Here is a 57,671-nt window from a genome sequence, read left to right on the forward strand (position 1 = left end):
AACTCTACATTGAGTGTATTCAATACAGAAACTGTCCACTAATTCATCGTCAGGTACAAAATTTGAGTGAATCCCTAAAACAGGTATTGACAGCGATGTCATTTATCAACATTATATTTACAAGTAACACCAAAGGCACATTTGGTTAACGTAAAAAGAACATTTAATTGAACAGGCAATAATGCTATTCATTAAATACTGCGCACATGTCACCAAATACGCCCAAGGTCTTCAATCTCTCATATAACCAAAAGGATTATTCCTATGTTTAAACTCAATCTTATGAATGTAGCAATCGGCTGTTCGCTCGCTGCCAACTGTTACGCCATGAACCCACAAGTTGATCCGAATAATCCCGACGGGTATATCGTGTCACGCGCACAAATTAATGCCGCGCAAGATGCGAAAACTCCAAACCCTATGTACGATATCTGGGCGAAAGCGCTCGAAACACGTCCTAACAGTGTGGTTGAGAGCATTCGCCCAGGAGCTTCGACTAACCCAGAGAATGTAAAGCGTGTAGAGCGCGTTTTTCCGCAAGCTGAATGGGATTTTTTAACCCAAATGGCGGCACCTGAATACACCTACACCCGTTTTTTGCAAGCTATAGGTAAGTTTTCGGCCTTTTGTGGTGATTATACGGATGGCCGCAATGCCGATGAAATTTGTCAAAAATCGATCATCACAGCCTTTGCACATTTTTCGCAAGAAACCGGCGGGCACATTGCTAAAAGCAACACCTCAGACAACCCGAATGGGCTAGAAGAATGGCAGCAAGCCCTTGTACACGTGCGTGAAATGGGCTGGTCTGAAGGTCAACCCGGCTACACAACAGGTTGTGGCCAAAATGATTGGCAAAATAAACGCTGGCCTTGTGCACAAAATCAAGGTTACTTTGGCCGCGGTGCAAAACAGCTTTCATACCACTTCAACTACGGCATGTTTTCTGAGGTCATGTATGATGGCGATGCCACTGTCTTGCTTAACAACCCAGGGCTAGTCGCCGACTCTTGGCTTAATTTAGCATCAGCCATTTGGTTTTTCTTAACCCCTCAAGCACCAAAACCAGCCATGCTTCACGTGATCGATCGCACTTGGACACCATCACAACGAGAGGTAGATGCTGGGATAGGTTACGGTTTTGGCACCACCATTAACGTAATTAATGGTGGAATTGAGTGTGGTTCACAAAATAAAGACAAAGGCCAACCGGTTAACCGAATTCGTTATTGGGAAGGCCTTGCAGCCCATTACAACATCACCATTGAAACCGACGAAGAAAACACCTGCTTCCAACAAACCCCTTATGGTAGCTTAAACCTCAATGGCGCAACCGATGTGCTTTATACAAACTGGGATGGCAATTGGAAATATTACGCTGATCGTCCTGGTGGGTTTTCTTTCGAATGCGAACTTGTTGGTTTTCAAACCGCTTATTCGGCCTTAGTGCCGGGTGATTATGAAAAATGTGTGACCAATTTTTACGGCTCTCACGCGAGTTGGCCAACGATCCGCGTAGTTGAAGAAGATTTAACACCACCCGTTGTTGAGCCACCAGCTGGTGGACTGGCTGCATGGCAAGCGAATAAGGTTTACTTAAAAGGCGATAAAGTTAGTGTCACAGTCGAAAAAACAACCAGCCACTACGAAGCTAAATGGTGGACCAAAGGTGATGCGCCTGCCAATGGCGGACCTTGGAAACTGATCCCGTAATTTTTAAACATCCCTAAGACGTTTATTAAACCAAAATCCGCAGTTAGACTGCGGATTTTTATTATGTGGATATCTGTCTAAGCCAAATCGATACCCTCAAGTATGAGCGGATAGATCACCCAACTGCTTTTTTAACTTTTTTCATGGCCATTGTGCGTTTTAACGGTGATAAATAATCAATAAATAACTTACCTTTTAAGTGATCGATTTCGTGTTGCATCACAATCGCCAAAAAGTCATCACTGTCGATGGTAATGGCCTTGCCTGTCCGGTCTTGCGCCACGACTTTAACTTGTGTAAAGCGGCTTACTTGCGCACGATAATTCGGCACAGATAAACACCCTTCTTCGCCTTTTTCGGGGTTGTCACCGCTTGCTACAACTGGGTTTACTAGCACCAAAGGTTCATTACGTTCAGGTGAAATATCGATCACCACCACAGCTTGATCGCTGCCGATTTGTGTCGCAGCTAAGCCTATTGCATCATCGATGGCATACATAGTGTCGAGTAAATCATCAATTAAAGGCTGAATGGCACTAACGTCTTCGACATGGGATGCCACTATTGTTAAACGCGGATCGCCCGCCGTTAAAATTTCTCTTACCGCCATGTTATATCTCTTTTAATAGTGCTCTTTATGGGGGCTATGATAACAAAACACACCGCTATTAAACATGCCAAGATAAATGTCATCTTAGTTGATTGGCAACGTTAATATTTTTCATATGAAAAACAACAGAATAACAAGTAAGGTAACACAAAATTTTAGATGCTAATAACGGATTATCATGATGCATTCCATGCCATTGGCGCGCGCTTTTTCGACCATTATTATTGTGTACAGCCTGTTGTTGAGCGGGTGTGGTGGATCCACCCCCCCCTCTTCCAACACAACGCAACCGATTGAAGTTGAGCAACCCACTACAATTGATGTCTCAGGCCAGACATATCACCCCTGGTCACACAGCCAGTTTTCTATCTATGTCTCTGATGAAAGTCTACTAGCTGCAGACACCCCATTCATGCTCAGCTTTGTTGCAGAGCTTGAAACCCTCGACGAATCTTTTGCTGTGCATCACTTGCCTTGGTTAATTCATTTACACAATGAAGCAACTGTTATAAACACTCAGCCAGACTATTTTTACCTGCCAATCAGTCACACAGCCAACGATAACGAGCGGCAAACACACCTTATTAGCCAATTGCTGCTTAGCAAACGGCATCGGCAATTGGCTAACAGCCCCTTGCGACTCAGTGATGTACTCATCAGCCAAGCGCTTGGGCATTTAATTGCACAAACCTTGTTTGCTACAGATAATCCTTACGACAATTTGTCCCTTTCAGCTGACGAGTTTACTGCGCTTAAAAGCGACCTCACGACAGAACAAACCAATCTCTTTGAGCTTAATTCTCGTTGGTTAGTTGGTGACAGTTATCAACTTAAAGGCACTGGCATTGCATTAATGCAACACGCAATTAAACATACCATAGCGGCCTATCCTGGGGCAGATTTGATAAGTGTTTCAACCTTGCCACTGCAGTCTTTCCTTCCTTTTTTGTCGGACACTCCACCATTGATGCCAGTAGTTAGTGACGTGCGCCTACGCACCCCTGATATCAGCGAATACGATCAAGTCCCTGGCGATGAAATGCACTTATTACAGCATGCGCACAGTACTTACTACTTGCATGGGTTACACGATAAAAAAGAAGTGGCGCTCAGTTTTGACGATGGCCCATCTGTCTATACATCTCAAGTTTTAGCCATACTTGCGGAGCATCAGGTTTCAGCCACTTTTTTTGTACTTGGTCAGAACATTCAAAACCGAGAAGCAGACATCCGCGCCATTCACCAACAAGGCCATTTGATCGGCAATCACAGTTATCGCCATACTGACAGCAGTACCATTGCTTCAAACGCAGCCCTGTGGCAAAACGAAATAGCCAATACCAACGACATTATTTTTGACTTAATTGGCTACGCGCCAAGGCTCTTTCGCCCACCGTATGGCCGTATTCGTGGTGAGCAAATCGAGTACCTTGCCGCACGTGGCATGCGCACCATCAATTGGTCTATTGATACCCGTGATTGGCACACCCAAGTGGTGAATCAACAAGATATTGAGTTTGCAGCCAGCCACTACAGCCACCCCGAAGCCGTCATTTTGATGCACGATGGCGGCGGCAACCGGAGCAATACCGTCGCAGCTCTTGAAAAGATCATCAAGCATTATCAAAACGAAGGTTATCGGTTTGTCACCTTAGATTCATTACTCGGCATTGGCAGAGCGAGGTAATTAAGCTTCTCCCTTAAGCAAAAGCATTGGTAACTCAAGCCTAGTTTTGATAAAGCTTGTTTCACTGCTTTGCAATCGGCAAAAACCGGTTAACACTTGATCTAGACATCTAGGGATAAAGCGATTAATTTATCTGGAATAAAACAGAATTAAGGCAAGATATTTTGCATATTGTAGGAAGAGCATTGCCCACGTGGACGCCCTGTTATAAAGGGTTAGAATAGTAATGAAGATACCTAAGTTTGCAGTCCTTACTTTGATTGCAGTGCTCATCGCTTCCTTCGCATTTTTCAAAAAAGACGCGATAGCATGCGAGCTGATTGGACTATCACATTTTACCCAAGCAACACCAAACTTATATATTGATCTCAGTATCGACCATCAACAACAAAGCCACTTAGTCAATAGCCTTAAAGAGGCGACAGCAAGAGTATCATCCATTTATGGTACGCCCATTTCTAACCCTCGAATTATCGCGACGGCTGAAAAAACGTATGCCAGATTTGGCTTTAACCCAACAGGAATGCAAAGTTCTGGCTTGTTTCGTGAATGTATATTTCTTGGTCCAAAGGGGTTAAATGTTAATGTTATCGCTCACGAGCTTGTCCATGCAGAAGTCAGGCATAGAACGGATCTGTTTGTCGAGCTTACTCAATTACCAGCCTGGTTTATTGAAGGGACAGGGATCAAAGCTGATCACAGGCAGCCCTTTTTGGACAAAAACATCCATGTGAACCAAGATGAGGTGGCTAAAATAAAGGCCTTATTTTACCTCCACGACTTCCCAAATACTGAGGTCGGGTATTACCAAGCTTCATTAATAGCGATTGAACCCATGAACCCGAAAAACCTATACGCTGGGCTAGAAAGGTTGAATAATGGCGAGCAATTCAAAGATGTATTTCCGGAGCTATTTTAACCATTACTTGGCTTTAACAATCAATTCAATTACTGTTAAGCGTTCTAGTTTTCGTTTAAATAGCAAGTGGATGTAAGCTATCGTGCTTAAAGCCCTTAAGGAGTTCAGATATGGCCTTCAGTGAAACAGAAAAAGCCGCGCTATTAGCAGTCAAAGGTGTCGGACCGACGGTCATAAAGCGTTTTGAAGAAATAGGGATCGATTCTTTTTCTCAGTTAGCAAGCTATGAGCCCACTGAAATAGCCGAAAAAGTCGCGTCGATGCTCAGAAACACCTGCTGGAAAAATAGTCCAAAAGCCTTATCAGCTGTCAAATCCGCAATTGATCGAGCCAAACAAGGTTAATCCGAGTTCGATCAATTGAGCTGCACCAATCTAGCCACTTGCTTTAAAATAACACCCACTATGTTTTGTACAGCTTAAGGCCAGCTTGAGCGTGTGAAATATCAAAAACAACCTCCCAAGAATGCAATTTAATCGTTATTTATCTTAAAAACTCCTTTACCTCAAGTTAACTTTAGGTTTTACAGTGCATGCCTGTTAAGTTTTTAAGTTGGAAAAAAGCAATGGAAATGGTTAGCCAAAACAGAACACTCCCCTATTTATCAGGCCGCTTTTTTGATGGCATCTCATCTGGGTTATTTATGATGGCGCTGTCTTGGTTATTGCTGGAGCCTGGCAACATGGGCACGTTTGTGGCCGTGTTAGCACTCATTTGTACCGCGGCGTCATTTATGTTCACACCTTTTTTTGCCACATTGATCGACCGCCACTCCCGTAAAGCCATTTTAGTGTGGGTGCAAGTATTGCAAAGCATCACTGCTGGGCTGGTCATGGTGGCTGCCATGCTTGAGCTTGATTCACATTGGTTGCTGGGGGCAGCCCAGCTGATTTTTTGGGTGTCGAGCAATTTAGCGTGGTCAACCAACAATGCGTTTACCCAAGAAAACTATGATAGCCATGAATATGCCTCGATTTCTGGTAAACAAGAAATTGTATTGCAAAGCACGACCTTAGGTGCCGGCGCATTGGGGGTGATGTTGCTAAAATATTGGGGCATGATGGAGTTTGCAGCCTTTGCTGCTATCGCATCGGCTCTGGCAACAATCAGCTATCTCCTCACGCCCTATCGCCAACAGCTTCGCGACGTAAAAAAGGTGAAGTTTGTAAGCCAAATGGCGCAAAGCAAAGCCATTTTTAGCCAACAACCTCGGTTTTATGCATTAATTTTATTGTCTTGCCTGTCTTATCCGATCCTCACTTTTTTAAGTAAGTTAGTGCCTATTTGGTTTGCTGAGCTTGGGGTATCGGGTGATTGGTTTGCCGCCTACAGTATTCTATTTGGCTTAGGATCATTATTAACAGGGGTGTTGATCGGTAAACTATTGAGCCTGACCAGCCATAAAGTGACCTTAGTGTATTCAATGGCGCTACTTGCGTTGGTACTCATTGCTATTGCCTTGACCCTCAGCCCTGTTTATTTACTGATGTTTACTGTGTTATTAGGGTTTTTCAATGCACTTAATCGCATTACTCGTACCAATTGGCTTCATCATACGGTTGCTATTAATCAGCGCGGTCGAGTTGAAGGGGGCCTAGTATTATTTTCGACCTCAGTGCAAAGCCTCAGTTATGTGATTATTGCGTTACTGACTCATTATGAACTCACTCAATATGGCTTCGCAATTGCGGCTCTCACAGTGTCGATTGCTGCTATTTTAATGTACGCCCTCACCAGTTTGAGCGCAGTTAAACAACCAGCCGCTGTATAAAAGGTGGTGTAAAAGCTCTGTGATTTGAGTGGTTTTAATGATAAAAAATTGTAAGATGCAGGCATTTTTTGCACCTCTTCGGTCGCATTTCTGGCAGCGTTTAATACCAAACAAGCACTGAGTTTAATTATGGCTTTAAGCGCAAAAAAATTAGGCTTCACAATCAAACAGTTGATATATGAAGCCTAAAACGATCTCTTTAGCACTTAAGTGCCTCAAGATGAATATTTAGTGCGATGCGACAATACTCACACCCGTAAACGCTCTGTAACCATTCAGGGTGATGAAGTATTTACCACCTTGGCCAGAGTTTAAGCTGCAGCTTTCATTATTGCCATCTAGGAACGGCCGACAATCGTAGTTTCTTGACGTCGCTTTAGCGCCTTTACGGACATATAAATCAGCATCGCCTGTCCCACCAGACATATTGACTGACAAAGTAGAATTTGCGGGCACATCAATAGTGAACACGATCTCTTGATTACTGCCCGCCGACAAACCAGTTACAGGTACACCATTGGTTAAACAATCAGAGCCACAGCCTGTGCCCGTGCCAAAACTCCCCACTAAACTAACACCGCTATATTGGCTGTAACCATTGAGCATCACCCACCAATCGCCCGCCTGAGGGTTGGTAAATGTACAGCTTTCGGTATTTCCATTTTGATATGGACGGCAGTTGAAACTACCCGTCGTTGGTTTTTGGCCCACTTGCACATACATATCAACATCGCCAGTACCACCACTGGTATCAAACGACAACGATGAGCTACCAGCAGGTACCACTAATTTATAAAACGTATTGGAGCCTTGTGCACCCGATGCGCTCACAGCTTGACCATTATTGAGTACGTTTTCTTCTGGTGGGATCACGATCCCCCCTTCGAGAGTGTACAGTAACTCATTCGGTGAACCTGATTTTGCATCGGAGATTTTATCTTTAGAGCTGCGCTGGCCAAGCATTACATCAATTTGTGATGGGCTTAGCGACGGGGTTTCGTCAAGGTAAAGTGCAACCGCGCCCGCCACATGTGGTGCCGCCATCGATGTACCGCTGATACTGTTAGTCGCAGAATCTGAGTTATACCATGCAGATTTAATATTTGAGCCTGGTGCGTAAATATCTAAACAATTACCATAGTTCGAAAAGCTCGAACGACCATCACTGCTGGTTGTAGAACCAACCGTTATTGCGTTTGCGGCCCGTGCTGGAGAATAGTTACAGGCATTACTGTTGTCATTACCAGCCGCAACGACAAAGCTGATCCCAGCGGCGACTGCATTATTCACGGCGTTATCGGTCGCTTGAGACGCTCCGCCACCTAAGCTCATATTCGCAACCGAAGGGCCTGATGCATTGTTTTTCACCCAATCGATCCCTGCAATAACACCCGAATTAGATCCCGAGCCATTACAGCCTAAGACTCGTACCCCGACAATATTGACATTTTTAGCGACCCCGTATGCGCTGCCCCCAATTGTGCCCGCAACATGGGTACCATGACCATTACAGTCCGTGGCATCATTATCGTTATCGATAAAGTCATAACCATGTGAGGCACGGTTTCCAAATTCATTATGGCTAACACGCACACCAGTATCGATAACATACGCAGTGACACCTGAACCATCAAACTCATAATTGTACGTGCTGTTTAATGGTAAATTTTCTTGATCGACCCGATCTAAACCCCAAATGGCATTGGCTTGATTGGCATTGGTGCTGGCAAGAGGCGTGACATACATCATTTGGTCTTGCTCAATAAAATCAATATTTTGATCATTGAGCATTTGTTCAATTTGTTTGCTAGAGGCATTGACGAGCACCCCATTTAAAATACCACCGAACTCTCTTGCTATATCCACATTGTAAAGCGTGCTTAAATCTTGTGCTTGTGTGCGTGCAAAGTCAGCAATGGCTGCGCTGCTTTGAATATCGAGCACGGAAGGTGTTTTGAAAACCACAATATATTGACCTTCAATGGCTCGATCACTGTCGACAGACATCAGCTGTGCAGCATTCGCTGATTGAGCAGACAAGCCAGCCATAATAGCAAATGTGAGAGTGCTTAATTTACGCATTGTTTTATCCTTTTTGTCGGTTTTTAAATAAAGGTATTTCAACAGCCACCCCCGATGAGGGATCCCAAAGCAATATCGATTTAACCGTTACAAAAAATGATTAACACACAACCGTATCTATTTTGGGCCTTGAAACACTCCCAAAAGATAGTACCCATATTAGAAAAGTAAAATTTAACATTAACTTTTAATTAACTTACACAACTAAAATAGTAAACAATTATGTACAAAAACAACTAAAACATTGTTAAACCAAGCCAGAACGCCACGTAACACGTCTTTTTCGCCAATTTGTTGTGAAATACACAAAAATATTTTAAAACGCAATAAAACTGCTGACTGATACAATGAACTAAGCTCCCATCATTCAATGCACATGCAAGTGTGGCTTTTGATTGACCCTCAAGAGCGTTTCATCACATTAATATCATGTCTATTGCCACCTCAGAGTGCTCTCTTGCATAGATGAAAAGTTCACTAGATGGAAGATCCCCATGCTTAACACACTATTTAACCAAACAGAGTCATCCGTTTTTACTGTTCTTGTAGTAGACTGAGATTGAGGTATTATACCTTTGATAACGCATGAAATTTAGGCAAATATGCCAACGAGAAAATCAAACTGTGGCGGTTTAATTAATCGGCCAATTCAAGCAATGCGACGAGCTGCCTTCATTAATCAATGAAGCCTAAGGTATGACTGTAAAATGAGACACAAATTCTATTTACTGAGTGAGCACCAACAGCTTGTTTTTACACTCAAACTAGCGGGGATATTTGTCCTGTTTAATATGTGTGTCGCTACCTTGTTATACTTCTGTGGGCTGGTCTTTTTAAGCCTGTTTGTATTTGCTTTATCACTGTCTGTTTTTGCCCCGTTTGTCGACGTGCCAAGTGGGATAAAAAATGGCAGCTTGCTCTATTACTCGCCATTATTGATTGCCGAAAAAGTTAAAAACAACCGCATCACCCTCCACAGTGGTAGCTTATTTGATTACTATTTTACTCTTAATTTCAATCAGCCTGCCGCTGAGCGAAAAAAGCAAGTTTTCAAATGTTATGTCGAAGGGTTGCTTGCATTAATTGCACAATACGAGCAACAGCAACCAACCACATTGCACCTAAAAGCCACCAGCTATATTTTGAATCCACGCACAGCTAAAAAGCTTGGCTTAAAATCTCGCCCGGTCGATCCAATTCAGCGTTTAATTTTATATTTTAATATCATAAACTTAACAATTTCATTCTCGTTACTAAGAGGCAAGTTAACCTGGCCGAATCTAACTCGCGTTTATACCTTTGAAGGCACTTTAAATCAGTTAATCGCCAACAAGGCTTATTTAGTTGCACTTAAAAATAAACTTTAGGATGGCGTCAGCATTCAATGTGCCCAATTACTCGGATTATCTATCGATTCACCCTTACTAAATAAAATAACTCTGAAGGTTAATGACAAGGTCTGTCCACTGTCTTGAAACGTTTTATTCTCTTTTAAATACACGCAGCTTAACTTAAGATAAGCCATCTGGCTGTCTATTCTAAAAACGTCTGTTCGATTTCAAGTGGGTAAATCTAGGTGACTTCTGTACTGAGTCAGAGATTTTTTTGAGCAACTCAACGATTAACACATCAGTGCTAAACTATTGCACGTTAACCTAACGCTGAGAGCATTGACAATGACAGCCTGATATAAATTTAGTATTCGGTTTTGATGTTCGACACACCCGCAATTCATCATCGCTACAATCACAGAGAAACAAGGACAGACTTTGCGACCACTTACACGCCAAGATAATTTTATATTTCTCACTTTTGCGCTAGTGCTATTGTTGCTTGGTACTGCATTAGCTCAACAGTTTTTTACTGATTATATTCAACGTTTAGTGCAGTCTGCGACCATAGTTACCTTGCTGGTGGCAGTATGGGGCATTGATTCGAATGATTTCGTACTCCGTAAAACGTATTATTTTCCTGCAGCCATTGTTATATTTTCTCTGATCAGTGCGTGGTTAGATAATGCAGGCTTTGATCAGCTTTATTTATTATTACTGCTCAGCTTTTTTATCTCTACGGCTCTGCGCACCGCAAAACAAGTTCTCTTTAGTGGCGAGATTGATCTCAACAAAATTCTCGGCGCTATTTGTATTTATATTTTGATCGGGTTAATTTGGGCAGTATTATTTACATTGCTTCAGCTTAATTTTCCGCACTCGTTCAATAACATTAGTGATGTCAGCTCATGGTTTGAGCTCTTTCCTGACTTTATATACTTTTCATTTGTCACGATCACCACTCTCGGCTTTGGTGATATTTCACCAACTCTGCCATTAGCCCGATTTTTAGTCTACTTTGAAGCCATTGTCGCACAATTTTATATGGCAATATTAGTCGCCAGCTTGGTCGGTTCACTGATGTCTAATACGGCGTTAAAAGCATCCAAAAAAAATAAATAATTACTCGCTAATCACGCGAATACGTAAGGAATACGTAAGGAATACAAATGAGTCACACAAGCGAAGAGTCTACTAAGCTTACCAATCGTCACATCATTGATGTTGCGATTAAACTCAGTGCCATTGCATTGATTGCAATATGGTGTTTTATGATAGTTAAGCCCTTCTTTTTAATTGTATTATGGGGAGCCATTTTAGCGGTCGCTTTGCACCCTTTACATAACAAACTTAGCAAAAGCCTCCAAGGCAGTAAAAATCTGGCTTCTGTTATCATTGCCGTTGTGGGTACGTCACTGATTGCGGTGCCTTCGGTCAATATTGCCTCCTCAGCGTTTGATTCTGCCCATCATGCTTATACCGCCCTTGAAGAAGGCACTTTGACCATTCCACAAGCGAATGAAAAAATTAAAGAGTGGCCATTAGTTGGCGAAAAAATGTATCAACTTTGGCAAGACGCTTCGAAAGATCTCGAAAAAGTCGCACGACAGTTCTCTGAAGAAATTAAAGAGTTTTCTGGCACCTTACTTCGCGCTATTGCGGGCATTGGTGGCGGTATACTGCAATTTATTATTTCATTAATCATTGCAGTCGTGTTTATGACTAAGTCAGAGCTAATGCATCAAGGGTGCAGCCTTTTTATGCGGAGGTTAATGAACGAAAATGGTGAAAGAGCCATCAATACCACCATCGCCACGATTCGCAGCGTAGCAAGCGGTGTATTAGGTGTGGCTGTTATTCAAGCCATTTTATCAGGGATTGGTTTACTAATTGCCGATATTCCTGCTGCCGGGCTTTGGGCAATAGCCGTGTTAATTTTAGCTATCGCGCAATTACCCCCTATTTTAATTTTAGGACCTATCGCGGCGTATTACTTTTCGGTTGCCGATACAACACCAGCCGTTATTTTCTTAATTTTCAGTATTGTGGTCAGTATGAGCGATGCAGTACTCAAGCCCTTATTGCTTGGCCGGGGCATGGATATTCCGATGATCGTCATTTTATTAGGCGCGATTGGCGGCATGTTACTGTATGGCATTGTCGGATTATTTATTGGCGCAACCTTGTTAGCTTTAGGCTACGAATTACTACAAGATTGGCTTAATCACGCGCAACACGCTCCCCCGCAAAATGCACATCACGGCTGAGCAAACATATAAACATTAGCATTTTAAATAATTTAATAACGAGCAAAGTATGACTGAACACGATAATCAAGAAAAAAACGTAACGTCTGTAGACACCGTTGAGCCTGTAAAAACAGAAAAAGCCGACTTTACCCAAAAACTGACTAAATGGATTTTACTGATTTCGTTAGTTTATTTTGTTTGGTACGTCGTCAGTGACCGTTTAGCCCCTCAAACCAGTGAAGCACGCGTCCGTTCTTTTGTCATTCCTATCGTGCCTGAAGTTCCGGGCAAAATTAGCAAAATCCATATTGCTGGCGATAAAGCAGTCAAACAGGGCGAGTTATTATTTGAAATTGAAGATTATGATTACCAACTTGCTCTCGAACAAGCTCAAGGTAACCTTGAGCTTGCCGGGCAGGATGTGGGCGCCAATACCGCGGCGGTGGCTGCAGCCAAAGCCAATGTCGAAAAAGCAAAAGCCGATTTAATTGCCAAAGAAGCCAACGCGAACCGAATTTTTGCTGTCGAAGCAAAAGGCGTCGTCTCAAAAGCACAAGGAGATCAAGCCCGTGGTGTGTTAGCCGCAGCGCAACAAAATGTACTCAACACTCAAGCATCTTATGAACAAGCTCAAAAACAACTCGGTCAAGAAGGGCAAAAAAATGCCAAAATTCAAAATGCATTAGCTGCGTTATCGCAAAGCCAACTGAACTTAGCTCGTACCAAAGTGACAGCCCCGAGTGACGGTGTCATTTCTTATGCAAAAATTAATGTCGGGCATTATGCTACTGTTGGTAGCAAAATTATGACCTTCATTGACACTGATTATTTTTGGATTGAAGCCTCATACCGCGAAAACAACTTAGGCAATATTGAAAAAGGCAACCCTGTTGATATCGTCTTAGACTCTGCGCCTGGTCATATTTTTAACGGTGAAATTGTCAGTGTCGGTTACGGTGTAAGTTTTGATAAAAGTGTTCCAGGCGAGTTGCCGACCCCTCAAAAATCAACTGGCTGGATGAGAAGTGCGCAGCGTTTCACCGTGATTATTAAATTTGATAAATCAGTCAATAAGTCCTTATTACGTGAAGGTGGCCAAGCCGATGTAATTACTTACACAGGTGACAACTGGATATTAAACACGCTAGGTAAAGCATCCATCTGGATCACGAGTAAATTGGCTTATTTGTATTAATTCACACAACAATGCGTTTAAAGGTACCCTATTATGACCTTTATTAATCAGTATGTGGGCCGATTGGCCCCCTCCGATATAAAAAGCTTACGACTGATTGTTGGCGTGGTGTTAGCTGTGGCTATTGCATTTGGCTTTAATTGGCCGTTTGCTTTCATCATGCCTGTATTTGTGGCTAAATTCTTAAGTAATAACACACCCAAAGTGCCATTTAATAAACTGGCATCGCTATTTTTAATTGTGGTGATCGCCATTTTGTTAGGCAGTCTGTTAACACGTATGTTATTACCTTTTCCTGCCGTGTTTATTCTGATTATCACCTTATTGATTTTTTGGATTTCGTATTGGAATAATTCCGGCGGGAATGAACTGGTGATCACCATGTTGTTAGTAGGATTAACTGCGATGCCTGTATTAGGCGTCATTGATCTTCGCTTAGCCCAAGTATTTACCTATGGGTTTTTATTTTCATGTTTTATGTCACTGTTATTGACCTTGGTTATGCACGAGTTGATCCATGATAAGCCAGATGCTTCGACGTCTTTACAGCACCATGAAAAATCAAGCCATAGCGATGAAAATAGATCCTTACCCAACAAGCCCACAGCCATTAAGCTAGCACTGATCAGCACCTTGATGATCATGCCTGTTGCAGGGTTCTTTTTAGCGACAGAAAACACCTCAATACTGGTATTAATTTTTGTTGCTATTTTGGCGCAAAAACCCGATTTAGTGGCCGGTATTAAGGGTTCAAAAGCATTATTAGTTGGCAATACTCTCGGTGGGATTATCGCAGTGCTACTGTATAATTTACTGCAAATTGCGCCTAACTTTTCGTTTTTATTGCTGTTATTTGCACTCAGTACAGCACTATTATCACTGTTGATTTTCAACGAAAAACCCACAGCGCCCCTGTATGCGATGGCACTGGGTACAGTGATTATATTGGTTGCAGGTGCAAGTTCCGGCGCATCAGATGCCGACGAGAAGTTTTATGCCCGCATCATCCAAATCGGTTGTGCGTGTGGTTATATTGTCTTGGCCACTATTTTAGCTAACCCTTTGCTGAAAAGACTCAGTCAAACCTAAAACGGACTAACCCAAGTGCACACGTTTGAGTGTTCGCTTGGGTTTTTATTTTCTCCCCTTCCTACTAACTCTGACCAATGAAGTAATCACAGCAAAACAACGCCAAGCCAAACGTGCCAAGCGCTGCAAACCCGCTTGAATTATTATGCGAACTGTTCGACGATCTGGTTAGCAACAAGAACAACCGACAAGGCGAGCAGCCCCGACATTAAATAGTTTAAAGCAATTCGGCTTTTTGGACTGTTAAGCGCATTTTTTAGCTACGAGCCAAACATTAACCAAACACCCGCACATGGGAAAGAAATCAAGAAAATGTAGCCACTATCATTAAGTTTTGGCTGATGAATTTTGTTTTATATCCTGAGCGACCAGTTCTTCTCTTAATCCATCATGCGCATGGTGGCGCTCAATAATGCGTTTACTTGCGTGCTCTTGCCTTCATTAAATAAAGCTAGAACAGCAGGCCTGTTTGTTGGCTTTGTTAAATGTGCGATGTTCATCCGAGCGGATATTACGCATGGAACAAACTAAAAAGCCGCTCGCACTGGAGGGCACGAACGGCTTGGGGTAATACTGCTTAACTTTATTATTCCACCACTAAAGCGCGTCCTTTTCGTTGCCCAATAGGCGCAACAGCCCTCACATTTTCAGCTGATGTGGGTGGTTCTGCGGAGTCATAAATATGCCAACGTCCGTCTTCATCTTGATATTCAATAGCAATCCCGGGATAAGGCGTAAATGCATTGAGCTTTGAGTTTTCAATACGCGCAGCCACACTCGGTAAACGATAAAAGCGTCCTGCATGGCTGAGCTTGGCTAACTCTTTAAAACCCACTAAGGCGGCAAAACGCTGCCAATCAGCTGCTCGTTGTTGTTGCATTTTTGGTGTAAATTGACCACTTTTAGAGTTGTACACGGCCCCTTGTTGGTTATACGCCAGCTCCCATGGGGCCTGATGCCAAGCGCGCTCTGCCAGCGCCAGTAAACGCGGATACATCATGTATTCTGCTTGGCTGTCGCTGCGCATTAACTCTGACCATAAATGCCCCTGTATCCCATAAAATGGCTTTTTCCTGACAGATTGTCGGTCATCAGCGCTGTAATCATGGGCCTTCACTGATTGCCAAATTTCTGCATGGGCGGGCAAATTGTCAGGCATAAAATCAAACACTTTTTGACTGTCGACCGCGCGGCTCGCCCAGTGGTTTCCCGGCTCTTGTGGGTGCGATTGATATGGAAAATCAAAATAGGTGACATCTGGGCTCGATAGCACCACATCCCAACCTTGGTTGGCGTGTTGGTGTGCCACAGAGTGACCATTTTCACTCAATGTCGCCCACGCATTCGATTGGACATGTGTCGGCATGTTTGACACATTCACATCACTCATACCATCGCTCCAGCCCGCTACTTTCAGCCCTTTTTTTGCCACCATCGCACTGACTTTTTCAATAAAATAACCATTAAACGAGTGAAGTTCAGGGTGTTGCTTTTTAAGCGCTGCGCAACTGGGTGAGTTCACCCAAGCGCCTGCGGTTTCATCGGCACCAATATGGTAGGTTTTAAACGCGACTCCTGCTTGTTGGTGCAGCACCTTCACTTCATCTAAGACTTTGTTTATAAAGTGATAGGTTGAGTCTATGCATACATTCAACGTATTATCATTATAGTGTTGAATAGAGCTGTATTTAGTGGTATCGCTTGGCTCAACTAACCGATATTCAGCAGCTTCTTTGGCTTTTCCTTGAGCTTGTAGACGCGAAAAACGCGCTTCCATGGCAATCATGGCAGCTCGCGAGTGCCCAGGCATATCAAGGGATGGGATCACTTCAATAAAATGCGCTTGAGCTGCGCGTAAAATTTCGATGTAATCATCTGCGCTGTAAAACCCATTGATTGATGCATCTTGATCTAACCCGGCACCTAATTGAGGCAATAAACATTGCTGCTCTGTGACATCGAAACAGCGAGTAGCCCCCACGTCAGTAAGCTCGGGCAAACCATTGATGGCTAAGCGCCAGCCTTCGTCATCAGCTAAATGCAGGTGCAGTTTATTGAGTTTATACGCGGCCATTTGTTCGAGCGTATCGAGGATAAATTGCTTCGAACGAAAATTACGGGCCACATCTATGTGCATACCGCGAAAGGCGTAGCGTGGTGCATCATTCATCGTCAGTGCGGGTACCACTAAGTTGTCTAAACTGACCAATCCCGCAATGCTTTGCAGTGCATAAAACACCCCGTTTGTGGCATTAGCACGAATGGTTACTTGCGACGATTCAAGTGTTAGTTGGTAAGCCTCATTTGCCTGCGTCCCTAAGTCGAGAGAAATGACAACGGGGATCCCTTGGGCATTTTGCGAAATACCCAGTCGTTCCAAACGGTCAATGGCCGCACTCAGCTGCGCTAAAATTGTCGGATTGCCTTTGAACTGCAGCCCTTGCGCTAAATTAACCTTGGGCTGCTTTAAACGCGTTAGTTGCTGCGGTTTGGGGATCAAACTCAACGGCGCTTCGCTTAAGATAGGGCGTTGATAATGGTCGTATAAATACTGCGATCCCATCCAAGGCGTAGCATCATCCTGTGATGTATGTAATTGCTCGACGGTTAAAAATGGCGCGAGGTACGGCTGTGTTTCCAATAGTGTCTCTGGATCTTGCTTTACTTTGGTACTCGCTATCACACGGCTTTGTAGCCCTTCGCTGGCCAATATATAGTTTGGCAAAAACTCTGAGCGGGTAATTTGCGAGGCTTGAGTATAAAACTCAATACTCAGTGGTGTATTGGCTGTTAGCCCGCCAAACGCCGCTGTTGGGCTCAGCTGATGTAAATCGCCATTAAGGTGGGAAATGGTTAATTCACCCACTTCGCTGAGGTAGATTGGCATGAGTTGGCTAAAGTAAATCGCCCAATCAGTACGATTCACGTTAAAGGGGGCTTGCAGCGTCAAACGCGAAAGGTAACATTGCGCTTGATGAGGGGCAGGACACGATTTAGGTTTGGCTGAAATCAATTCATAGTGCACGGATAAATTCGCAGCCAAAGTATCTAACTCATGCTGTGTCGGTGCCACTGCCTGTACTTTTACGCATATTAAGCACAATAAAGCCTGTAAACCTAATATTTGCTTACGCATATGTCACCTCTTGCTGTACTTGTCTGGCGATATAATTGTTATATAACGCATGACTGCCTAATAATGGGGCATTGTCGCCTAATTCACTTACGCGAATATCTAGCGATGCTAAAATAACAGGGTTAACTAAATCGACTAAATGCCGCTGAACACTGGGTAAGAAAAACGGTGCAGATTGCGCCACAGATCCCCCCAGCACCACCACATCCGGATCAAACGCTAGCACGACATGAGCAATAGCATGGGCCAAATGAAATCCAAAGTCGTCAAATAGCTGCAAAGCTTGTGGGTCGCTATTCAGTGCTTGCTGATAGATAGTTTTCCCAATCAAACCTTGGCGCTTAAAATATTGCCCTGAGGTAAAGTGTTCAATGATCCCTTGTTGGTAGCTAAAGCTGCCAAACTCGCCTGCGGCGGCATGTTTGCCAGTGTATAATGCACCATTTAAAATCAATCCAGCCCCTAAACCTGTGCCTAAACAAATCCCTATCAAATTCGTCTCATGATCATATTCACCCTGACAGAATTCTCCCATTGCAAAGCAGTTGGCATCATTATGAACTAATACGGGCAAATTAAATGCCTGACCAAGCACATGTTTTAACTGTACGTTTTTCCAATTAGGGATGTTGACCGTTTCAATAACTTCCCCTGTCTCCATCACCACCATGCTCGGCACACCAACTACGATCGCCTCGCACGTTTCATCAATGACTTGCGCTATGATTTCGCACAAAAAATGATTTGTTTGCTCTTTTGTAGCCGCGCCATCGACATCAAAATATGCCTTACTTTTAATTTCATTGGCCGACACTTTAGCAACCAATGCTTTGGTGCCGCCTAAATCGACACACAATAACGTTTGTGACATTACAGACCCTTTTGTCCTAAAAAAATACACCCAGCGCGTTTTATTAACTATTTTGCGCCAAAGGGGCCGTTTTCTCTGCTGTTTTAACCGCAACCCGATGATTTGTTACCAATGGTTTAGCCCAAAGCCCAACACTCAATATGTATCCAAGTGGGATTAAGAGGATCAGCAGAGACATTTGTAAATTGCCCGAAAGATCACTGATAGCCCCAACGATAGGCGGAGCGATTGCACCGCCAACAATCCCGGTACATAAAATCCCCGACACCGCACCATGACCTTTAGTTACAGAATTGAGTGCCAACGAAAAAATCACCGACCACATAATGGATAAGAAAAACCCCACGCCCGCAAAGGCCAACATTGCAAGGTCTTTATTGGCAAAGAGTGCTGTCATTAAGCTCGCAAATGCACCGACGCTAAAAGCTATCAATACGTGTTTTGCATCAAAAATCTTTAATAAAACAATCCCGAGCAAACACCCCAAAGTCAGGAACAGCCAAAACTGACTCACCACTTGTGCGCCTTGCGTACTCGGATCGACTTGGTGGTAACGCTGTAAAAAGACTGAAATAGAATTCGCGACTCCTTGCTCCAGCGCTACATAGGCAACAATGGCGAAAAAGAACTTAATCACTGTGGCATCTTTAAATAACACTAAGCTATGGCTTAAATGGCTGCGTTCACTGCAGGTTCGGTCGGCGTTGCTATCAATACGCATCACACTGATGACCACCAACATAACTAAACACAGCAACGCAAATAACACATACATGCTCAACCACGTCATGTTGTCCGGTACTAACTGTAACAACCATGCTGTACTGGCGTTGTCTGTTGTAATAATTGCGCTGTACACTAAAGGAGATAAAGTAGCTGCTGCGCCAAACATTAACTGTGCAAGCACCGACAGCACAGCAAAATGTTTAGCCCCGCCACTGCTCCTAAGTAGTGGGTTAATCGCAACTTGTAATAACGCCATTGCCGTGCCAATTAAAAACAAGGCCACCATGGCTATTGCGAAGACAGGCCACATGACAAATAGACCACTGCCGCACAAGGCGAGTAAAAATGCCACCAGCATGACCCTTTTTTCTCCAAACATTTGCACCAATATTCCTGCTGGGATCGACATCACGCCATACGCGGCAAAAAAGGCAAACGGAAAAAAACCCGCCAAGGTTAAGCCAATGTCATAGCTTTGGATAAGTGCTGGAAAAATAGGTGCCAGTAAATTGGTTATAAACGAAATAACAAAAAAGGTGGCAATAACCAACAGCACAACTAAATAGTTTTTTTTCATACTAAATTTCCTAAAAAAGTGAAGAGAGTGGTGATTGCAAACTGTTTGTGGGCAGACAAACAAAATGATTCAAGGGTATTTGATTAATCACCACTCTTAATGAGGAGAGAGGGAGCTCTCAAACTATTGATGTCTAGTCTGACAGTTGAAACGGGCTTGTGCGGCACTCAACTATGGAATTTTGATACTTTTCAACCCTCTTTATTTCGTAAATCGTTAAACTGGTGACACTGTTACAAGTTTCAGCAAAATCAATCACTCTATAAGTGATGAATTATTGTTTTATCACGGCTTTATTTACATTAAACCTAGCCAAAATTGAGTATTAAAACGGTACGCAGCACACAACCTCTGATAGTTATCTATCCATTTCACACAATTTTTTTATACTGAACCTTAAAATTAGCGCATTAAATAAACGCAACAACGATAGATTAATACCAAAGGAGAATAGAGAGGTATCACTCAGTTTGATACAAACTGTTCAAATAGTATTTACATTTTTAGCAAGCCAAGGAACGAATCATGCGTGCAATGTGCGAAAAAGTCATCCCGAATACCAACTCGTCATGGCGCTATTGCAAATACAGCTTAGATTTCATTCCTTTTAATTGGCACTATCACCCTGAATACGAAATTTGCTTAACACTAAATAGCAAAGGGGTCTGCCATATTGGCGATTACATTGCACCTTATGCTGAACTCGATCTAGTGATCCTTGGGCCCGACTTGCCACACACTTGGCAGTCCTCACCCAATTCAGATAACACAGAGCAAGTTGTTCATGTGGCACAAATTCCAAAAAAATGGCTCAGTCAGCATGTGCTCAATAATCCAGAGCTGGCAGTATTAGAAGATTTATTAATTAGTGCGCAACGCGGGCTAAAGTTTTCAACTCAGACTGCCCGCATTGCTAAAACGTATTTTGAACAAATAGAACAAAGTGAGCCTTTTGAACAATACCTAGGTTTAATGGGATTACTGCGAGCAATGAGTAAAGAAACCCACACCAGTATTCTTTCGAGTGCGACTTTTTCAGTCTCTATCTACAATCATCAGGCACAAGATAAATTCGATAAAGTAATCGATTATATTTACCAACATTACACTGACTCACTGTGTGCAGAGCAATTGGCTACCATGGCACATATGAGCACCAATCATTTTCATCGCTTTTTTAAAAAGAGGATGGAGCGCACATTAACCGAGTTTATTAACCAACTTCGTATAGGTAAAGCGTGTAAATTGCTCGTCAACACTAACCAATCAATTACCTCGATTAGTGATCAGTGTGGGTTTAAAAATATCTCTAATTTTAATCGTCGTTTTTTAAATCTAAAAGAAAGCACGCCTAGCCAGTTTAGAAAGCGACTTAGACAAAAGTCATTAGTTTAAATCACCATACTGCAGCAAAATTCATTCTAAAAGTGGCAAACTTCCTAAAAAATGCTGATTTTAGTAGAGTTCAATGGATGAAACTTGACCACAACAAATTTAATGGGTACAACTTACTAGCCGATTATTTACAAAAATAAGGATGTACTGATGAAAGGTCGTTTACTTAGCATGCTTAGTGCACTGACGTTGACTGTGTCGGGTTGTTCACTTTTACCTATTGAAACGGATGTTAAAGAAGGATTTGTTCGCATTAAAAGCCAACATGATTATACACCGAATAGAGGTGAATCAATTTTTCTGTTTTGTCATAAACAACGGGTGATTGAACACGAAACTAACCGGGAATACCCAGCTGGGCAACACAATTTATGGGTCATGGTGAATGTGTCCGATGCTGTAAATAACGCTAGCGGGCGCGAAGCCGTAGTGAACTTCAATGTCAACCTTGCGGCAGGAAGAAAGTACATTTTTAACAGTGAAATGTTAGAAAAAAATGCAGAAATGGCGGTATGGATAGAAGATTTTGACAGTGCAGAAGTCGTCTCACCGATAGTTAAAACAACGCTTTTGAATCCAAATCTGGTTCCCTACCAGCTACGAAAGAAACAGTGTGAGAGCAGCAGCGTTTAACCACCTCTAGATAATAACCCCTTTGATGGCTGTTACTTGTGTTTAACAGCCAATAACCTTATTTTCAGTCCACATCAAATTAAGACAATGTTATGTGCTGAAGCTCTTCTTTTGAGAGTAATTCTTTGAGTCGAAGTTTGATGGCGTCGGCATCACCGCTGAGTTTAAAGTCATAACCTTGACCATTGTCATCTAAGATCACACTTAAATACTCATCAAGGACCGTCAGTTTCGAGATGCGTGCTATTTCTATGTTTACAGGCTCGCTGAGCATCGAGGGTGACACATGCTGATGACAGATGTTGAGGGTATTTTGATTACGTAAGAGTAATGATGTGAGTTGATTGGCAAGCTGAAATTCTCTTGATTGCTTAACTGCATACGTAATGAAGAATGACGTCCCAGAAAACGTCCCCAGTAGAAACACTGGGTAATCAAAGCCGACAAAAATAATAAAGGCAATACAAAGCAGCAAAAATACCACTCCCAGAATCAAACTAATACTTTGCCATTTATTTTCAAACATACATATCCTCTTCCATCACGTTTAGGTATGCCATCTCATTACACTCCCAACCCGCATTTTTAGTTATTAAGCTTATGACTAATTTATCACTGCTAAAATCTTAATACGTAAAATAGCGACCAATGACCAAAAACATTACATCGCTTCAACCATGGCTTTAATTTTGGCCGCTTTTTCAAAGTGATCGAGTTGATGGGTTTCAATCCACCACGTAGCTGCTTCCATTAATAATGTCGGATTATCATTTTTATTCGCAAAAAATGCGTAAAAAGAGACTCCAACTGACTCCCCTTTTGCGGCTATTTTCTTATCACAAACGGTGATGATTTTTTGTTTCAATATTGGATTCATTATGTATGTCTTATTCGTGTGAGGAATCACTGGGATTAAATACTTGCTGGCAGCGTAACTCAACCGTGTTACCTTGCAGATCATTGATATAAATAGACTGAGTAAAGTCCATTGCAACAGATCAATCGCATTATATTTTCAGCAACGATAAACTTTAAGTCGGATTTTAATGAGAATATACAAGCTCAATTCTTCTTTAACTCAATAAGAGCATACCTGCATAAAAACCGGCGTACAAGGCGTTTGCCATGATTAGCTTTATAAAAAAAGTTCCACTACCAAAATTACAACTCCCAAACAGTGTAAAGTAAATCGTCATTAAATTATTGAATAAAAAACAATACATATAACTTCAAAAATGCGTTTGATGATGATGGTTGTGAGATTAATACCAATCTTTTTATCACCTACCCTCCGTATAATTAAGCTAAAACCAACCATCCTAGCTCTTGCACCACAAATATTATTCTAATTTACAACTCTGTGCTGAAATTATAACTTACAATATCTGAATAATAAGTGCGTCGGTTTTTTTTACACAAATATCCTTTAGACTAAAACCATAATTGTAATGCATTGAAATAAAACAAATAAAAATACTGGCTTGATTATTGCAAAATATTTAAAAGTTAAAGAATTGCCTACATCAACAGGACCAAAACATTATGTTAAGAAAAATTATCGCTAGTCTTTTCGTCAGCGTAGCTTCATTTTCAGCCTTAAGCTCTCCAATTACCTTAGACTCGAGAAGTATTGATTCTACTTTAGATAATACTGACTTCATTAGCTCATGGAACAACCAAACATCATTAATAAACTCACAAACATTAAGTTCTTTCAACAATCACCAGACAGGCAATAGTGCAATCAATCGATTATCTTTCGATTTTAGTTTAGCTAGTATTGGCTCCTGGGGCTTTCAAGCAGGGTTAGATGCAGGTTTTGGTGCTGCTTTTTATTTAGATGGAAACCTCATCACTAACCGTACCGATGATTTATGGTGGCAGTCAAGTTGGTTTAATGCAGATGTCATCAGTGCAACTGATGTCTCAATTTCTTCAGGCAACCACACATTTGAAATTTACTGGGCTGAAAACTGTTGTAATGGACCTAGTAGCGTTCGTTTTACGGCTGACGGTCAAAACTGGCAAGCATTAACTTCAGAAAATTTGAAGTCATCATCAGTGCCAGAGCCTTTAAGTTTTGCTCTACTCGGCCTCGCTTTAATAGGTTTCAGCTTTAGTAGAAAACAGCTTTAATTCATTTCCTGCGTCTTTTACCCTAAAGTGTGAAAGACGCAAATGACTCGCTACTTACTCCGTTGGGAAATGACTTTAAAGACTTACATTAAGTACTGATAAATTTATAAAACGTAAATTCAGTTTGTTTTCCCTTCCGTTCAAAAAATAAGAAAAAGACCGTCAGTTTCTAAAATATTGTTAAGCCAATCAAATTACTATGGGTTAATATTTTTCTTTAATACCGAACTTGGCAACAACTCTTAAAGCTAATTGTATGAAGTTTGATCAACGCAATGCAAAAAACTAAATTTTAATAATTAATAGTTCGCCAATTTTAATTTATTAGTTACAATCTAAGCCTGATTTGGATATCACACTTTTTGGACTCACGGATGCAGACCACCTATTTAGAAGCTAAGCCCTTAGCGGCTGCTTTTTTTATCGTATTATTTATTACTACACTCTGTGCAGCTATCGCACTGCTATTTACCAATACCCCACATCTGACTTTTGGATTACTCGGTTGTGCAGGGATATCAATCATTCACGCAAACCATCGTTTAGGACGTTATAAAACCAAGCAACACGCATTTAGGCAACGTATGCTCTGCGTCGTGCTGTTTACTGTTTTCTTGTTCTCAATCACCTTGATAATTAAGTGATCGGCACTGAGTGAGACGAATAACTCAATAAATATTCTTTTTGCAAATAGAGAATGTGGCAGTTTTTACCTACACTGAAATATTTAGGCGCATTAGGCTAACAATGAAACTCAGGCATTCACTCCATTTATCCCAGTTATTCAGTGTCTTAACCTTAATAGTTTTTGTGACCTGTGCATTTTTTCTCTATAGAAATGATTCACAAGCCACACTCATTCATCAGCAATTACTCAGCTTACAAAAAGCAATGTATAATGTCACATCGTTAGATACTGAGTTTTTAAACAATAAGGGCGCTGATACGACTCAACAAATCGAGCAACATTTTCAAACTTACTTACAGACAAAAATATTGTTAAGTGAAAGTTTAGTTAAAACCCGAACCCCTATTCTGTTATTAGAGCAATTAGATTCTTCAGTAAAAGAGTACCAAAAAACACTTTACAAAATCATTGACTTACAAAAAGAAATTGGTTTTACAGAAGAATTAGGGCTCAGAGCAAAATTTAGACATGCTGTCCATGCATTGCAAACCTACAGTCAAAACCTTAACGATAAAACATTCGAAATATTAATACTTGAAATTCGCAGACGCGAAAAAGACTACTTATTAAGAATTGATGAGCAGTATCTAACGTTACATAAGTCGTTAATCAATCAAGCTAAAAGCTATCAGAGCAACCAACTGGGCGCGACATTAATAGCCGATTATCAACAAGCATTCGAACGATATTTAATTCTACGCAGAGAGCAAGGGCTCAATACACACAGTGGGTTGATAGGTCAAAATTTTCTCACCAAAAAAAGTATTGAAGAACAAACCGCCAGCCTGAGTAAAATGATTAACCACACGCTAGAGCAATACACTTACAATACGCTCATAACAGCTTTAATCATTCTCTTTGTTTCCATTTTTAGCACGATTATTTTATCTAGCTTAATTCATCGCCGAATTGCCGAAAGCTTTTTTAAAATGAACTCGTTGTTGGCTAAAATTACCACAGATAATAACTTTGTATTGCGTTCTGATTTAAAGGGAGATGATGAATTAACTGAGTTTTCGAATAATCTTAATGAACTGATTAGCCATGTAGAAGAGTTGCTCGCCAAGTTAAACAAAGCCCAAGACCGCCTCGTAGAAGACGCTAAAATGGCCAGTTTAGGAACCATGGTCAATGGCTTTGCTCACGAGCTTAACACGCCATTAGGCATTGTCATCACATCAGAGTCTCATCTAAGGCATAAACTGCAAAATTTAAAACTCAAGTTATCTGACGGTACATTAAAAAAAGAGCACCTCGACACCTTAATAAATGAAGCAGACATGGGATTAAACTTAATGGAGTCCAATTTAGAACGTTGTGCGTCGCTCATTACCAATTTTAAGCAAATCGCAGTCCATCAACAATACGATGAATTAGTGGAGTTTAACCTTTTAGACCAAATAAAAAGCGTTTTCCAATCCTATAACCATGAATTAAACAAACATAATGTCACATTTGAACTCAATATCCCTGATAATTTGCTCGTCCATAGTTATATTGGCGCATTTAATCAAATCATAGGCATGTTAATCAACAATAGTTTAAAACATGGCTTAATACCTGATAAAGCCCTCCATATTGAAGTACTGATCAAATTAGTATCCGGTGCGTTGCATTTTCGTTTCTCTGATAATGGCATCGGAATCGAAGAAGCAATGTTAAAAAGAGTATTTGACCCATTCGTCACCACTAAGCGCGGTGCAGGGGGGACAGGATTGGGACTGAGTATTATATACAGCCTAGTTACACAAAAGTTGCAAGGGGAATTAGAACTACAAAGTGTTGCAGGTGAAGGAATTGTGTTTTATATGCACTTAGCGAATATTGACTATCGCTATTTTTTTGAAGATAGCTAAAAGTGGGAAGCCCAGAAAACGATGATTAAGGGCCACTGAATAATTACGCAGTGTAAAGCGTGTACACTCTCTGATATTCGCAGAATAAAAACAATAAAATTAAAATAAATACAACATCTTATATAAATATAAAATCATCGACGGCTACCTATCGACTTTCATCGATAAGTAGCCGTATATTTTGTGCCTAAAATAATAAAATACCATTTCAGAAATTGAACAGCCACGTTGACCTGGGTTTAGTCTCGTTGGTATAAAGCTTCAATGGTACTCGACGCTAATGAGTTAGCATTGATCATATAACCGGCCAATGCTCCTGATGCGTCAGCGGGTAATTCAAGCTTTTCGACTGATAACGCATGGACAGTAAACTGATAACGATGCACACCATGACCTTGCGGTGGGCATGCCCCTCCAAACCCTTTGATACCATAATCATTAGCGATATGATTGGCCTCACTGATCTTCGCAGTTTCGCCAGCGCTGCCCGCACCTCGATCAAGTTCTGACGTTGATTTATTAATATTCACGACTTGCCAGTGCCACCAGCCGCTGCCAGTAGGCGCATCGGGATCATAGGCAGTGATAGCAAAACTCTTGGTGCCTTTTGGGGCGTTTTCCCATTTAAGATGAGGAGATAAATCGTCACCTGTGCAACCAAATCCTTTAAATTCATGTACCTTACTCATAAATTCACCTTGCTTAATATCATTGCTAGACAAAGTGAACGAAGCGGCAGAGACACTCGCTGACATCCCGAGAGCCAGAAATGAGGCAATCGTCATCGGTTTATTCATCATAATCATCCTTTTAAATTGTAAACTGAGTAATGAGTTCGGTACCCAACACATCAACTTTTATAAATAAAGCGCCATCAGGCAACGTAATGACAGCCAAACTATCATAGGAAAACAATCAATGCGTTGAGTGTTATGCACACAGAATGTACCATAAAGTTAATCTATTTAAATCGAATAAACAGAATGTTACACAGACTTTTTTCTTCAACGAAACAAGGAGCGTGGTCGGCAATCGCGATGATCATTATAATTGCTGTTGCCGGACCTGAGGTATTGATTAGTTTAGAGTTGATGGCTTTAGTTGAGATGATCGGCGCATCTACATTTGTCATGGCCTATATCAGTGGTTTTATGTTGTATCTGAGTCCTTGCTTGAAAAAGCTGGTCGATTTTGAGCGTCACAGTGATTGGTTTTACCCTAGCTGGACGGCGCTTAAAACTATGCCAAGCCTAGTAATTTACTGCTTGCCAGAGCGACTCACCACCCTCAGCTTTGTGGGTATGATGTTATCGGCAACCGCCTTGTTGTGTTGGCAACAGTTAATGCAATAGCTAGACGGTTCACATCAATAATACAGCCCACTCACCGGGCTTTGACTTAATGTGAAAGTAATGACAGCTCAATAACAGCTTTCAGCTCATTGAGCGCAGCCACAGAAAAACCACGGTCATAAAAGTACAAGATCTCACCCGCTCGGTTAATTAAAATCACTCGCGTATTATTCGGGTTTTCGTTACCAGTAAACTGTTGTACGGCATCACCGTCTTTATAAATGGTGATGACCCCGCCCCACATTTCTTTTGGGATCCCTTTGCGCATGCCGTTATCAATTAACGTACTAAACATACGCGGTGCCATGCCCTGAATAGTCGGTAATTCATACGTCGGCAGAATGGTATTTGTCATGTCCAAACCAATCAACCAACGGTCAATATCAAATTGGCTATCTTGTTTATAACCAATCAATAATAACGTCTGATCGTGATCAAAATCGTTAGGCAGCCTCATTACAATTTTTTCAAGGCTTTCACCTGACACATCCGGAAACGTCTTGCCAAGCAAGGATTGATTGGGGTACTGAGTCGAGCACCCTGATAAAACAAGCAGTAACAAACCATTTAGCATAATTTTTAACATTTAATATTCTCATCATAAGACTGATTTGGTTAATTTAATACGCATTAACTTGGCAATTCGATCGCCCTAAGATCAACGAACTATAAAAAATAGATGGTATCAATTTCTGATAGAACAAAGCGCAGTAAATTGATTTATAATTATTCGCCACTTTGTAACTTATGCCTCCCCTTGCACGGCATGATCTGCGTTTATTACCCAGTTGTTTTTTTTAAGGATCAGCGCAGCCCTTATTAGTCACTTTTTATATTTTATTTTAGATTAAACCTTAAGTTGGCTAGTTTTTAACCGCACATCTATAGTTACCCATGTTACAGCCGCTCTGACCATAGGAGTCAGAGTTAACATCGGGGATTTAACAATGCATAAACCATCTCATATTAAACGGTTAAGCATCTTAACCACATCATTGCTTCTGGGAACGGTCTCTTCCTTCTCATTTGCAGCCGAAATAGCCGTTATCGTCAATAAGGCCAATAACGCCTCACTCGACAAATCAACCATAGAAAAAATTTTTACTGGCCGAATGAAGTCATTTCCTGGTGGAAGTGTCGCCATTCCCATGAATGCAGCTAGAAGTATGGCAACAAGGGATGAGTTCAATCAAAATGTATTAGGTCGAACTAGCAATCAAATGAACGCTTACTGGTCAAAACTCGTCTTTACTGGCAAAGGTAATATGCCGATGGAGCTCGGATCTGACACAGAGATAATATCAACGATTTCTGCAAACACCGGAGCCATTGGCTATGTAAATGTCTCATCTCTTACTGATGACGTTAAGGTCATTGCCAAATTTTAGAGGCCTCTATGAAAGCGTTTAATAAAACACTAGCCGCCGTGCTTATTTCAGGCGCATGCCTGAGCAGCCAAGCTCATGCAGAAATTAATATTACAGGTTTTGGCTCCATTGTTGCCGGTAAAACACTCGGTACAGTCGACGATCCCTTAAACCCTGGCTCAACCCGAGATGAAATTTTTACTGCTGATTTTTATGATGTTGGCCAATATACCAATGACTTTAGTTTCAAACCCGAAACCGTTTTTGCGTTGCAAGTTGTGGCTGACATGGGTGAAAAACTAAAAGTGACCGGTCAACTGGTTGCTAAAGGAACGGATGACTTTAAGCCCGAATTTGATTGGTTTTACCTCACCTATCAAGCCACCAATGAATTGACACTCATGGCTGGGAGAAGAAACATTCCGATGTATTATTTTTCGGAGTTTTCTGAAGTCAGTTATGCTTACCCTTGGATGCGCCCGCCATCAAACTTATACTGGTGGCAAGTCACTCAATTTAATGGTTTAACAGCAATGTATGACTTTGAATTAGGGGGCTTTTCAAACACCATCAGTGCATTTTATGGCAATGAATATTCAAACGATAATAAGGAAATGAATTATTACGACAAGCTTTATGGTGGCAACGCTGTAGCTGTCAATGAATTCTGGACTGATATTATTGGTGTAAACTGGAATCTATCTGGTGACTTTTTCAACCTTCGTTTTGTTTATTTTCAAAATGATCGAGACAGAGAAACAATCGCGCCCGATGGCAGCATCGCCGATTACACTCCTTTTTCTCAGCAGTTCTTAGGATTAGGTGGCACAATGGATTTGGCGATGTTTACTATCTTATTTGATATGAACATGGTCACCTATGACGATGCTGTTGGCACTGAGTTTCCAACCTATTTGATCTCCGTAGTTTATAATATGGATGAATTCCATCCGTACGTAAGCTACTCCAAAGCTGATCATAAACGCACTAAACAGCCTAATAAGGAAGATTATGAAGAGCATTACTTATTAAGTTACGGTGTTCGTTATGACTTCCACCCAAGTGCATCTTTAAAAATTCAGTACGATCAGTTTGTTGATCAAGGTGATAAAGCAACGGGCTGGGCTTATCATGGTGATGCTGAAGCTATCACTATTGGTGTCGATTTTATCTTCTAACCTCTTGTAAAAAAGGCCAAAACTTGGATGAGCTTGGCCTTTTTTACTTTGGTTATTCACCGCCAAGCTTCACAAACTCAATAATATTAAAACGGGATAATCAGCCCTCCCAGCTAGGTATTCCCAATAGTTAACTTCATTAAATTAACTTAAATTCACTCTTTTAATAAATCTCTTAGTCAGATCTGAGCTTAATTAATAATTTTTCACATCCACTTCACATCCGCATTGTTAAAGTTATTCCTAAAGAACAAACAAGGAATATCCCATGTCATACATAAACAATAAGGTTGTCCGTATTATGCTTATCGTTGCTGCTGTTGTGTTATTAGCCGGTGCCGGCTGGTTTTTTAATTTTACTCTCAGCCCATATCCTGTCACCCCTGAGCAAATCCATGCCCACTATGCTTATCAAACGCCCGATAATTTAGAGTGGCAACAAACAAAACTTGAGGAAAACTATTATGAATTCACCTATAAAACGTTCGATGGGCAAACAGTCAATGGCCGAATAAAGTATCCTAAAACCCCGTCAGAGCTAGCTGAGCCTGTGCCTGTCTTGATTGGGATCCATGCATTAGGGCGCAGTCAAATACGTTGGTTTCAAGATAGCTTTAAAGATCGCCCCACTATTACCCATGTTGATAAAATCACTCAACAAGCACTTAAACAAGGGTATGCTGTCATTGCCATTGATGCGCGAAACCATGGTTTGCGAAAAGATCTCGACTACACCATTGGTGATGTAATGATTGACCTGCATTACTTTGGTAAAAAAGATCCTTATGAGACGATGATCAGCGATACCGTAAAAGATCACCGCGTATTGCTCGATTGGATAAGTCAGCAGCCCCAATTTGATCACACCCAAATCAATGTTGCTGGGTATAGTATGGGTGGGCAAGCCAGCTTATTACTGGCCGGTGTTGATCAACGAATTGCAGCTGTTGCAGCGGTTGTGCCACCTCACCTAGATGATAAAACCGCCTTAGTCGCCCCAAAAAATATCATGACTGGTTTAGCAGATAACACAGTGTGGTTATTCACGGCTAATGACGATGAGTATGCTGAAAAAGCACAAAACCAAGCCTTATTTGATGCAATACCTAGTCAAAGTAAAATTCATTTTCACTTTGACAGTGGTCACATCCTACCCTCAAACTATATCGAAGATTTAACTGACTGGCTGTGATTGTGCAAAGCACCGATTTAAAAATTTTAGTCATCGAAGATAACCCAGATATTTGCCGCAATATCGCTGACTATTTCGAACAACAGGGTGCAAAGTTAGACTTTGCACCTAATGGTGAACTGGGGCTTGCCTTGGGCCTTGAACATTACTACGACTGTATTGTGCTCGATATTATGCTTCCTAAACTTGATGGATTAACCGTTTGTCAGCAATTACGCCTGCAGTCTGCCCGCTATATTCCCATAATTATGATGACAGCCCGTGATTCATTAGCTGATAAACGGATCGGCTTTGGGCTTGGTGCGGACGATTACCTCACCAAACCCTATGATTTAGAAGAGCTATGGCTGCGCTGTAATGCGTTAGCCAAACGCCACGCTCAGCCTTTGGAAACCACACTGAAAATTGGCCCATTAGTCTTAAATTATCAGACAAAACAAGTCTCTCGCGATAATCATGAACTAACACTCCAACCTATTCCTTGGCAAATTTTAAGTATTTTAATGCAGGCCAACCCAAGAGTGGTGGGTCGCACAGAGCTGTGCGATAAAATTTGGGGCGATGATCATACTAATTCAGACGCCCTACGTTCACACCTGTATCAATTGCGAAAAATTGTCGATAAACCCTTCCCTCAACCGCTAATTAAGACCCTGCATGGTATCGGCTTTTGTTTAGCGGCAACGGATACAGTCATCTTATGAAAAACAATCAACTTAGAACAAAAATCATTGGCTTTTTTGTCGGACTAACACTCATCATTAGCGTCCTTTATAGCTTAATGAGTTTTGTGATTGCTTATTATGTCGAAGACCATTTTTTTAGTTCGTTTATCGAGGCAGAAAGTCATGCTATCAGCGCACAAATAAAACAAGGCCTCCCCGCTAAGCCTCGACTCGATTATGTGAGCTATTACCCGCAGTACTCAGCAATGCCGTTAAATGTAAGAGAGTTCCTAGCAAAACATCCGAATCGAAAAGAGTTTGCCCTCAATAATGAGCAATACTTTCACCTTAAACCGTTTGAACACGGTTATTTATTGGCTGAAGTCAGTAATCAATTATTTGTAAGAAGTGTCAAAAATGAACTGCTCTCTTTTTTATTGGCCATTTTTGCTTTTGCTACATTTATCGCCATTGTGATGGGATTTGCCGCTTACCTGATCGCCAAGCGATTATTAAAACCACTCGATGAGTTAATTACTATCATAGAGCAAGTACCGGTTAATACACTCCCAAATGATTTTGCTAAACGTTTTGAAGGCAGTGAGATTGGCACATTTGCGCACACGTTAGAACAAGCTTTGGCCCGTATCGATGCATTTATTAAACGCGAACAGCTTTTTACCCGTGATATTTCTCACGAATTACGCACGCCCATCACCATTAGTCAAGGGGCCATCACACTGTTAAAACAAACGTCATTGAATGATAAACAAGCTAATTTAGTAGCACGAGTCAGCCAAGCACAGCAACAAATCGAGCAAAGCTTAACCACGTTGCTCGCATTAGCGCGAGAGCACAATAAACCACCCGCTCACTCGCGTATTCTGCCACTGGTCGAGCAAAGCATTTTGCAGCAGCACCAGTTCTTAGCCGATAAAGCCATCGAGTTAGTTATTAACATCAAACCGCAAGATACCGCACCGATTGCCGAGTCTCCCCTGCTCATTTTATTAAACAACCTAATTGGTAATGCATTTAAGTACACTCACTCTGGTACAATTGAAATTACTTATTCCCAGCAATCCTTATCAATTAAAGACAGTGGCAACGGCATTAGCCCAGAGCTACAAACACACATTTTTGAAGCCGGCGCTAAAGGAGAAAACAGCCAAGGGATCGGCTTAGGGCTCAATATAGTCAAACGGTTGTGCGAACATTTATCGATAGATTACCAATTAATAAGTACCACAGATGGCAATGAATTCAGGTTCACTTTTACCTAATCTAATACGTTGTCATCTTGCTTTTTGAAGCAACATCCGTTTAAAAAATTAGTCTACACCAGCCTAAAACAAATCGGCCAAACTCTGTTTGGCCGTGGCTCCCTCCATTCTAAGAAAAATCATCCTATTGGGTAATGTATTCTGTAATTACTTGTATGTACTATACTTTCATCTTTGTTTACCACCTTATTTATAGAGCGGCCTAACATATAATGACTATTAACCCACTCGCCTTTGCAATCATCAGTTCTTTCAGTCTCAGCGTATCTGCGGCCAGTTCAGCTAACAATTCAACATCAGGTGCAGAGCCTTCCCCAAGCATTGAACGGCTCACCATTAATCATATTATTGCGCCCAATCATCACAATATAGCAGGGGCAATTGTCGCTCTCGACAGTGCAGAAATTGAGCGACAACGCCCTTTTTCAATCAAAGAAGCGCTCGAAAACATTGCAGGCATAAACGTAGTGGGTGAAGACGTGTTTTCGACCCATTTGAATATTGGTATGCGAGGCTTAAATCCTCGGCGCAGCGCGCGAACATTACTGATGGAAGATGGTATGCCGCTGTATTTGGCACCTTATGGTGACCCGTCAGCCCATTATTCGCCACCAATCGAACACCTTGAAGCCATTGAAGTAGTTAAAGGGTCGGGCCAAATCATCTATGGCCCGCAAACTATCGGAGGCATGATCAACTTTGTGACGGCCCCGGTTTCTTTGGATGGGCTCTCTGCAGCAATGCGCGCTAAACTGGGCACCAATGGTTTTAGTAATTTCTATGGACGTGCTGGCACAGGCAATGAACATGGTGGCGTCTTGTTCAGTGTTACCGATAAACAAGGTGATGGGATCCGCGATAATCATCAGCTAGGTATTACAGAATATGCTTTAAAAGGCCAATTAAACCTAAACGAACAACACACAATCACTGCAAGATACGCACAATTTGAAGAAGACTCCAATATCTCTGAAACAGGGTTATCAGAATCCGAATTTGCCGACAATCCATTTCAGGCACCGACAGGTAAGATTGATCGCTTTATCCAACAACGCGATACCGTGCATGTGATCCACGACTTTAATATTAGTGAGCAAGCGACACTATCAAGTCAGTTTTATCATGTCGACAACGAACGCGCATCTTTCAGACAAATTAATGGTCCCGGTGAAGCCATTGAATACTGTCCGACGATTCCAGGTCTGTCAGATGTACCCGGCGCACGGCGCGCTCTGCCCGCCACAGAAGAAAATGCACAAATATGCGGGGGGCGCTGGCGACCACGTTATTATAATTATTGGGGAGTCGAGCCACGCTTGAGTTTCAATCATCAGTGGTTAGGCACAAACAGCGAAGCCATCATCGGCGCACGCTACCACCAAGAAGATATTCAGCGCCACCAATTTAGAGGCTATGACGCACGGTTTCAACAACTTGAGTTTGCTAAAACCTATACTGATGTTGATCAAGACCAAGGTCGTACTGGCTGGCACCAAGAGCACATTCAAATCGATGTTACTGCACGCTCTTATTACATTAAAAATGCCTTTCAAACGGGTGACTGGACCATCACGCCAGGGCTGCGCTTTGAAGATATAACATGGACCACTGATTACATTCGCACTGAAGGCGCTGCGCCCACCAATCCAGAAAAAAGATATACACAAAGCTATCAAAAGTTATTGCCCGGCTTAGGCGCGACCTATCAACTACGCCCCGACACCACTGTTTTTGCCGGGATCCATCAAGGATTTTCGCCAGCGAGGCCCAACCGAGACATCGAAGAGGATGAACCCGATGCCTCATATTTAGCCACCAAACCCGAACAAAGTATCAATTATGAATTAGGCACTCGCAGCGCCATACTGCCAGCCACCCAACTAGATGCCACTCTTTTTTATACTGACTTCGATGAGATTGTGATTCAGTCGACCCAAGGTCAGTACGTTAATGCGGGTCGTTCTCGCCAAGCTGGGCTCGAACTTTCTGGACAAATCGACTTTGCCGAACTTTACAACACACCATATAACATCTATTTGCAAGGTAATTATACCAATCTGTTTATAGCTGAATTTAGCAGCTTAAAAGATGTATTTGATACCAGCGGTGAGAACATCATTTCAACCGCTTCTTTCGAGGTAGGAAACCGCTTGCCTTACGCGCCAAAACAAATGTTATCGCTCGCTGTTGGCTTTGAAAGCGCACAAAACCAGTTCGATGGCCGTCTTGGCATCAATTATGTCAGTGAGCAATTTGTCGATGCCGCCAATACACGCGAGCCATCTGACAGTGGTGAAGAAGGCATTATTCCTTCGTATGCAGTATTCAATATTACTTTAAACTATCGGCCGACAGAGCAGCTCACACTGTATTTAAATGGGCAGAACCTCACCGACCGAGTGTATCTAACTAGCCGAGTTGATGGCATGGTAGCAGGTAGAACGCGGCAGTTATCAGCTGGCTTAAGTTATGAATTTTAACCACTCATAAATTGATTAAGACAAAATAACAGCGCAGATATTTATTATAAAAAGCGATAAGTGTCTGCGTCAACACCCAGCCTATTTTTCCACTCAGATTTAGCCCTACATAAGCATGTCTGTGCTTCAATTAGCTTCTAAAAACCAGCTGAGCCGCTAAAAAAGCGGCCAATTATTTTCCCTGTTGCAAAGCATTGATACTTTCTAATCGCCTACTATAGTCACTTTTTACCGTCAGATTTTAGCTTTACAATTTAATCACCTGCGTGAATTTCAGCTTTCTGAACGGTGCTAAAAAGTGACCCTTTAGTAGTACTTAAGGAGCTGTTATCTAGTGATGAAGGCAAAAAAACAAAGTTCATTCTAGCTTTGTATCAAATAGACAGTGCTACAGCAGATACGCTATGCAACCCGGGATGATCGCTTTTTAGGTCTGCGCCGCTTTAGCCACATATAACAGCCTGTCACTGCAAAAATAAGCGGTGTCAGCCCAATTACACACCAAATAACACGACTTGGTAAACCAGCAAAATAACCAAAGTGCAGTTTTCTAAAACTATCGACCGCCACTAAATAAAACGGCGCTTCTCTAATATCATAATTCGTTAACCGAGCACCACTTTGTTTATCAAAACTCACGGTTGATGAATACTCACTAGTCACAAAGCTGGTATCTGCCACTTCACCGAAAAACGAAATTTGTAATTCAGGTTCATACGGAAACAACAAGTAGGTCGCTTTAAATCCGCCCATTTGTTGCTGCGCCTCTGCCATCATTTTATCGAGCGATAATTCGTGGTTGTAAAGCCGACCAGTAATGACATGCTGTTCGTCTTTACTGTGCTCTAGCTCATGATGAATAATTTCAGAGATATTCCAATACACGCCGGTAAAACCAATCACTAACAAAACCGGCGCTGACCAAATCCCAACAAGTTTATGAAGATCGCTAAACAGCGCAATGCGCTTTACTTTTAAGCGTAAGGTAAAAAACTTTTTCCAAAACTGACGATAAATAATCAGCCCAGATACCCCCATAAACAATAAAATAAGCGATGCTAGCCCCGTAACCCACAGCCCGGTATCGCCAATTAAAAATTTATAATGCAGGTCGAGTAACCAATCGGTCAGGTAATGGTTAACCGCCACAGGCTCTGAACGCACGATACCTTGATACTGATCTAAATATACTTTAAACCACTCGTTAGTCCCCTGTTTAAGAGCATAGATTCGGTCGGCTGTTTTACCATCATCAAATACTTCCCAACTGCCTATTTCATAACCGTTCAAATGCGTATTGACGCTCGCTCGCAGTGTATCATAACTGATACGCTGCCCAGGCGAGCCTGCAACAACGGCCAGATCAGGCATAAGCCAATGGTCTATTTCTTCTTTAAAAACTAAAATACTGCCCGTAACTGAGATAATAATCAGCGGAATCGCAACGACTAAACCCAAATAACGATGCCATAAATGGAGTGTTTTTTTCATTTTTCGCCCCGATTGTTCAGCTATAACCATAAAAGGCCGCGAATGCGGCCTTAGTACATCCTATATTTACAATGACCAATTGAGAGACATTGCAAAGTTACGCGGGGCACCATAGAAGCCCTGCGCCCAATACAATGAGTTAAGATATTGTTCATCAAATACGTTATTGGCATTAAACGTGAGGTTAACGTGCTCGTTAATGTCATAACTAGCCATGAAGTTAACAATGGCATACGCACTTTGCTTCGTAACGACTAACGGTTGCGGATTTTGAATACGGCTTATTTCATCTTGCCAGCGCATGTTCATCCCGAAACTCAAACCTTCTATGGCGTTCACTTCATGCTTTATTGCCAGTTTGAAGACTTGCTTCGGGGTATAGTCTTTAACAAGCTGAGCTTCGGCATTGCCTGCATTGACTGTATCAGCTACATCAATATCAGTGTTTGTGTAGCCAAGGTTTGCACTAAAGCCATAACCAAGCTCACCACTTAGCTCAACCTCAAATCCCTTAGATTGAATCCCTGGTGCCGCTTTATGTACTGTTTGATCAGGTGTAGAATTGGCCACATCACCTACAGCAACATTCACTTGTTCTGCATCAAATACAGCGACGTTTAGCATCAAGCTCGAATCAAATAAATCAGCTTTAACCCCCAACTCTTGTGTGTCGCCTTCAATTGGCTCAAGTTGCGCACCGGTCACATCTTTTTCAGACTGCGGCGCGAACGTATCGCTGTATGATGAATAGACATTGATAGCGTCATTAACAGTGTAAACTAAGCCAAAATGAGCGCCGGTATTACTTTGCTCTCGGCCTTTGTCATTCCCATACGAGACCCCCGAAGTTTCCCAGTGGGTATATCTCAGCCCGCTGAGAACTTTTAACTCATCAGTAATTGAAAAGCGGGCCGACACATATTGCGAACTTTGATCACTGTGTACATCTGAGCCAGGCGCAGCCGGATTGACATCGACCAGGGTTGGCACAGGCGCCGTACCATCCCATTCATTTAAGTTCGGCATAGGTGGAAAACCATTCCCCGTCTGGTAGTCATACAGTGAGCGGTCGAAATAAAACATGTCAGCTTCACTGGCACCCAACGCCACTAAATGAGTTTGACCAAATAATTCAAAACTGCCCCGCACGTACACATCAAATAAGTTCACACGATCACGCAGTTGATAATCACTGGCGTAACCTGTTAAGCCTAAGCCGCTTTCAGAATCAGGCGTGCCATACACATAAAACAAGTTTGAGTCTTGCTCATTTTGGGTATGTGCATACCGCGCCGTGATACTCCAATCATCACCAATCAGTTGCTCAAGCTCCACAAATGCTTGTTTCGATGTATTGTTCCAATAAGCCCAATCAGCCGCGGTTGAGGTCGACACATCGTAATTTGTTGGCTGGCCTTTATTATCAAATAAAGCTAATGCTCCCCAAAGTGGGCTGTCCGCATCATTACTTTGATACGTTAAGCTTGTACTTAGATGGGTCGTATCGGTCAATGCAAACTCCACAATGCCGTAAAATACATCTCGGTCTACCGCATAACGGTCAAGGTATGAGTCGCGTTTTTGCTTCACCACCACAGCGCGACTAGACACAACCTCGTTAAAGCTCCCCGATACATCGGCTTCGATGCGTTTATTTGACCAAGATCCTGCAGTCATTGACACATCAGCACGTAAATTGTCAGTTGGACGTTTACGGATAAAATTCACCGTAGCCGAAGGGTTACCCGCTCCCGTCATCATGCCGTTTGCACCCATCACCACTTCAATTCGTTGATAAATTGCCGTATCGAGTGTGCCTTGTAATGAACCTCGCTCTTGCGGCAAACCAAGGCCATCAACTTGAAAGTTAAGAATGTCAAAACCTCTTGCCTTGTAATAAGTTCGGTCAGTTTCAATTTTTTCAACCGACACCCCAGGCGTGGTTTCAAGCACCTGATTGACATCATCTAACGAAAAATCATCCATTAATGCGCGTGTGACAACACGGACAGATTGCGGTGTTTCTTTAATTGAGATCCCGAGTTTAGTGGCAGTTTCAGCTTCAACAGCCAAATAATTACTGTGTTTATCACCCAATACTTGGATTTTCTCAATCTCATTTTTTCCATCGCTAGCAAAAACATGACCAGACATGATTGCCGAGGTGGCAACAAATAGAGCGCTAAACTTAAATATACAACGTGTCATCAGAGGGCCTAAAAAGTGTCATTAATAAATCGCAACGAAATATAATACAAATGATAATTGTTTGCAAAAGCAATTGCATAAAAAGGGATAATCCGAGCAATAAGTAATAAATTGGTTAAAGAAGAGCCTTTACAGCCCTTTAGCTATCCGCAAATTGAGGAAAGATTAAACCTTCAGCTTTGAAAACTAACTCAATGAAAGTGATAGGCTCAAACTTTTAATTGAAGCGATCCTACGTTGACGCTTGGTTTTTCAGATGCCAGACCGAAAAACGTGCAATTACCCTTTAATCAAGCCGAAAAATATAGTGTTGATGAATAATGTGCGACAGGAAGTCGCGTAAGTCAGGCTCAGGCTGGGGGTGAACAGCACTGCTTGGAACGAAAGGCCTCAGATAGCCGAACAGGAAAGCGTGGGGGATATGTTCGCGATGGCGGTTGTGTTTACACAAAAAAATGTTTAAGAATCAATTTGATTGAGGACGACAATAGCGTCAATTTTCAAGGCGATTGTTAACACTAAGCACTATGGTTGATTTGAAACGCGGCAAGGCTTGAAAAGTGAGTGGTGTCTCTTGAGGTTTCGTTTTCCTCCTCTAAAATAGGCCGGCTGATGCCGACCTATTCTTTAACTGTCAGGTCATTATTTTGCTGTCAGAGTCACGCCACTAAAAGCAGAAAACCCAAACAAATCAACATATAAATGACTTACACTTGAAGTATCCACTGTGCATGACTCTTCATTATTCCCATTTTCAGACTGACATAAAAGCTGATAACCACCGGTTACTTTTTTATAAATAAGCAAATCTACATCGCCTTCACCACCTGTCGTTTTGATTGTCACCGTGGATGACGCCGATGGTACGGCAAAATCAAAATATACGTATTTTTTATATCCCCCAGATACGTTGCTTTCATTCAAAAGAAACGTCTCTGAGATTGGTTTGGCTTTATTAACAGCCGCAGCGGCATCCAGCAAGCCATCACCACAGCCTGAGCAACTGGCAGGGAAGGTTCGGGCTGTGTCTTTAAGAATACTTTCAATCTCAGACGGTGTCGCACTCGGTTTCACTTGCTTAATTAAAGCTGCAACACCTGCTACATGAGGCGCAGCCATCGATGTACCATCCATAAATTCTAACGAATCAGAGCGCGGGCTCGTGCTACCGGTATTATGCGTTGAAAGCACGCCATAGCTACTGCCATAACGTTGCTGATCGCCGCCTGGCGCTGCTAAATCTATAGAAGTACCGTAATTAGAGTAAGAAGCACGCGCCCCTGTTGGGCCAGTTGCCGCAACATTCACTACGCCATAACAATTACCGGGGTTAAAATAGTTTGCATTTTTTGCGTCATTACCCGCAGCGACAACCACCACTGCACCATTAGCACGAGCAGTGTTAATCGCACTTTGAGTAATTGAATCACAGCTCCCTTCTCCGCCTAGACTCATATTAATAACTGAAGCAGGATTAGGATTTGCAGGCACACCTGGTACGCTGCCACCCGATGCCCAAATAATCCCATCGGCGATATCTGATGTTAAACCACCACATTTACCTAAAACACGAACGGGCACAACTTTCGCATTATATGCAACACCCACCCCATCAATTCCATTGCCAGCCATCGCTGCGATCGTACCGGCAACATGCGTTCCGTGCCAGCTCGAGCTGCGATCACGACTCGGTACAGGGTTACCCTGATTATCTGTACCACATTCACCTAAACTAATGGCATCACCCGGATCTCTTGGATCAGCATCACGGCCACCCGTGCCATCATTTTCAACTAACGTATGAGTGATCATATCGTAACCACCGACGATATTTCCCACTAAATCACTGTGTGGACGATAGCCTGTATCTAAGACAGCCACTGTCACACCCGCTCCGCTCGCATGATCCCAGGCCGCTGGCGCATTAATCCCTGCAGTTGCATTAAAATAGTGCCACTGAGAACTATAAGAAGGATCGCTCGGCGTTGCATAGTGCTGCAACATTTGATCAAGCTCGATATATTCAACATTGCCTGTCGCCATCATTTCTTGCATATAAGCTTGTGCTTGAGCAGCATTCATTTTTTGATCAATACGGACAACATGGTGATCTTTAAGCGCCATCGAGCGCACATACTGCGTATCTGCTGATTTATTTGATCTGAAGTTTTCAACAAAGACTTTTGCTCTTTCGTTTAGTTGAACATCGCTCTCAGCCATCGTATCTGCTTGAATATCAAACTCAGCGAATTTACTTTTGTATTTAATAATAAACTGAGTCGAACCTAAAGGTTGGCCCATTAACTTTAGCTCAGCTTGTTTTAATTGAAATGCTTGAATTGATTCTGTTTTTGCATTTGCGTGCGCATTACCTGTTGCTAAAATTGCGGGAATAGCGACCGCAAGAAGTTGCTTGTTAAATATACGTTTCATTTATTCACCTGAAATTGTTTTTGTTAATTATTTTTTAAAATAGCTAAAAGCCACTTTCAGGTACAAATGTAAACTAACTGTATATTTATCTGTACCTTTATTTTGTTATTGGCTACTACACAAAGGTTATATAAAGACACCTAGAGTGCTAAATAAAAAATTAAAAGCTCGATAAAATTAGTAAAAATTACATTTAATTAGTTGCTTAGCAATATAAATCAGAAAATCACAATTCATCCCCTAAAGTCGTATGCATACAAAAATAGCTCTCTAATTTTGTTAATTTTCATTCACGCAACACTCAACAACCAGAAATAATTCCATCTAGCGCAATAATAAAGTATGAGCATTGCGCTTAATTCAACCTTGTGAAACTACCAAAAATTAGGTGGCGAATGGGTTAGAAACCGAACTATTAACTCTGTGAACACTGAATTTTTAAGAAATTTAAGCGATAAGTTCATCTGACTAGGTAAGAATGATTGGAAAATCATAGGCAGGTAAATAAACAAAACCCAAAAAAGTAGAGGTTCTTTATCAAGGCTTAAACCCGTCTCCTTTTGGATAACGGGTTGATCCCTTAATGCGCACTTAAGTGACCCTTTAATTTACGACTAATAGACCACAAATTAAGAACTTAAGAGCGGATCATTGCAAATGCTTAATTAAAAAATACAGAACTAGTTAACATCGCTCTTTTATTATGCGTATTAACTCATACGTTTAAATATCAGTGAGGTATTAATGCCACCAAAAGCAAAGTTATTACTCATCACATATTCAGTGTTAATTTCTCGGCCCTGGTGTTGTATGTAATCCAACTCAGCACATTCAGGATCAATGCGTTCAAGATTAATGGTGGGAGCAAACCAATTATCCTGCATCATATTGATACTGGCCCACGCTTCTATCGCACCACATGCCCCGAGTGTATGGCCTAAGTAGCTTTTTAACGAACTTATTGGAGTGGCACCCAGTGCAGCGTACGTGGCATGAGATTCGGCAATATCACCGCGATCTGTTGATGTACCGTGGGCGTTAACATAGCCAATTTGTTCTGGCGAAATCCCGGCATCATCGATGGCCTGTTCAATCGCCACTTGCATCGTCGCCGACGTTGGCTGAGTGACATGCATGCCATCTGAATTACACCCAAATCCTACAATTTCAGCAATGATAGTGGCACCTCGTGCGACAGCATGCTCGTATTCTTCTAACACTAAGGTGCATGCCCCTTCGCCAATGACTAAACCATCACGGTCTTTATCAAACGGCCGCGGTGTCTGTTTTGGTGTGTCGTTTTTACAGCTTGTGGCGTATAAGGTATCAAACACTGCAGCTTCGGTAATACATAACTCTTCTGCCCCCCCTGCAACCATGAGCTTTTGGCGACCAAACTTTATCGCCTCGTACGCATAACCAATCCCTTGTGAACCCGATGTACAAGCAGAACTTGTGGTGATCACGCGCCCTTTGATACCAAAAAACACCCCGACATTCACTGGCGCAGTATGTGCCATCATTTGAATATAGCTGGTTGCGGTTACACCGGTCATTTCACCAGTTTCCATCATTTTTCCAAATGCCATCAACGGCGCAGTCGAACCAACCGATGAGCCATACGCAATCCCCGTGTCGCCATTAGTCAAACTAGGGTGGCCAAGCAATTGAGCTTGTTCAAGAGCTAACTCCGTCGCACGGGTCGACATCAAAGCGACCCGTCCCATAGAACGAGTTTGCTTGCGACTATAGTGAGCAGGCTTTTTAAAATAAGTAATCGGCGCAGCAAGATTTGTATTTAACCCGTTGATATACCGCCATTCTGGCATTGTTACAACTGCGTTTTGAGCTTTTTCTAACCCTTGACGGACTGTATGCCAATCATCTCCAAGCGCCGTAATGGCCGACATGCCCGTAATCACCACCCGTTTCATTACACAATCCCGCCATTTAAAGAAATCACCTGCCGAGTGATATATCCTGCATCGTCAGACATTAAAAATGCCACAGTCCCAGCCACCTCTTGCACGGTTGCCATGCGGCGCAACGGAATCATTTTCATCATTTCATCTAACTGCAAATCGGCGGTCATCTCTGTTTCGACCAAACCGGGGGCAACACAGTTCACGGTAATTTTTCGCTTGGCTAACTCTAAAGCAAGCGCTTTGGTGGCACCGATGATCCCCGCTTTAGCTGCGCTGTAATTGACTTGGCCACGGTTACCTGCAATCCCCGAGACCGAAGCCATTGTGATGATTCGTCCGCCTTTACGGGCTTGTACCATCGGCATTACTGTTGGATGAACGACATTGTAAAAGCCATCTAAACCGGTGCGGATAACGGCATCCCAGTCATCGCCTTCCATGGCTGGAAACGCCATATCTCGGGTAATACCCGCATTGCAAATCACCCCATAATACGCACCATGTTGCTCTATATCGCTGCTAATTTGTTGTTTGGCCGCATCACGGTCACAGACATCAAATTGCAAAATAGACGCATCACGCCCCAAAGCATGGATCTCAGCTTGAACCGCTTGGGCATGATCAATTCCCGAACGACAATGCAATGTAATGTCATACCCTTGTTTTGCTAACCGCAGTGCGATCTCTTTACCTATGCCTCTGCTTGAGCCTGTTACAAGTACGCGTGATGTCATTGTTGTTCCTTTAAAAATTGTTCTGGATCATGGGGTTGAAATACATTGATTTTAGCGCTGGCCAGCGTGGAATCACCACACACAATACGGCATTCAAAGACACTTAAACCCGACTCGTCTTCGAGTAATTTTTGCACATGAATATGTAACAGGGCGCCTTGAGAAAAGTAACCTTGCTGAGTCTGGTACTTACGAGTACCTAATAAAAAACCAATCTGAACCGGTCGCCCCTCATCCAGTGCCAAGGCCCCCGCATATGCCGCAATAGCTTGTGCCATATATTCTGTGCCGATATAACTGGGTACCCCAGCATATTGAGGATCATAAAACGGGCTATGTGAATCAATATTCACACATGCCGTAGCACCTTCATCATGGTAACTGACTAACTCACTGAGTAAAATCATCGGAGCATCATGTGGTAATACTTGCTCAATGGCATACTGATTCATCTTAATTTCCCAAAACCAAGGCAACATTATTGCCACCAAACGCAAATGAATTCGACAAGCAGTACTGCAACTTATTCAGCGCGTGCCCTTGGCTAAACATAATTTGATTACATGCAGGGTCAATCGGCCCAAAATGCATAGGTAACCGTTTTTGTGTGTTTTGCTCTGTTAATAATAACCAGCAAATTCCCGCTTCAATCGCCCCAGCCGCACCAAGAGTATGACCGGTCAACGCTTTTGTGGAACTCACCGGGACTGATGCGCCAAAAATAGCAGCCAAAGCGGTGCTTTCCATAGCATCGTTTTTAATTGTCCCCGTTCCATGTGCATTGATATAATCAATATCCGCGGCACTGAGGTTTGCTTGCGCTAAAGCCTGCTTCATTGCCGACATTGCGCCAGTGCCTGATGGTTCGGGCGCTGAGACATGATATGCATCCGAACTAGCCCCACCACCGAGCAAATTAACGGCTGCCGAGTTCCGGGTCATAATAAAGAGCGCCGCACCTTCTGCGATATTAATTCCATCACGCTCAGAAGCAAACGGCTGACTAAATTCTTTAGCAGTGGAGTCGAGGGCACTAAAGCCATTGACGGTCATTTTACACAAACTATCGACCCCACCACATAACACAACATCAGCAAAACCGGCTTCAATCAGTGCCTTAGCGCTTAATAAAGCCTTGCCACTTGAGCTACAGGCGGTAGAAATACCAAAACGTACTCCATGGGCACCCGCGATGCGGGCAAGATAATCAGCAGGGGCATTTAATTCTTGCTGACTGTAATGAAATGTGTCTGGAAACTGTCCATCGGCTTGTAGCCTTTCTCGGGCGGTTTCTCCGTGTGCAATCCCTGATGTACTGGTGCCGATAACCACTGCGATTCGCTGCGGATCAATCTGCTGACACAAACGCTGATAATTGGCTTGAATTTGTTCAAAAGCGTGTTGAATCAATTGATTATTTCGCGTATTAAATTCTGGTTCTACAATCGTAGGTAATGATTCAGTCACTTTTCCTACCCAATAATCTCGCTCATCGAGGCTCAATTGTGGTTCTAAACTTAAACACATCTGCGGGCGCAAAGTGGGATCGGTGACATTGGACAATACCGAGGACTTATCATTGCCTAGTGTGCAAATAATCCCTAAATCGACTAAACCTACATTCATCATAGTTACTCTAAAGTCGTAATCGTCAATTGATAGTGACGGGTTAAATGTTGGATGACGGTCACAGAGGCTGACTTTTGTATGCGCACACTTGCGTTGCCATTTTCATGAAGCTCAAAACCGTCTGAGCGAGTCTGTATGTCACCTTGTAATAAGCGCTGTTTAAGTGACGCTTGAGGCCAAAGTGCCAATTGAATATCTGCGACAATATACTCAAAATTAAAATCTGAGACTGGCACATAACGCTGGGCGTGGATCCCTTGACCAGCCAGATACGTCAGCTCAAAAACTGGAAGGCCTTGCACTGAAGTAGCGACTAAGTTTAAGCCATTAGGCTGAAATTGTACCTGTGCCAGCAATGAATGTTGTTCGCCCTGATAGTCAACTTCAAGCAATTGACGGATTGTTTGTCCGACTAATGCTTGCGGCGGCGCTGTCAAGCTCAAGGCAATACCTGGTGATAACACCACGGGCTGTTGACTTGTTGTCTGGCTGCTACACGCGCCAAGCAGTAAAACCAAAACGCCAATAATTAAGTGCTTTGGCATAACTCAACCAACACATTCAAACGACGTTCGCTTTGCTTAACATACGGGTTATTTTCATCCCAAGCATAACCCGCCAAAATCGAGCTGATCATTTCTTTCACTGTGTGATCTTGCTGCTGATGAAAAATCACATCCTGAAACCGCTGATCATACCAAGCTTTAACAAACGTTTTAAAACAGTTCACCCCTTTTTTGAGCGCGTGACTGTACTCGATTTCAAAATCTACGTCGTCACCCGCTAAAACGCGATCAACTAACGGCGCAATCAACGCTGCCGAGCGCAGGGCAATCGTCACACCCGATGAAAAAACCGGATCTAAAAATTCCCCTGCATTGCCAAGCAACGCAAAACGCGGCCCATACAACGAGGTTACATCAGCAGAATACCCTTGAATCTTACGCGCTGGCACGGATTGCTCGGCCTGTGACAACAAACGCGCCAAATTTGGGTCTTGTTGGATATAACGATGCAAAATCTCATCACACTGCGTTAAGTTTTGCCCTGCCAAATGAACAGGATCGATCACCACGCCGACACTGGCGGTACCATCAGAAAATGGAATTAACCAATACCAAATATCATGGTGCTGAGGGTGCACTGTGATTAGAATTTTATTGCGGTCAAATTCATTGCAAGCAATGCGATCAACAAAATGGGCAAAAAACGAGCAGCGTTCAGTAAACTCAGACGGTTTTTCCAGTTGCAATAAACGTGGCAGCACCCGGCCAAACCCGCTAGCATCAAGGACAAATTCTGCCTCGAGCTGATACGCCACACCTAGAGTGTCTAAAACGGTCAATTGCGCCTTTTCAGTGCTTGTCTGGCAAGCTTGAACCGTGTGCTGGTAACGAATTTCAATGCCTTGTTGCTCGGCAGCATCGGCGAGTGTTTTGTCAAACGAAGCCCGCTTTACCTGGTACGTCGTACCCGGACCGGGCGTAAATTTCTCGGTAAAATCAAACTGAGTATCAATGCCCGCTCGATGAAAGGCTGCGCCATTTTTAAACTGAAAACCACACTGTTCGGCCTGTTGTTCAACGCTTTTCAGTAAGCCGGCTTGTTCAAGAAAGACCATCGATTGCGGGAGCAAACTTTCACCGATTGAAAATCGTGGAAACTGTTCTTTTTCAAGCACTAAAACACGACGGCCTGCTTGATGCAACAAACTAGCGGCCAAACTACCTGCCGGCCCAGCACCTATAATCACCACATCAAAGTGTTGTGTTTGCATCTTCTTTCCCTATCATTTGCGGTGATAACAGGTATATCACCAATAAGCCGATCATTAAGGTCAAACCAAAGCTAAATACCGCTGGTGTTTGGCTGAAAATGAGCATGCCAAAAACCAAGGCTGAAGAGACAGCCGACAAGCTGATGGCAAGCACCGCACTGTTTTTAAGCCCTTGACTGCGATAAAACACCATATAATCAATAGCTAGGGCAAACAGCAAAATCAGCGATAATAAATTAAACACATTGAGGTGTCCTTGGATGACATTGGCAACCGCTAAGGTAAAACAACCTGAAACAGTAAAGACCACGAAGCTGCGCAGTGCCGTTCGCCCTTCAAACATCCAGAAAAAAATACAACAACTCGCGACTACCATCGCCACAATCACCCACAGTAATTGCACTCGGTAGTGACCAAGTACCGTGGAGATTTCGTTACTTTTTGCCAGCGCTTGCACGGCACTGTGCTCGGTCAGTAATGCCTGATGTGTTGCATCATTCACGCCACTCAGGGCAACCCATAAAGCGGTGCTCTGTGCTTGGTGCACCACATAAAGTGGCATAAGTTGACCTAAAACAGAGTTAGAAAAATGCTCAGGGGTTAATAATTGCTGCGGTGTCGTTGTCGGCATTGCTAAGCCCAACTGCGCGGAAATATCTGCAAAGTAGCCACTATCGCGTTTATTTTCAAAGTCGCGCAGGTTGTTCTGTTGTGATGTCTGCGAAGGCAACCAACGTGCCAGCCCATCTAGCTGGGCCGAGTTAGCATGGGTATCGAGCCAAGATTGAAGCTGCTCTTGCTGTTCGAGCGCGTGTTGTAAGTCACTCCCCCACACTAAATAATACCGCTGAGACAACTTACCTAACACAGCTAAATTATATTTTTCGTTGGCGATTAACGCGTCCGGTGAACCGTTCAGTAAACGAATATCATCATCAAAATTAATGGGTTTCAACATCACAAGCAGGCATGCAAGTATCAAAAAAACGCCTGTCAGGAGACGCCCTTGCTTCGCTAGCCAATCTAGTTTGATCGTGGGAAAAATAGGATGGCGAGACCGAGTGGCACGGAGTTTTTGATGCAAAGGGGCCAGCGCAAACAAGGCAACGATCAGGGCTCCACATAAACCAAAAATAACAAACACCGCCACTTGTTTTAGGATGATCAAAGGTGATAAACACAACAATAAATAACCTAAACACGTCGTACTAAACCCTAAAATCATGGCTTTTTGTGTACTGCGGGAGATTTGCCCTGACTGCGAATGTTCGGTATCGGCTAAACCATGAAAACAATAATCGATTGCAATGCCGATTAATGTCATGGCAAACACTAAACTGAGCAGTTGAACCTGATCAAACAACCACACTAGGGCAACAAACCCAAATAAACACGCCATCAAGACAGTTAAACTGGCCAAAATAATCGGTGTCACTGAGCGAAAGACCATCAGCACAACGATCAGAAGCAACAATACGCTGATCCCACCGAGTACCGTAATTTCATGCTCTGCCTGCTCAGCATTGGCCGCAGTATGAAAAACAACACCAGAATGAGTAATCGCAACAGGAAAGGCAGCCTGACTGGCTGAGAGAGCTTTTAACAGCGTATTTTTCAATAAAACCGAGGCTTTAATCCCTTGATACTGCGGGGCAACATCATAAAGCAGCAAGACCACTTTTTGCCCTTCGAACTCTGTAACAAGCATGCCTTGTTCGACTGTTAAACTGCCACTTTGGCTCATGGTATGTTGTAAAAATGCCGCCGTCGATAAACTTGGATCCTCTGCTAATGTGGCCGAAACAAACGGGTTATTCAGGCTGGTTAATTGGCTGAAAAAGTAATCACTGACCGCTTGAGTAGAGCTCGTTTGCTGTTGATAGTTAAGACTAGATAGCGCACCCGGATAGTGACTATAAAAAGCAATCAACTGGTTAAACTCTGGTACATCGGGTTGGTCGAGGCTAAGAGCGTCGATAGCTGTCAATTCTGATGCTAAATGCTTGGCTCCCTGAAGTGCGTGCTCACCGCGAATGCTGAATATCAGGCGTGATTGGCTGCGTTGGTAAAACGCATCACTGGCAAGTTGTTGTTCAGGATCCCGTTGTTGCTGACTCGGTAACGCTGCTAACATATCACCGCTAAATTGAATTTTATCTTGTTGCCAAGCCAAAATTAGCAATGCGACCATAACGCTGCACAGCAGCATGGCACAAATTGTTGCCCAGCGATGAAAGTGCTTAAATGGCTGATTCATTTAAACTGCAGCGCTATTTCAGTGCGGTTGCCATTGTGCTCGTCTAACCTCAACTGTTCGACTTGCGTTTGCCCGCAAATAGTCACTAAGGCAAATACCTGAGACAGCGGGCCTTGATTAGGTGTTAACTCAACACAATGCGCTTGAAGCTGATTTAAGGTAAAAAAAGCGGCTAGTTGCTGCGTTTTTACGGTTAAAAGCGCTGATAACACACTCACAAATGGATCGGCTCCTTCGATAATTTGCTGCTGATCGCGATAATCGATATTGATCAACTGACCATCTGACAAAGTCAAAGTATTGCGGATCGGGGTCTGTTGCTGCCAAACAAACTCATCAGCTGAGACCCGAAATATTCCCTGTGATCGCATCGGCTGAGATAATGACTTAAAATATTTAGCCTGCTGATACTCACCGCTTTGCGGCATACTTTCTTTGGCAACAAAGCGGGCTAACGCTTTGTCTAACCCTTCATCAGCCCATGAAGGAGTAACAGATAGCAGCATTAACAGCGTTAAAACTATGCTTTTATTCAAGTGAAATGACCTTTTTTAATCGTGATAATAATGCATCAGGACTGACATATTGCATGTGCTGATCGGCGATAGCCACCGCAACTTGAACAGTATATCCTTTAGTCAAAACCTGACCCGAATCTGAGTCAGTGATAATGTAGTCAAGCTTTAAACGATGCTGGTACTCTTTCAAATACGCAGACACGGTTACTTTTTGTCGAAAGCGTAGCGGCGCAATATATTTAGTGCGCATGTCAACAATCGGCCACATAAAACCCGACTCCTGCATGTGATCGTAATCATAGTCAAATAAGCGTAATAGCTCACAGCGTGCCACTTCAAAGTAACGGGCATAATTACCGTGCCACACTACTTGCATTGGATCGCAATCGTGAAAAGGGATCTCAATGTCGACTTGCGCACGTAACAGTGCCTGTTTGCTATTCATATAACGCCCAACGTTGTGTTTGAATTGCCTCTACGGTCCGACGCAACGCTTGCTCTAGTGGGCGATCTTCACTGACAGTTGGAAAATAATCTGCAATATCTTGATACATCGCCATTACAGGGGCCGACAACGACTCGGGGGCAATTTCTTGGTGTTTAAACCGCAATCTCAGCGCCTGAACGGCAGCTAATAACGTGCTGGCTAACACTTGCTCGGTCAACTGCAACACACGAAGGCTATCGCGTGCGGCAATGGTGCCCATACTGACTTTATCTTGATTGTGACATTCTGTTGAACGCGAAAAAACACTCGCTGGCATCGTCAGTTTGAGCGCTTCGGCGGTATAGGCCGATGCCCCAATTTGTACCGCTTTGAACCCATGATTAATAAACTGACGCTCACCTTCACAGTCAGATAAATTTGCTGCGAGGCCATTATTAAATTTTGTATCTACCAGAGATGCAATTTGGCGGTCGGCCAAATCAGCTAAATTGGCTACCGCCGTTTTCATGCTGTCCATCACCATTGCGATGTGTCCACCATAAAAGTGCCCACCGTGTAACACGTGTTCACCAATGCCATCAATGATCGGGTTATCATTGGCTGAATTGAGCTCGTTTTCAATCATTTGCCTAAACCAAGGCAAACAATCGGCTAACACACCAATAATATGCGGCGCACAGCGGATCGAATAACGGTCTTGCAGTCGGTCTGCGTTTCGAGGATGGCCCTGGTGATTTAAGTCATCACGGATCCACGCCGCCACTTGCTGCTGGCCAGCGTGAGGTTTCACTGAAAATAAAATATCATCAAAATGATGACTATTACCCAGCATGGCGGCACTGATCATCGAGGTTACTCGCGTAGCTAATTGCGTGAGGTACTCTGCTCGAGAAAAAGCTAAACAGGCTAAAGCCGTCATCACGGCGGTGCCATTCATAATCGCGAGGCCTTCTTTGGGTCTTAATGTCAGTGGCGTCAGATTGAGCCTTTGCATCACCTCGAGGCTATTTTTAATCTCGCCTTGGTAATAAACATCACGCTCGCCAACTAGTGCGCCTGCCACGTAAGAAAGCGGAGTTAAATCGCCACTGGCGCCCACCGACCCCTCTTCAGGAATAACCGGCACTATGTCATGGTTGATAAAATCTCGCAGTAAGTTAAGCAGTGCCCAACTCACCCCTGAATAGCCTTGACTTAAAGACGTCAGGCGGGTGGCTAAAATGGCGCGGCCTTGTTCAGGAGTAAACATTGCACCTAAGCCACAACCGTGAAAGCGAGTCAGATGCAACGGTAATTCATAAGCTAAATGTACTGGCACACCGCGTGTCACAGAATCTCCAAAACCAGTGGTGACGCCGTAAATCACCCCATCTTCTTTTAATAAGCTATCGAGAAACGCTACGCCCGCATCAATTTTTTGGCAAAAATCAGCATCGCCTGCAAGCTGCACTTTTTGATTTGATTGAGCTAATGCAACGATATCTTCGATACTAATACGGCCTTGGCCAAACACAAGAGGGGGTAAAGTAGACACTAAAATAAATACTCCGAGTTAATCATCACGAGAGACGCAATCGTCTTTTTGCCAAAAATCAAAAAAATTAAACCATTGATACGGGGCTTGTAAACTAAAAAATGCTAATCGATCTGCATAGCGTTGAATGACCGATTGCAAGGCCGCTTGGCGCGTTTTACGAGGCAAGGTCAATTGCTCCGAAAATGCTTCAAAAATCACACGGTAGCGCGATTTATGCTTCAAACAAAATAACAGATATACCGGGCAATCTAACACCGCAGCCAAAATAAACGGCCCTTGTGAAAATGGTGCCTGCGCGCCTAAAAAATCACAATAACTGACCCGTTCTGACACTGAGGCACTGGTCCGATCGCCCACAATCACGACCACTTCGCCGTCGTCGATTTTTTGCTGCAAAATGATCGCTAATTCAGGGCTCATGTCAGTCACTTGAATCAGATCGACATTCACATTGGGGCTGATTTTTTGTAGAGTACGGTTAAATTCAACTGCATGATGCGTAAACACCAACACATTAATTTTGACTTGATAGCGTCCCATACTCAGCGCTCTGCACACTTCTAAATTTCCTAAGTGCGAACCTATCAAGACCGCCCCTCGTCCACTGCTTTGTAGCTGTTCAAACAGTGCGTGGTTTTCATAATCAATATCATCGGGACTAATACGCCCTGTCCAAGCATCTATTTTATCAAACGCAGAATCCGCAAAGCTCATAAAGTGTTTAAGCCCCTGCCAAAATCCCGGTTGTGCGATCTGCCCTTGGCATTGTGCAACACGACGTAAAAAGTCCAGCGATGCAGTACGAGCAACACGACCCGTGCAATAAAAATAAAACACCACAGGAAACAGCACAATCCATAGCCCTGTGCGCCCTAATACTCGGTAACTGAGTAGCAAAAAACGCATTCCCAGATAACTGCCTCTTTCGGCCATTTTCGACCAATGTTTAGTCGCCATGACGGCGCACCTTACGAAACAATAATTTTGGACTGCGCACTAACATGCCAAAAAACAAACGGGTGTGCATCCAACTGATCGCGATGTTATCTTCAAGCGGTCTAAAGTGAGAGATGCCGTCTTCGGGGTAAATGACTTGAGTCGGGAAAAAAACCGTATCCACCCCCCGCCAGTACAAACGCACCAGTATTTCGATATCAAAATCCATCCGCTGACCAAGCGATACCGTGTCTAACAACGCAACGGTGGTAGCGACTGGGTAAACACGAAACCCGCACATCGAATCTTTAATCGCAAACGATAAGGTTTCAACCCACACCCAAAAGTGCGTGATGTAGCGGCTGTATAAGCGGTGTTTAGGGACGCTCTCATCGTAAACAGGCTGGCCACTGATCACGCAAAGAGGCTGTTGTTGCGAGAGCGTCATTAAATGCGTGACATCACGCAATTGATGTTGGCCATCAGCATCAACCTGAATTGCATGGCTACAACCCAATTTTTGCGCCGCTCGTAATCCGGTTTGCACCGCCGCACCTTTGCCTTGGTTTTCGCTGTGCTCAACTAAGGTCAACCAAGAAAACTGTGCCGTTAATGTCTTAAAATAGGCACTGGTATCAGAGTCGCTGCCGTCATTCACCATCACAATTGGCAACTGTAAACGACTTAAATCAGATAACACCTCAGCAATCACACTTCGATGATTATAATTGGGAATAATAATACAATAACTCATAGCGCGTGACCCAACACCACTCGTCCAGATGCGTGTTGACCCCGTGCTGAATGGTAACTAAACAAAAATTTAGTCTCAGACTTTTTTTCGATTTTCAGGCTGATGGTCATATCAGGCACGATCACGACCTGAAACTTGAGAACCTCGACATTTTGCACCGCTAAATCAGCTAAACCTAAATATTGTTTCGCGTATTTAACCGCCCAATCAAGTTGCACGACGCCCGCTAAAATAGGGGCTACATTAAAGTGGCCGTTAAAATAATCTAACTCAGGTGAAATATATAACGCCATTTCAAGTAGGGGATCTTGGTGCGTGACACTGAGCACCTGAGGCGTAATACAATTAAGCTGATTCAAACAGTTTCTCCAATTGAGCTAACACTAATTTCCCCTGCGGATTATAAGGCAAATGAGGGAGGTATCGAAACTTACGAGGCAGACAAACAGCTTCAAAATGCATTGAAAGGTGTGACTTAATCAGTTGATTTAGTGCTCTTTTCTCTGCATCAGTGTGCGGCAACGCTCTATTATCCGCCAACTCTATCACGCAACCTAAATACTGACGTGTACCTTGTAATACAATCACTTTCACGTCGCTAACCTGTGCTAACGAGGCAATATGGCGCTCGACAGCATCTAGATTAACGCGTTTTTCTTCTAATTTAAGCGTGCGATCAATGCGCCCAAGTAAGTCAAAGTGTCCATTGCTATGAACCCGTCCTAAATCATCCAATAAGATATCTTTTTCGGGTAAATACGCTGAATTCAAACACACTTGTTGGCTACTTGTAACATTGGACACATTAATACCACTGAATGGCTGCCAGCATGCAGATTGCTGTTGCGTTAAGCACCGATATGCAATGCCGCCTGTTTCGGTGCTGCCGTACACTTGCGTGATGGGTAAGTGCCAATCTCGCGCCAACTGGTAAGCAACTGCATCGGCAAGTGGCCCACCTGATGAAAATACACGCTCTAAATGGCATGCGTGCGTAGCAAGCACATCGTCCTGGGCAAGCCGTGATAAATAAGCAGGGCTGGCAATGAGCGTAATTGTTTCATGTTCTGAACATGCTTGCGCTAATTGTTCTGGGTAATCAAATTGAGTGCACACAATACGCGCCCCTGTTTTTAGGGGCCACAGTAATTTGAACAATAAACCATAAATATGTTGATGAGAGACGGTACTCAGTATGGTGCTTGCGTGAGTCAGGGCAAACGTCTGCGTTAGGGTATCGACTTCGAGATTTAACTGCCACCACGCTTTCTTAATAGCTTTAGCTGCACCTTGACTCCCTGAAGTAAAAAAAGTCAGTTGGCTCTGACTGCTATTTTCAGGCCATTGCCATTGTTTAACGCCTTTACATCGCGCAACTGAGTGGCCAGTGATCGCCGCGGTCAAATCGTGTTGGATCGCAAGATCAGTAAACTGTCCCACCACCCCATCGCATGACTGTGCAGCATCATTGATGCTTTGCGGTTGGCCATTGGCTGGGAGCACGATATCAATATTTGCTGACAACAGCGCAAGTAACCAAAGGCTAAACTGAACACTATCAGGATGATACAGCAGCGCTTGCTTGATTTGGTGCAGATGACAAAACTGTTCAATCTGTGCACTCAACTGACCCACTTGCATCGCAAATTCTCGCCCACACAATGTAGTATGGTCAGCGCGATAAAATAACTGAGGTTGAAGGAATAGTTGCGGTTGTGTCATGATGACGCACGCTGCTTGTACCATTGACGAAAAATAAATTCCCCTGCAAATAAAGCGCCCATCAAACAATACGAAATAAACCCATTGTAGAGCGCCCAAAGGGCGAGATCGGCGGTGTAAACCGTCCAACTAGCAATGCCAATGTTGATGACAAAAAAAACACACCACACTTGGGTCACTTTACGTGTATACCACACGCCACGTTCATCGAGTTGCGGCTCTTGTAGCCGAGCAAATGTTTCTATGACACTTGGACCTCGCCACAGAGAATAACCAAAACTCACCAACAGCACCGTACTCATTAGCACAGGGTAAAGTGAAGCAATCAGAGTGCTCTGCCAAAAAATAGCGCCGACTAAGCACATTCCACCGAGTAGTGATGCTGGGAGAAACCAAGGGGCGATTGCCACTTTTCCTTTACTAAGCATCATACGCAGCACCAATAAACCCAGTAAGGCAATTAAAACAGTATTGAGTTCAAAGTATGCAAGGCCAAAATAAACAATCGCAGGGTATAGTAGCCCAATGATTATCAATGCGATACTGGCGATGATTTTGAGCACATTAACCCACAAGTTTTTCTATTTCGACCACGACATCTTCAATTGTACGAACTTGCTTGAAGACTTCAGGTTCGATTTTTTTCCCTGTAATTTCGCGTAACTTAACCACAAGATCGACTGCATCAATACTGTCTAAATCGAGTTCTGTATAAAGGTTCGATTTTAAGTGAATATCCTCTGACTCCACTTCAAAGTCATCAACTAAAATAGTGGTTAAGACCGCTAAAATTTCTTCTTGGTTTTTCATTACAACCTACTGCGCTTTTTGTTGCTGGATAAACTCTGCTAAGGCATTAACAGAGGAAAAATACTGTTTGGTTTGTTCTGAGTTAGCATCAATTTTAACGTCATAACGCTTTTTTATCGCTAACCCTAACTCCAGTGCATCGATGCTATCAAGCCCTAGGCCATCGATGAATAGAGGGTCATTATCAACTATCTCATTGACGCTGATATCTTCTAAGTCGAGTGAATCGATAATGAGCTGTTTAATTTCTTGTTTTAAAGTGTCACTCATGGGTGATTAATTCCTGTTTAAAAAAAGCCTCAAGCTTCTGT

52 protein-coding genes and 1 pseudogene (1 of these 53 cut by a window edge) are annotated in these 57,671 nt (G+C 42.9%); 22 read left to right on the plus strand and 31 right to left on the minus strand.

Annotated elements, in window-relative coordinates; all coding sequences use genetic code 11:
* Positions 1-264: 264 nt before the first annotated feature.
* Entirely contained in the window at positions 265-1,713 is a 1,449-nt protein-coding gene (locus tag AC3KVK_RS18545; RefSeq protein ID WP_490310167.1) for a chitinase, read from the plus strand.
* A 115-nt stretch (positions 1,714-1,828) separates the two neighbouring features.
* Here the strand turns inward: AC3KVK_RS18545 and def are convergent, their stop codons facing one another.
* Positions 1,829-2,323, minus strand: coding sequence for a peptide deformylase (def, locus tag AC3KVK_RS18550; RefSeq protein WP_490310166.1), 495 nt, complete (start codon positions 2,321-2,323; stop codon positions 1,829-1,831).
* Positions 2,324-2,501: 178 nt separating this feature from the next.
* Here def and AC3KVK_RS18555 point away from each other — a divergent pair, with 178 nt between their 5' ends.
* The 4 genes from AC3KVK_RS18555 to AC3KVK_RS18570 all read left to right on the plus strand — a co-directional run bounded on the left by AC3KVK_RS18555 (position 2,502) and on the right by AC3KVK_RS18570 (position 6,700).
* Positions 2,502-4,010, plus strand: a complete 1,509-nt coding sequence (locus tag AC3KVK_RS18555) for a polysaccharide deacetylase family protein (RefSeq protein WP_490310165.1) — start codon at positions 2,502-2,504, stop codon at positions 4,008-4,010.
* 226 nt (positions 4,011-4,236) lie between these two features.
* Positions 4,237-4,929, plus strand: a complete 693-nt coding sequence (locus AC3KVK_RS18560; RefSeq protein WP_490310164.1) for a hypothetical protein — start codon at positions 4,237-4,239, stop codon at positions 4,927-4,929.
* Between the two features lie 110 nt (positions 4,930-5,039).
* Positions 5,040-5,273 (plus strand): helix-hairpin-helix domain-containing protein, encoded by a 234-nt coding sequence (locus AC3KVK_RS18565; RefSeq protein ID WP_490310163.1) that lies wholly within the window; start codon positions 5,040-5,042, stop codon positions 5,271-5,273.
* A 188-nt stretch (positions 5,274-5,461) separates the two neighbouring features.
* Positions 5,462-6,700, plus strand: coding sequence for an MFS transporter (locus AC3KVK_RS18570; protein WP_490310162.1), 1,239 nt, complete (start codon positions 5,462-5,464; stop codon positions 6,698-6,700).
* Positions 6,701-6,928: 228 nt separating this feature from the next.
* Here AC3KVK_RS18570 and AC3KVK_RS18575 read toward each other — a convergent pair whose 3' ends face one another.
* A complete protein-coding gene (locus AC3KVK_RS18575) occupies positions 6,929-8,782 on the minus strand; it encodes a S8 family serine peptidase (RefSeq protein WP_490310161.1) in 1,854 nt (617 codons plus the stop codon).
* Positions 8,783-9,489: 707 nt separating this feature from the next.
* On the opposite strand from AC3KVK_RS18575, the gene AC3KVK_RS18580 reads away from it, so the two are divergent.
* The 5 genes from AC3KVK_RS18580 to AC3KVK_RS18600 all read left to right on the plus strand — a co-directional run bounded on the left by AC3KVK_RS18580 (position 9,490) and on the right by AC3KVK_RS18600 (position 14,646).
* Positions 9,490-10,149: a hypothetical protein gene (locus AC3KVK_RS18580; RefSeq protein ID WP_490310160.1), complete on the plus strand. Its 660-nt coding sequence runs from the start codon at positions 9,490-9,492 to the stop codon at positions 10,147-10,149.
* Positions 10,150-10,551: 402 nt separating this feature from the next.
* Positions 10,552-11,235, plus strand: coding sequence for a potassium channel family protein (locus tag AC3KVK_RS18585; protein ID WP_490310159.1), 684 nt, complete (start codon positions 10,552-10,554; stop codon positions 11,233-11,235).
* Between the two features lie 47 nt (positions 11,236-11,282).
* Positions 11,283-12,380, plus strand: coding sequence for an AI-2E family transporter (locus AC3KVK_RS18590; RefSeq protein ID WP_490310158.1), 1,098 nt, complete (start codon positions 11,283-11,285; stop codon positions 12,378-12,380).
* A 49-nt stretch (positions 12,381-12,429) separates the two neighbouring features.
* Positions 12,430-13,557 (plus strand): HlyD family secretion protein, encoded by a 1,128-nt coding sequence (locus AC3KVK_RS18595; protein ID WP_490310157.1) that lies wholly within the window; start codon positions 12,430-12,432, stop codon positions 13,555-13,557.
* A gap of 33 nt (positions 13,558-13,590) precedes the next feature.
* A complete protein-coding gene (locus tag AC3KVK_RS18600; RefSeq protein ID WP_490310156.1) occupies positions 13,591-14,646 on the plus strand; it encodes a DUF2955 domain-containing protein in 1,056 nt (351 codons plus the stop codon).
* A gap of 348 nt (positions 14,647-14,994) precedes the next feature.
* On the opposite strand, the pseudogene AC3KVK_RS18605 reads toward AC3KVK_RS18600, so the two are convergent.
* From AC3KVK_RS18605 to AC3KVK_RS18620, 4 genes and pseudogenes are all read right to left on the minus strand, one after another.
* Positions 14,995-15,078: pseudogene (locus tag AC3KVK_RS18605) on the minus strand (transposase); the annotation flags it as partial.
* 154 nt (positions 15,079-15,232) lie between these two features.
* Positions 15,233-17,782 (minus strand): family 20 glycosylhydrolase, encoded by a 2,550-nt coding sequence (locus AC3KVK_RS18610; protein WP_490310155.1) that lies wholly within the window; start codon positions 17,780-17,782, stop codon positions 15,233-15,235.
* Positions 17,775-18,653 carry an ROK family protein gene (locus tag AC3KVK_RS18615; RefSeq protein ID WP_490310154.1) on the minus strand — a complete coding sequence of 293 codons (879 nt, stop codon included), beginning with the start codon at positions 18,651-18,653 and terminating at the stop codon, positions 17,775-17,777. Before AC3KVK_RS18615 ends, AC3KVK_RS18610 begins: the two co-directional genes overlap by 8 nt.
* Positions 18,654-18,696: 43 nt before the next feature.
* Complete coding sequence (locus AC3KVK_RS18620) at positions 18,697-19,956, minus strand: MFS transporter (protein ID WP_490310153.1); 1,260 nt, start codon at positions 19,954-19,956, stop codon at positions 18,697-18,699.
* 525 nt (positions 19,957-20,481) lie between these two features.
* Here AC3KVK_RS18620 and AC3KVK_RS18625 point away from each other — a divergent pair.
* Together AC3KVK_RS18625 and AC3KVK_RS18630 are read left to right on the plus strand one after the other, a co-directional pair.
* Positions 20,482-21,351 carry an AraC family transcriptional regulator gene (locus AC3KVK_RS18625; protein WP_490310152.1) on the plus strand — a complete coding sequence of 290 codons (870 nt, stop codon included), beginning with the start codon at positions 20,482-20,484 and terminating at the stop codon, positions 21,349-21,351.
* A gap of 150 nt (positions 21,352-21,501) precedes the next feature.
* Positions 21,502-21,984, plus strand: a complete 483-nt coding sequence (locus AC3KVK_RS18630) for a hypothetical protein (RefSeq protein ID WP_490310151.1) — start codon at positions 21,502-21,504, stop codon at positions 21,982-21,984.
* 79 nt (positions 21,985-22,063) lie between these two features.
* On the opposite strand, the gene AC3KVK_RS18635 is transcribed toward AC3KVK_RS18630, so the two are convergent.
* Complete coding sequence (locus AC3KVK_RS18635; protein ID WP_490310150.1) at positions 22,064-22,510, minus strand: hypothetical protein; 447 nt, start codon at positions 22,508-22,510, stop codon at positions 22,064-22,066.
* 135 nt (positions 22,511-22,645) lie between these two features.
* Positions 22,646-22,861 (minus strand): DUF6500 family protein, encoded by a 216-nt coding sequence (locus tag AC3KVK_RS18640; RefSeq protein WP_490310149.1) that lies wholly within the window; start codon positions 22,859-22,861, stop codon positions 22,646-22,648.
* 665 nt (positions 22,862-23,526) lie between these two features.
* Here AC3KVK_RS18640 and AC3KVK_RS18645 point away from each other — a divergent pair.
* From AC3KVK_RS18645 to AC3KVK_RS18655, 3 genes are all read left to right on the plus strand, one after another.
* Positions 23,527-24,120 (plus strand): CCXG family PEP-CTERM protein, encoded by a 594-nt coding sequence (locus AC3KVK_RS18645; protein ID WP_490310148.1) that lies wholly within the window; start codon positions 23,527-23,529, stop codon positions 24,118-24,120.
* A gap of 374 nt (positions 24,121-24,494) precedes the next feature.
* The gene (locus AC3KVK_RS18650) at positions 24,495-24,764 is read left to right on the plus strand and encodes a hypothetical protein (protein ID WP_490310147.1); all 270 of its coding nucleotides are present in this window, start codon (positions 24,495-24,497) and stop codon (positions 24,762-24,764) included.
* A gap of 103 nt (positions 24,765-24,867) precedes the next feature.
* Positions 24,868-26,664 carry a sensor histidine kinase gene (locus AC3KVK_RS18655; protein ID WP_490310146.1) on the plus strand — a complete coding sequence of 599 codons (1,797 nt, stop codon included), beginning with the start codon at positions 24,868-24,870 and terminating at the stop codon, positions 26,662-26,664.
* A 239-nt stretch (positions 26,665-26,903) separates the two neighbouring features.
* Here the strand turns inward: AC3KVK_RS18655 and AC3KVK_RS18660 are convergent, their stop codons facing one another.
* Positions 26,904-27,461, minus strand: a complete 558-nt coding sequence (locus AC3KVK_RS18660; protein WP_490310668.1) for a YbhB/YbcL family Raf kinase inhibitor-like protein — start codon at positions 27,459-27,461, stop codon at positions 26,904-26,906.
* A gap of 240 nt (positions 27,462-27,701) precedes the next feature.
* Here AC3KVK_RS18660 and AC3KVK_RS18665 point away from each other — a divergent pair, with 240 nt between their 5' ends.
* Positions 27,702-28,016, plus strand: coding sequence for a hypothetical protein (locus AC3KVK_RS18665; RefSeq protein WP_490310145.1), 315 nt, complete (start codon positions 27,702-27,704; stop codon positions 28,014-28,016).
* A 46-nt stretch (positions 28,017-28,062) separates the two neighbouring features.
* On the opposite strand, the gene AC3KVK_RS18670 is transcribed toward AC3KVK_RS18665, so the two are convergent.
* Positions 28,063-28,602: a hypothetical protein gene (locus AC3KVK_RS18670; RefSeq protein ID WP_490310144.1), complete on the minus strand. Its 540-nt coding sequence runs from the start codon at positions 28,600-28,602 to the stop codon at positions 28,063-28,065.
* A gap of 361 nt (positions 28,603-28,963) precedes the next feature.
* Here AC3KVK_RS18670 and AC3KVK_RS18675 point away from each other — a divergent pair, with 361 nt between their 5' ends.
* The 6 genes from AC3KVK_RS18675 (at position 28,964) to AC3KVK_RS18700 (ending at position 36,181) form a co-directional block, all read left to right on the plus strand.
* Positions 28,964-29,404, plus strand: coding sequence for a type 2 periplasmic-binding domain-containing protein (locus AC3KVK_RS18675; protein ID WP_490310143.1), 441 nt, complete (start codon positions 28,964-28,966; stop codon positions 29,402-29,404).
* Positions 29,405-29,412: 8 nt separating this feature from the next.
* Entirely contained in the window at positions 29,413-30,561 is a 1,149-nt protein-coding gene (locus tag AC3KVK_RS18680) for a porin (protein ID WP_490310142.1), read from the plus strand.
* 268 nt (positions 30,562-30,829) lie between these two features.
* Positions 30,830-31,753, plus strand: a complete 924-nt coding sequence (locus AC3KVK_RS18685; protein WP_490310141.1) for an alpha/beta hydrolase family protein — start codon at positions 30,830-30,832, stop codon at positions 31,751-31,753.
* Between the two features lie 2 nt (positions 31,754-31,755).
* Positions 31,756-32,457, plus strand: a complete 702-nt coding sequence (locus tag AC3KVK_RS18690; protein ID WP_490310140.1) for a response regulator transcription factor — start codon at positions 31,756-31,758, stop codon at positions 32,455-32,457.
* On the plus strand, positions 32,454-33,701 hold the full coding sequence (locus AC3KVK_RS18695; RefSeq protein ID WP_490310139.1) for a sensor histidine kinase: 1,248 nt from the start codon (positions 32,454-32,456) through the stop codon (positions 33,699-33,701). Before AC3KVK_RS18690 ends, AC3KVK_RS18695 begins: the two co-directional genes overlap by 4 nt.
* A gap of 212 nt (positions 33,702-33,913) precedes the next feature.
* Entirely contained in the window at positions 33,914-36,181 is a 2,268-nt protein-coding gene (locus AC3KVK_RS18700; RefSeq protein WP_490310138.1) for a TonB-dependent receptor family protein, read from the plus strand.
* 402 nt (positions 36,182-36,583) lie between these two features.
* Here the strand turns inward: AC3KVK_RS18700 and AC3KVK_RS18705 are convergent, their stop codons facing one another.
* The 21 genes from AC3KVK_RS18705 to AC3KVK_RS18805 form a co-directional block, all read right to left on the minus strand.
* Positions 36,584-37,672, minus strand: a complete 1,089-nt coding sequence (locus AC3KVK_RS18705) for a PepSY-associated TM helix domain-containing protein (RefSeq protein WP_490310137.1) — start codon at positions 37,670-37,672, stop codon at positions 36,584-36,586.
* Positions 37,673-37,738: 66 nt separating this feature from the next.
* Entirely contained in the window at positions 37,739-39,880 is a 2,142-nt protein-coding gene (locus AC3KVK_RS18710; protein WP_490310136.1) for a TonB-dependent siderophore receptor, read from the minus strand.
* 642 nt (positions 39,881-40,522) lie between these two features.
* Positions 40,523-42,313, minus strand: coding sequence for a S8 family peptidase (locus tag AC3KVK_RS18715; protein ID WP_490310135.1), 1,791 nt, complete (start codon positions 42,311-42,313; stop codon positions 40,523-40,525).
* A gap of 710 nt (positions 42,314-43,023) precedes the next feature.
* Positions 43,024-44,247: a beta-ketoacyl-ACP synthase gene (locus AC3KVK_RS18720; RefSeq protein WP_490310134.1), complete on the minus strand. Its 1,224-nt coding sequence runs from the start codon at positions 44,245-44,247 to the stop codon at positions 43,024-43,026.
* Positions 44,247-44,972, minus strand: a complete 726-nt coding sequence (locus AC3KVK_RS18725) for a 3-ketoacyl-ACP reductase FabG2 (protein ID WP_490310133.1) — start codon at positions 44,970-44,972, stop codon at positions 44,247-44,249. The genes AC3KVK_RS18720 and AC3KVK_RS18725 overlap by 1 nt, the downstream gene beginning before the upstream one ends.
* Positions 44,969-45,424: an ApeP family dehydratase gene (locus tag AC3KVK_RS18730; protein WP_490310132.1), complete on the minus strand. Its 456-nt coding sequence runs from the start codon at positions 45,422-45,424 to the stop codon at positions 44,969-44,971. The genes AC3KVK_RS18725 and AC3KVK_RS18730 overlap by 4 nt, the downstream gene beginning before the upstream one ends.
* A gap of 1 nt (position 45,425) precedes the next feature.
* The gene (locus AC3KVK_RS18735; protein ID WP_490310131.1) at positions 45,426-46,601 is read right to left on the minus strand and encodes a beta-ketoacyl-ACP synthase; all 1,176 of its coding nucleotides are present in this window, start codon (positions 46,599-46,601) and stop codon (positions 45,426-45,428) included.
* 2 nt (positions 46,602-46,603) lie between these two features.
* Entirely contained in the window at positions 46,604-47,146 is a 543-nt protein-coding gene (gene apeN / locus AC3KVK_RS18740) for an ApeN family LolB-like membrane protein (protein WP_490310130.1), read from the minus strand.
* Entirely contained in the window at positions 47,131-48,378 is a 1,248-nt protein-coding gene (locus AC3KVK_RS18745; protein WP_490310129.1) for an NAD(P)/FAD-dependent oxidoreductase, read from the minus strand. The genes apeN and AC3KVK_RS18745 overlap by 16 nt, the downstream gene beginning before the upstream one ends.
* Complete coding sequence (locus AC3KVK_RS18750) at positions 48,359-50,635, minus strand: MMPL family transporter (RefSeq protein WP_490310128.1); 2,277 nt, start codon at positions 50,633-50,635, stop codon at positions 48,359-48,361. Before AC3KVK_RS18750 ends, AC3KVK_RS18745 begins: the two co-directional genes overlap by 20 nt.
* Positions 50,632-51,171, minus strand: a complete 540-nt coding sequence (locus AC3KVK_RS18755; RefSeq protein ID WP_490310127.1) for a LolA family protein — start codon at positions 51,169-51,171, stop codon at positions 50,632-50,634. The genes AC3KVK_RS18750 and AC3KVK_RS18755 overlap by 4 nt, the downstream gene beginning before the upstream one ends.
* Positions 51,164-51,598 (minus strand): acyl-CoA thioesterase, encoded by a 435-nt coding sequence (locus tag AC3KVK_RS18760; RefSeq protein ID WP_490310126.1) that lies wholly within the window; start codon positions 51,596-51,598, stop codon positions 51,164-51,166. Before AC3KVK_RS18760 ends, AC3KVK_RS18755 begins: the two co-directional genes overlap by 8 nt.
* The gene (locus tag AC3KVK_RS18765; protein ID WP_490310125.1) at positions 51,591-53,135 is read right to left on the minus strand and encodes an HAL/PAL/TAL family ammonia-lyase; all 1,545 of its coding nucleotides are present in this window, start codon (positions 53,133-53,135) and stop codon (positions 51,591-51,593) included. Before AC3KVK_RS18765 ends, AC3KVK_RS18760 begins: the two co-directional genes overlap by 8 nt.
* Positions 53,136-53,153: 18 nt before the next feature.
* Positions 53,154-54,095 carry a lysophospholipid acyltransferase family protein gene (locus AC3KVK_RS18770; RefSeq protein WP_490310124.1) on the minus strand — a complete coding sequence of 314 codons (942 nt, stop codon included), beginning with the start codon at positions 54,093-54,095 and terminating at the stop codon, positions 53,154-53,156.
* Positions 54,085-54,828 (minus strand): glycosyltransferase family 2 protein, encoded by a 744-nt coding sequence (locus tag AC3KVK_RS18775; RefSeq protein WP_490310123.1) that lies wholly within the window; start codon positions 54,826-54,828, stop codon positions 54,085-54,087. The genes AC3KVK_RS18770 and AC3KVK_RS18775 overlap by 11 nt, the downstream gene beginning before the upstream one ends.
* Positions 54,825-55,187 carry an ApeI family dehydratase gene (locus tag AC3KVK_RS18780; RefSeq protein WP_490310122.1) on the minus strand — a complete coding sequence of 121 codons (363 nt, stop codon included), beginning with the start codon at positions 55,185-55,187 and terminating at the stop codon, positions 54,825-54,827. Before AC3KVK_RS18780 ends, AC3KVK_RS18775 begins: the two co-directional genes overlap by 4 nt.
* Positions 55,174-56,550, minus strand: a complete 1,377-nt coding sequence (locus AC3KVK_RS18785) for an AMP-binding protein (protein ID WP_490310121.1) — start codon at positions 56,548-56,550, stop codon at positions 55,174-55,176. The genes AC3KVK_RS18780 and AC3KVK_RS18785 overlap by 14 nt, the downstream gene beginning before the upstream one ends.
* Positions 56,547-57,113: a COG4648 family protein gene (locus AC3KVK_RS18790; RefSeq protein WP_490310120.1), complete on the minus strand. Its 567-nt coding sequence runs from the start codon at positions 57,111-57,113 to the stop codon at positions 56,547-56,549. Before AC3KVK_RS18790 ends, AC3KVK_RS18785 begins: the two co-directional genes overlap by 4 nt.
* Before the next feature lies 1 nt (position 57,114).
* Entirely contained in the window at positions 57,115-57,360 is a 246-nt protein-coding gene (locus AC3KVK_RS18795; protein ID WP_490310119.1) for an acyl carrier protein, read from the minus strand.
* A gap of 6 nt (positions 57,361-57,366) precedes the next feature.
* Positions 57,367-57,630 carry an ApeE family acyl carrier protein gene (gene apeE, locus AC3KVK_RS18800; RefSeq protein ID WP_490310118.1) on the minus strand — a complete coding sequence of 88 codons (264 nt, stop codon included), beginning with the start codon at positions 57,628-57,630 and terminating at the stop codon, positions 57,367-57,369.
* Positions 57,623-57,671, minus strand: partial view of a 1-acyl-sn-glycerol-3-phosphate acyltransferase gene (locus tag AC3KVK_RS18805; protein WP_518526942.1) — the end only. Its footprint extends 725 nt past the window's final position; only the last 49 of its 774 coding nucleotides appear in the window; its start codon lies off the right edge, out of view; it ends in the stop codon at positions 57,623-57,625. Before AC3KVK_RS18805 ends, apeE begins: the two co-directional genes overlap by 8 nt.

Source organism: Pseudoalteromonas sp. J2K-J979, from assembly GCF_058169715.2.

Coding starts and splice junctions, on each gene's coding strand:
- AC3KVK_RS18545 (WP_490310167.1), top strand. CDS start 265: ATGTTTAAACTCAATCTTATGAATGTAGCAATCGGCTGTTCGCTCGCT.
- def (WP_490310166.1), bottom strand. CDS start 2,323: ATGGCGGTAAGAGAAATTTTAACGGCGGGCGATCCGCGTTTAACAATA.
- AC3KVK_RS18555 (WP_490310165.1), top strand. CDS start 2,502: ATGATGCATTCCATGCCATTGGCGCGCGCTTTTTCGACCATTATTATT.
- AC3KVK_RS18560 (WP_490310164.1), top strand. CDS start 4,237: ATGAAGATACCTAAGTTTGCAGTCCTTACTTTGATTGCAGTGCTCATC.
- AC3KVK_RS18565 (WP_490310163.1), top strand. CDS start 5,040: ATGGCCTTCAGTGAAACAGAAAAAGCCGCGCTATTAGCAGTCAAAGGT.
- AC3KVK_RS18570 (WP_490310162.1), top strand. CDS start 5,462: ATGCCTGTTAAGTTTTTAAGTTGGAAAAAAGCAATGGAAATGGTTAGC.
- AC3KVK_RS18575 (WP_490310161.1), bottom strand. CDS start 8,782: ATGCGTAAATTAAGCACTCTCACATTTGCTATTATGGCTGGCTTGTCT.
- AC3KVK_RS18580 (WP_490310160.1), top strand. CDS start 9,490: ATGAGACACAAATTCTATTTACTGAGTGAGCACCAACAGCTTGTTTTT.
- AC3KVK_RS18590 (WP_490310158.1), top strand. CDS start 11,283: ATGAGTCACACAAGCGAAGAGTCTACTAAGCTTACCAATCGTCACATC.
- AC3KVK_RS18595 (WP_490310157.1), top strand. CDS start 12,430: ATGACTGAACACGATAATCAAGAAAAAAACGTAACGTCTGTAGACACC.
- AC3KVK_RS18600 (WP_490310156.1), top strand. CDS start 13,591: ATGACCTTTATTAATCAGTATGTGGGCCGATTGGCCCCCTCCGATATA.
- AC3KVK_RS18610 (WP_490310155.1), bottom strand. CDS start 17,782: ATGCGTAAGCAAATATTAGGTTTACAGGCTTTATTGTGCTTAATATGC.
- AC3KVK_RS18615 (WP_490310154.1), bottom strand. CDS start 18,653: ATGTCACAAACGTTATTGTGTGTCGATTTAGGCGGCACCAAAGCATTG.
- AC3KVK_RS18620 (WP_490310153.1), bottom strand. CDS start 19,956: ATGAAAAAAAACTATTTAGTTGTGCTGTTGGTTATTGCCACCTTTTTT.
- AC3KVK_RS18625 (WP_490310152.1), top strand. CDS start 20,482: ATGCGTGCAATGTGCGAAAAAGTCATCCCGAATACCAACTCGTCATGG.
- AC3KVK_RS18630 (WP_490310151.1), top strand. CDS start 21,502: ATGAAAGGTCGTTTACTTAGCATGCTTAGTGCACTGACGTTGACTGTG.
- AC3KVK_RS18635 (WP_490310150.1), bottom strand. CDS start 22,510: ATGTTTGAAAATAAATGGCAAAGTATTAGTTTGATTCTGGGAGTGGTA.
- AC3KVK_RS18640 (WP_490310149.1), bottom strand. CDS start 22,861: ATGAATCCAATATTGAAACAAAAAATCATCACCGTTTGTGATAAGAAA.
- AC3KVK_RS18645 (WP_490310148.1), top strand. CDS start 23,527: ATGTTAAGAAAAATTATCGCTAGTCTTTTCGTCAGCGTAGCTTCATTT.
- AC3KVK_RS18650 (WP_490310147.1), top strand. CDS start 24,495: ATGCAGACCACCTATTTAGAAGCTAAGCCCTTAGCGGCTGCTTTTTTT.
- AC3KVK_RS18655 (WP_490310146.1), top strand. CDS start 24,868: ATGAAACTCAGGCATTCACTCCATTTATCCCAGTTATTCAGTGTCTTA.
- AC3KVK_RS18660 (WP_490310668.1), bottom strand. CDS start 27,461: ATGAATAAACCGATGACGATTGCCTCATTTCTGGCTCTCGGGATGTCA.
- AC3KVK_RS18665 (WP_490310145.1), top strand. CDS start 27,702: ATGATCATTATAATTGCTGTTGCCGGACCTGAGGTATTGATTAGTTTA.
- AC3KVK_RS18670 (WP_490310144.1), bottom strand. CDS start 28,602: ATGTTAAAAATTATGCTAAATGGTTTGTTACTGCTTGTTTTATCAGGG.
- AC3KVK_RS18675 (WP_490310143.1), top strand. CDS start 28,964: ATGCATAAACCATCTCATATTAAACGGTTAAGCATCTTAACCACATCA.
- AC3KVK_RS18680 (WP_490310142.1), top strand. CDS start 29,413: ATGAAAGCGTTTAATAAAACACTAGCCGCCGTGCTTATTTCAGGCGCA.
- AC3KVK_RS18685 (WP_490310141.1), top strand. CDS start 30,830: ATGTCATACATAAACAATAAGGTTGTCCGTATTATGCTTATCGTTGCT.
- AC3KVK_RS18695 (WP_490310139.1), top strand. CDS start 32,454: ATGAAAAACAATCAACTTAGAACAAAAATCATTGGCTTTTTTGTCGGA.
- AC3KVK_RS18700 (WP_490310138.1), top strand. CDS start 33,914: ATGACTATTAACCCACTCGCCTTTGCAATCATCAGTTCTTTCAGTCTC.
- AC3KVK_RS18705 (WP_490310137.1), bottom strand. CDS start 37,672: ATGAAAAAAACACTCCATTTATGGCATCGTTATTTGGGTTTAGTCGTT.
- AC3KVK_RS18710 (WP_490310136.1), bottom strand. CDS start 39,880: ATGACACGTTGTATATTTAAGTTTAGCGCTCTATTTGTTGCCACCTCG.
- AC3KVK_RS18715 (WP_490310135.1), bottom strand. CDS start 42,313: ATGAAACGTATATTTAACAAGCAACTTCTTGCGGTCGCTATTCCCGCA.
- AC3KVK_RS18720 (WP_490310134.1), bottom strand. CDS start 44,247: ATGAAACGGGTGGTGATTACGGGCATGTCGGCCATTACGGCGCTTGGA.
- AC3KVK_RS18725 (WP_490310133.1), bottom strand. CDS start 44,972: ATGACATCACGCGTACTTGTAACAGGCTCAAGCAGAGGCATAGGTAAA.
- AC3KVK_RS18730 (WP_490310132.1), bottom strand. CDS start 45,424: ATGAATCAGTATGCCATTGAGCAAGTATTACCACATGATGCTCCGATG.
- AC3KVK_RS18735 (WP_490310131.1), bottom strand. CDS start 46,601: ATGATGAATGTAGGTTTAGTCGATTTAGGGATTATTTGCACACTAGGC.
- apeN (WP_490310130.1), bottom strand. CDS start 47,146: ATGCCAAAGCACTTAATTATTGGCGTTTTGGTTTTACTGCTTGGCGCG.
- AC3KVK_RS18745 (WP_490310129.1), bottom strand. CDS start 48,378: ATGCAAACACAACACTTTGATGTGGTGATTATAGGTGCTGGGCCGGCA.
- AC3KVK_RS18750 (WP_490310128.1), bottom strand. CDS start 50,635: ATGAATCAGCCATTTAAGCACTTTCATCGCTGGGCAACAATTTGTGCC.
- AC3KVK_RS18760 (WP_490310126.1), bottom strand. CDS start 51,598: ATGAATAGCAAACAGGCACTGTTACGTGCGCAAGTCGACATTGAGATC.
- AC3KVK_RS18770 (WP_490310124.1), bottom strand. CDS start 54,095: ATGGCGACTAAACATTGGTCGAAAATGGCCGAAAGAGGCAGTTATCTG.
- AC3KVK_RS18775 (WP_490310123.1), bottom strand. CDS start 54,828: ATGAGTTATTGTATTATTATTCCCAATTATAATCATCGAAGTGTGATT.
- AC3KVK_RS18785 (WP_490310121.1), bottom strand. CDS start 56,550: ATGACACAACCGCAACTATTCCTTCAACCTCAGTTATTTTATCGCGCT.
- AC3KVK_RS18795 (WP_490310119.1), bottom strand. CDS start 57,360: ATGAAAAACCAAGAAGAAATTTTAGCGGTCTTAACCACTATTTTAGTT.
- apeE (WP_490310118.1), bottom strand. CDS start 57,630: ATGAGTGACACTTTAAAACAAGAAATTAAACAGCTCATTATCGATTCA.